The 56,179-nt window shown below is 71.5% G+C and carries 53 protein-coding genes (1 of these 53 only partly in view); 39 read left to right on the forward strand and 14 right to left on the reverse strand.

What is annotated here, in order from left to right; translation table 11 throughout:
* Window positions 1–793 carry the 3' portion of an ABC transporter ATP-binding protein gene (locus AB0I77_RS23840; RefSeq protein ID WP_363284673.1) on the forward strand. 284 nt of this gene lie to the left of the window's left edge, so only the last 793 of its 1,077 coding nucleotides appear in the window; its start codon lies off the left edge, out of view; the stop codon is at window positions 791–793.
* Window positions 790–1,839, forward strand: coding sequence for a dipeptide ABC transporter ATP-binding protein (locus AB0I77_RS23845; RefSeq protein ID WP_363284674.1), 1,050 nt, complete (start codon window positions 790–792; stop codon window positions 1,837–1,839). Before AB0I77_RS23840 ends, AB0I77_RS23845 begins: the two co-directional genes overlap by 4 nt.
* On the opposite strand, the gene AB0I77_RS23850 is transcribed toward AB0I77_RS23845, so the two are convergent.
* Both AB0I77_RS23850 and AB0I77_RS23855 read right to left on the reverse strand, forming a co-directional pair.
* Window positions 1,809–2,870 (reverse strand): protein kinase family protein, encoded by a 1,062-nt coding sequence (locus tag AB0I77_RS23850; protein ID WP_363284675.1) that lies wholly within the window; start codon window positions 2,868–2,870, stop codon window positions 1,809–1,811. The two genes, AB0I77_RS23845 and AB0I77_RS23850, sit on opposite strands and share 31 nt — an antisense overlap.
* A 56-nt stretch (window positions 2,871–2,926) precedes the next feature.
* Window positions 2,927–4,282 carry a dipeptidase gene (locus tag AB0I77_RS23855; protein WP_363284676.1) on the reverse strand — a complete coding sequence of 452 codons (1,356 nt, stop codon included), beginning with the start codon at window positions 4,280–4,282 and terminating at the stop codon, window positions 2,927–2,929.
* A 246-nt stretch (window positions 4,283–4,528) separates the two neighbouring features.
* Here AB0I77_RS23855 and AB0I77_RS23860 point away from each other — a divergent pair, with 246 nt between their 5' ends.
* Window positions 4,529–5,785, forward strand: a complete 1,257-nt coding sequence (locus AB0I77_RS23860; protein ID WP_363284745.1) for a geranylgeranyl reductase family protein — start codon at window positions 4,529–4,531, stop codon at window positions 5,783–5,785.
* Here AB0I77_RS23860 and AB0I77_RS23865 read toward each other — a convergent pair.
* Entirely contained in the window at window positions 5,775–6,224 is a 450-nt protein-coding gene (locus tag AB0I77_RS23865) for a nitroreductase family deazaflavin-dependent oxidoreductase (protein WP_363284746.1), read from the reverse strand. The genes AB0I77_RS23860 and AB0I77_RS23865 overlap by 11 nt on opposite strands.
* 185 nt (window positions 6,225–6,409) lie before the next feature.
* Here AB0I77_RS23865 and AB0I77_RS23870 point away from each other — a divergent pair, with 185 nt between their 5' ends.
* Window positions 6,410–7,135, forward strand: a complete 726-nt coding sequence (locus AB0I77_RS23870) for a TetR/AcrR family transcriptional regulator (RefSeq protein ID WP_363284677.1) — start codon at window positions 6,410–6,412, stop codon at window positions 7,133–7,135.
* Window positions 7,136–7,206: 71 nt separating this feature from the next.
* On the opposite strand, the gene AB0I77_RS23875 is transcribed toward AB0I77_RS23870, so the two are convergent.
* Complete coding sequence (locus tag AB0I77_RS23875) at window positions 7,207–8,055, reverse strand: BTAD domain-containing putative transcriptional regulator (RefSeq protein ID WP_363284678.1); 849 nt, start codon at window positions 8,053–8,055, stop codon at window positions 7,207–7,209.
* Between the two features lie 118 nt (window positions 8,056–8,173).
* Between AB0I77_RS23875 and AB0I77_RS23880 the strand changes: the two genes are divergently transcribed.
* From AB0I77_RS23880 to AB0I77_RS23890, 3 genes are read left to right on the forward strand one after another with little or no spacing between them, the layout of a single operon-like run.
* A complete protein-coding gene (locus AB0I77_RS23880; RefSeq protein ID WP_363284679.1) occupies window positions 8,174–10,324 on the forward strand; it encodes an MMPL family transporter in 2,151 nt (716 codons plus the stop codon).
* A gap of 52 nt (window positions 10,325–10,376) precedes the next feature.
* A complete protein-coding gene (locus AB0I77_RS23885) occupies window positions 10,377–11,609 on the forward strand; it encodes a sensor histidine kinase (protein ID WP_363284680.1) in 1,233 nt (410 codons plus the stop codon).
* Window positions 11,606–12,271: a response regulator transcription factor gene (locus AB0I77_RS23890; protein ID WP_363284681.1), complete on the forward strand. Its 666-nt coding sequence runs from the start codon at window positions 11,606–11,608 to the stop codon at window positions 12,269–12,271. The genes AB0I77_RS23885 and AB0I77_RS23890 overlap by 4 nt, the downstream gene beginning before the upstream one ends.
* Here AB0I77_RS23890 and AB0I77_RS23895 read toward each other — a convergent pair.
* Together AB0I77_RS23895 and AB0I77_RS23900 are read right to left on the reverse strand one after the other, a co-directional pair.
* Complete coding sequence (locus tag AB0I77_RS23895; RefSeq protein WP_363284682.1) at window positions 12,232–12,522, reverse strand: DUF6332 family protein; 291 nt, start codon at window positions 12,520–12,522, stop codon at window positions 12,232–12,234. The two genes, AB0I77_RS23890 and AB0I77_RS23895, sit on opposite strands and share 40 nt — an antisense overlap.
* Window positions 12,523–12,597: 75 nt before the next feature.
* Window positions 12,598–13,329, reverse strand: coding sequence for a maleylpyruvate isomerase family mycothiol-dependent enzyme (locus AB0I77_RS23900; RefSeq protein ID WP_363284747.1), 732 nt, complete (start codon window positions 13,327–13,329; stop codon window positions 12,598–12,600).
* A gap of 214 nt (window positions 13,330–13,543) precedes the next feature.
* On the opposite strand from AB0I77_RS23900, the gene AB0I77_RS23905 reads away from it, so the two are divergent.
* The 6 genes from AB0I77_RS23905 to AB0I77_RS23930 all read left to right on the forward strand — a co-directional run bounded on the left by AB0I77_RS23905 (window position 13,544) and on the right by AB0I77_RS23930 (window position 19,544).
* On the forward strand, window positions 13,544–14,170 hold the full coding sequence (locus tag AB0I77_RS23905; RefSeq protein ID WP_363284683.1) for a GAP family protein: 627 nt from the start codon (window positions 13,544–13,546) through the stop codon (window positions 14,168–14,170).
* A 69-nt stretch (window positions 14,171–14,239) separates the two neighbouring features.
* Entirely contained in the window at window positions 14,240–16,999 is a 2,760-nt protein-coding gene (locus AB0I77_RS23910; protein WP_363284684.1) for a LuxR C-terminal-related transcriptional regulator, read from the forward strand.
* Between the two features lie 130 nt (window positions 17,000–17,129).
* Window positions 17,130–17,327 carry a hypothetical protein gene (locus AB0I77_RS23915; RefSeq protein WP_363284685.1) on the forward strand — a complete coding sequence of 66 codons (198 nt, stop codon included), beginning with the start codon at window positions 17,130–17,132 and terminating at the stop codon, window positions 17,325–17,327.
* 146 nt (window positions 17,328–17,473) lie between these two features.
* A complete protein-coding gene (locus AB0I77_RS23920; protein WP_363284686.1) occupies window positions 17,474–17,914 on the forward strand; it encodes a hypothetical protein in 441 nt (146 codons plus the stop codon).
* Window positions 17,901–19,310 (forward strand): DUF2252 domain-containing protein, encoded by a 1,410-nt coding sequence (locus AB0I77_RS23925; protein WP_363284687.1) that lies wholly within the window; start codon window positions 17,901–17,903, stop codon window positions 19,308–19,310. The genes AB0I77_RS23920 and AB0I77_RS23925 overlap by 14 nt, the downstream gene beginning before the upstream one ends.
* Before the next feature lie 63 nt (window positions 19,311–19,373).
* Window positions 19,374–19,544 carry a hypothetical protein gene (locus tag AB0I77_RS23930; RefSeq protein ID WP_363284688.1) on the forward strand — a complete coding sequence of 57 codons (171 nt, stop codon included), beginning with the start codon at window positions 19,374–19,376 and terminating at the stop codon, window positions 19,542–19,544.
* A 37-nt stretch (window positions 19,545–19,581) separates the two neighbouring features.
* On the opposite strand, the gene AB0I77_RS23935 is transcribed toward AB0I77_RS23930, so the two are convergent.
* A complete protein-coding gene (locus AB0I77_RS23935) occupies window positions 19,582–20,898 on the reverse strand; it encodes a cation:proton antiporter (protein WP_363284689.1) in 1,317 nt (438 codons plus the stop codon).
* 316 nt (window positions 20,899–21,214) lie between these two features.
* On the opposite strand from AB0I77_RS23935, the gene AB0I77_RS23940 reads away from it, so the two are divergent.
* Window positions 21,215–21,835, forward strand: a complete 621-nt coding sequence (locus tag AB0I77_RS23940) for a GPP34 family phosphoprotein (protein ID WP_363284690.1) — start codon at window positions 21,215–21,217, stop codon at window positions 21,833–21,835.
* A gap of 109 nt (window positions 21,836–21,944) precedes the next feature.
* On the opposite strand, the gene AB0I77_RS23945 is transcribed toward AB0I77_RS23940, so the two are convergent.
* Window positions 21,945–23,087 carry an acetamidase/formamidase family protein gene (locus AB0I77_RS23945; protein WP_363284691.1) on the reverse strand — a complete coding sequence of 381 codons (1,143 nt, stop codon included), beginning with the start codon at window positions 23,085–23,087 and terminating at the stop codon, window positions 21,945–21,947.
* Between the two features lie 143 nt (window positions 23,088–23,230).
* Between AB0I77_RS23945 and AB0I77_RS23950 the strand changes: the two genes are divergently transcribed.
* A complete protein-coding gene (locus AB0I77_RS23950) occupies window positions 23,231–23,977 on the forward strand; it encodes a sulfite exporter TauE/SafE family protein (protein WP_363284692.1) in 747 nt (248 codons plus the stop codon).
* A 106-nt stretch (window positions 23,978–24,083) separates the two neighbouring features.
* On the opposite strand, the gene AB0I77_RS23955 is transcribed toward AB0I77_RS23950, so the two are convergent.
* Both AB0I77_RS23955 and AB0I77_RS23960 read right to left on the reverse strand, forming a co-directional pair.
* Window positions 24,084–26,285: a cytochrome P450 gene (locus AB0I77_RS23955; RefSeq protein WP_363284693.1), complete on the reverse strand. Its 2,202-nt coding sequence runs from the start codon at window positions 26,283–26,285 to the stop codon at window positions 24,084–24,086.
* 164 nt (window positions 26,286–26,449) lie between these two features.
* On the reverse strand, window positions 26,450–27,532 hold the full coding sequence (locus AB0I77_RS23960; RefSeq protein ID WP_363284694.1) for an NAD(P)-dependent alcohol dehydrogenase: 1,083 nt from the start codon (window positions 27,530–27,532) through the stop codon (window positions 26,450–26,452).
* Window positions 27,533–27,604: 72 nt separating this feature from the next.
* Here AB0I77_RS23960 and AB0I77_RS23965 point away from each other — a divergent pair, with 72 nt between their 5' ends.
* The 9 genes from AB0I77_RS23965 (at window position 27,605) to AB0I77_RS24005 (ending at window position 38,450) form a co-directional block, all read left to right on the forward strand.
* Window positions 27,605–29,053, forward strand: a complete 1,449-nt coding sequence (locus tag AB0I77_RS23965) for an aldehyde dehydrogenase family protein (protein ID WP_363284695.1) — start codon at window positions 27,605–27,607, stop codon at window positions 29,051–29,053.
* Window positions 29,054–29,064: 11 nt separating this feature from the next.
* Window positions 29,065–30,267 carry a helix-turn-helix domain-containing protein gene (locus tag AB0I77_RS23970; RefSeq protein ID WP_363284696.1) on the forward strand — a complete coding sequence of 401 codons (1,203 nt, stop codon included), beginning with the start codon at window positions 29,065–29,067 and terminating at the stop codon, window positions 30,265–30,267.
* A gap of 247 nt (window positions 30,268–30,514) precedes the next feature.
* Window positions 30,515–31,537, forward strand: a complete 1,023-nt coding sequence (locus AB0I77_RS23975; RefSeq protein ID WP_363284697.1) for a zinc-binding dehydrogenase — start codon at window positions 30,515–30,517, stop codon at window positions 31,535–31,537.
* A complete protein-coding gene (locus tag AB0I77_RS23980) occupies window positions 31,534–32,913 on the forward strand; it encodes an amidohydrolase family protein (protein ID WP_363284698.1) in 1,380 nt (459 codons plus the stop codon). The genes AB0I77_RS23975 and AB0I77_RS23980 overlap by 4 nt, the downstream gene beginning before the upstream one ends.
* Before the next feature lie 13 nt (window positions 32,914–32,926).
* Window positions 32,927–33,595 (forward strand): flavin reductase family protein, encoded by a 669-nt coding sequence (locus AB0I77_RS23985; protein WP_363284699.1) that lies wholly within the window; start codon window positions 32,927–32,929, stop codon window positions 33,593–33,595.
* Window positions 33,596–33,675: 80 nt separating this feature from the next.
* Window positions 33,676–34,770 (forward strand): BMP family ABC transporter substrate-binding protein, encoded by a 1,095-nt coding sequence (locus AB0I77_RS23990; protein ID WP_363284700.1) that lies wholly within the window; start codon window positions 33,676–33,678, stop codon window positions 34,768–34,770.
* 34 nt (window positions 34,771–34,804) lie between these two features.
* Window positions 34,805–36,361 (forward strand): ABC transporter ATP-binding protein, encoded by a 1,557-nt coding sequence (locus tag AB0I77_RS23995; RefSeq protein ID WP_363284701.1) that lies wholly within the window; start codon window positions 34,805–34,807, stop codon window positions 36,359–36,361.
* Entirely contained in the window at window positions 36,358–37,539 is a 1,182-nt protein-coding gene (locus AB0I77_RS24000) for an ABC transporter permease (RefSeq protein ID WP_363284702.1), read from the forward strand. Before AB0I77_RS23995 ends, AB0I77_RS24000 begins: the two co-directional genes overlap by 4 nt.
* Complete coding sequence (locus AB0I77_RS24005; RefSeq protein ID WP_363284703.1) at window positions 37,536–38,450, forward strand: ABC transporter permease; 915 nt, start codon at window positions 37,536–37,538, stop codon at window positions 38,448–38,450. Before AB0I77_RS24000 ends, AB0I77_RS24005 begins: the two co-directional genes overlap by 4 nt.
* 80 nt (window positions 38,451–38,530) lie before the next feature.
* Here the strand turns inward: AB0I77_RS24005 and AB0I77_RS24010 are convergent, their stop codons facing one another.
* The gene (locus AB0I77_RS24010; RefSeq protein ID WP_363284704.1) at window positions 38,531–39,565 is read right to left on the reverse strand and encodes an aldo/keto reductase; all 1,035 of its coding nucleotides are present in this window, start codon (window positions 39,563–39,565) and stop codon (window positions 38,531–38,533) included.
* Window positions 39,566–39,780: 215 nt separating this feature from the next.
* On the opposite strand from AB0I77_RS24010, the gene AB0I77_RS24015 reads away from it, so the two are divergent.
* The 9 genes from AB0I77_RS24015 to AB0I77_RS24055 all read left to right on the forward strand — a co-directional run bounded on the left by AB0I77_RS24015 (window position 39,781) and on the right by AB0I77_RS24055 (window position 47,649).
* Window positions 39,781–40,233, forward strand: coding sequence for a VOC family protein (locus tag AB0I77_RS24015; RefSeq protein WP_266451644.1), 453 nt, complete (start codon window positions 39,781–39,783; stop codon window positions 40,231–40,233).
* Window positions 40,218–40,613 carry a nuclear transport factor 2 family protein gene (locus AB0I77_RS24020; protein ID WP_363284705.1) on the forward strand — a complete coding sequence of 132 codons (396 nt, stop codon included), beginning with the start codon at window positions 40,218–40,220 and terminating at the stop codon, window positions 40,611–40,613. Before AB0I77_RS24015 ends, AB0I77_RS24020 begins: the two co-directional genes overlap by 16 nt.
* Window positions 40,614–40,769: 156 nt before the next feature.
* Window positions 40,770–41,630, forward strand: a complete 861-nt coding sequence (locus tag AB0I77_RS24025; protein ID WP_363284706.1) for a fumarylacetoacetate hydrolase family protein — start codon at window positions 40,770–40,772, stop codon at window positions 41,628–41,630.
* Between the two features lie 26 nt (window positions 41,631–41,656).
* Window positions 41,657–42,820 carry an amidohydrolase family protein gene (locus tag AB0I77_RS24030; protein WP_363284707.1) on the forward strand — a complete coding sequence of 388 codons (1,164 nt, stop codon included), beginning with the start codon at window positions 41,657–41,659 and terminating at the stop codon, window positions 42,818–42,820.
* 28 nt (window positions 42,821–42,848) lie between these two features.
* Window positions 42,849–43,622: an aldolase/citrate lyase family protein gene (locus AB0I77_RS24035; protein WP_363284708.1), complete on the forward strand. Its 774-nt coding sequence runs from the start codon at window positions 42,849–42,851 to the stop codon at window positions 43,620–43,622.
* A complete protein-coding gene (locus tag AB0I77_RS24040) occupies window positions 43,619–43,975 on the forward strand; it encodes a cupin domain-containing protein (protein WP_124442829.1) in 357 nt (118 codons plus the stop codon). The genes AB0I77_RS24035 and AB0I77_RS24040 overlap by 4 nt, the downstream gene beginning before the upstream one ends.
* A 16-nt stretch (window positions 43,976–43,991) precedes the next feature.
* Window positions 43,992–44,540, forward strand: coding sequence for a 2Fe-2S iron-sulfur cluster-binding protein (locus AB0I77_RS24045; protein ID WP_363284709.1), 549 nt, complete (start codon window positions 43,992–43,994; stop codon window positions 44,538–44,540).
* A complete protein-coding gene (locus AB0I77_RS24050; RefSeq protein ID WP_363284710.1) occupies window positions 44,537–45,529 on the forward strand; it encodes a xanthine dehydrogenase family protein subunit M in 993 nt (330 codons plus the stop codon). The genes AB0I77_RS24045 and AB0I77_RS24050 overlap by 4 nt, the downstream gene beginning before the upstream one ends.
* Complete coding sequence (locus AB0I77_RS24055) at window positions 45,526–47,649, forward strand: xanthine dehydrogenase family protein molybdopterin-binding subunit (protein ID WP_363284711.1); 2,124 nt, start codon at window positions 45,526–45,528, stop codon at window positions 47,647–47,649. The genes AB0I77_RS24050 and AB0I77_RS24055 overlap by 4 nt, the downstream gene beginning before the upstream one ends.
* A 213-nt stretch (window positions 47,650–47,862) precedes the next feature.
* Here the strand turns inward: AB0I77_RS24055 and AB0I77_RS24060 are convergent, their stop codons facing one another.
* The 3 genes from AB0I77_RS24060 to fdxA all read right to left on the reverse strand — a co-directional run bounded on the left by AB0I77_RS24060 (window position 47,863) and on the right by fdxA (window position 50,138).
* Window positions 47,863–48,660 (reverse strand): IclR family transcriptional regulator, encoded by a 798-nt coding sequence (locus AB0I77_RS24060; protein WP_363284712.1) that lies wholly within the window; start codon window positions 48,658–48,660, stop codon window positions 47,863–47,865.
* A gap of 153 nt (window positions 48,661–48,813) precedes the next feature.
* Window positions 48,814–49,818, reverse strand: a complete 1,005-nt coding sequence (locus tag AB0I77_RS24065; RefSeq protein ID WP_363284713.1) for an NAD(P)/FAD-dependent oxidoreductase — start codon at window positions 49,816–49,818, stop codon at window positions 48,814–48,816.
* Window positions 49,815–50,138, reverse strand: a complete 324-nt coding sequence (gene fdxA, locus AB0I77_RS24070; protein WP_363284714.1) for a ferredoxin — start codon at window positions 50,136–50,138, stop codon at window positions 49,815–49,817. The genes AB0I77_RS24065 and fdxA overlap by 4 nt, the downstream gene beginning before the upstream one ends.
* 252 nt (window positions 50,139–50,390) lie before the next feature.
* Here fdxA and AB0I77_RS24075 point away from each other — a divergent pair, with 252 nt between their 5' ends.
* The 6 genes from AB0I77_RS24075 (at window position 50,391) to AB0I77_RS24100 (ending at window position 56,110) form a co-directional block, all read left to right on the forward strand.
* Complete coding sequence (locus AB0I77_RS24075; protein ID WP_363284715.1) at window positions 50,391–51,710, forward strand: aromatic ring-hydroxylating dioxygenase subunit alpha; 1,320 nt, start codon at window positions 50,391–50,393, stop codon at window positions 51,708–51,710.
* Window positions 51,707–52,231 carry an aromatic-ring-hydroxylating dioxygenase subunit beta gene (locus AB0I77_RS24080; protein WP_363284716.1) on the forward strand — a complete coding sequence of 175 codons (525 nt, stop codon included), beginning with the start codon at window positions 51,707–51,709 and terminating at the stop codon, window positions 52,229–52,231. Before AB0I77_RS24075 ends, AB0I77_RS24080 begins: the two co-directional genes overlap by 4 nt.
* A 21-nt stretch (window positions 52,232–52,252) precedes the next feature.
* Window positions 52,253–53,464: a Dabb family protein gene (locus tag AB0I77_RS24085; RefSeq protein WP_363284717.1), complete on the forward strand. Its 1,212-nt coding sequence runs from the start codon at window positions 52,253–52,255 to the stop codon at window positions 53,462–53,464.
* A gap of 14 nt (window positions 53,465–53,478) precedes the next feature.
* Entirely contained in the window at window positions 53,479–54,639 is a 1,161-nt protein-coding gene (locus AB0I77_RS24090) for a hypothetical protein (protein WP_363284718.1), read from the forward strand.
* A 68-nt stretch (window positions 54,640–54,707) separates the two neighbouring features.
* Window positions 54,708–55,478 (forward strand): CoA transferase subunit A, encoded by a 771-nt coding sequence (locus AB0I77_RS24095; RefSeq protein ID WP_363284719.1) that lies wholly within the window; start codon window positions 54,708–54,710, stop codon window positions 55,476–55,478.
* Window positions 55,478–56,110 carry a CoA transferase subunit B gene (locus tag AB0I77_RS24100; RefSeq protein WP_363284720.1) on the forward strand — a complete coding sequence of 211 codons (633 nt, stop codon included), beginning with the start codon at window positions 55,478–55,480 and terminating at the stop codon, window positions 56,108–56,110. Before AB0I77_RS24095 ends, AB0I77_RS24100 begins: the two co-directional genes overlap by 1 nt.
* Window positions 56,111–56,179 lie beyond the last annotated feature (69 nt).

The raw sequence follows: 56,179 nt of genomic DNA on the forward strand, positions 1-56,179 counted from the left end.
CGAGCGCGAGATGCGCGCGCTGCGCGGCACCACCGTCTCCATGATCTTCCAGGACCCGCTGTCCGCGCTGCACCCCTTCTTCACCGTCGGCGCCCAGATCGCCGAGGCCTACCGCGTGCACCACAAGGTCTCCAAGAAGGAGGCCCGGGAGCGTGCCGTGGAGATGCTGAAACGGGTCGGCATCCCGCAGCCGGAGCGGCGGGTGAAGGACTACCCGCACCAGTTCTCCGGCGGTATGCGGCAGCGCGCCATGATCGCCATGTCACTGGTCTGCGACCCCGCGCTGCTCGTCGCGGACGAGCCCACGACCGCGCTCGACGTCACCGTGCAGGCGCAGATCCTGGACCTGATCCGCGACCTCCAGGAGGAGTTCGGCTCCGCCGTGATCATCATTACGCACGACCTCGGCGTGGTCGCCGACGTCGCCGACGACATCCTGGTGATGTACGGCGGGCGCCGCATCGAGTACGGCACCGTGCGCGACGTACTCAAGCAGCCCGAACACCCCTACACCTGGGGCCTGTTGCAGTCGATGCCGCACATCGGCGGCGACGTGACCCAGCGGCTGAACCCGGTCCCCGGCACCCCGCCGAGCCTGATCAACCTTCCCGGCGGCTGTGCCTTCCATCCGCGCTGCGCCCACAAGGGCTGGGTGGGGGAGGGGCGTTGCACGACCGAGCGGCCCGAACTGCGGACGGTCGCCGGCAGCGCCGCGCACATCGCCGCGTGCCACCTCACCCCACGGGCGAAGCAGGAGATCCGCGGCGAGAGCGGGAACAGGAGCAAGGCGTGAGCACCGAAGAGGAAGCACAGACCCCGCCCGCCGGTGGGCCGCTGCTCGACGTCAGGGGGCTGCACAAGCACTTCCCCATCCGGCACGGCATCGTCTTCCAGCGGCAGATCGGGGCCGTACGCGCCGTCGACGGCATCGACTTCTCGGTCGGCGCCGGCCAGGCGCTGGGCCTGGTCGGCGAGTCCGGCTGCGGCAAGTCGACCACGGGCCGCCTGGTGACCCGGCTGCTGGAACCCACGGCCGGTTCCATCGTGTTCGACGGCCAGGACATCACCCACCAGCCGGCGGCGAAGCTCCGGGAGACGCGCCGCAACCTCCAGATGATCTTCCAGGACCCGTACTCCTCGCTGAACCCCCGGCACACGGTCGGCACCATCATCGAGACGCCGATGCGGCTCAACGGCATCGAGCCGCCGCAGGGTCTCAAGAAGCGGGCGCAGGAACTCCTCGAAACGGTGGGTCTCAACCCCGAGCACTACAACCGCTATCCGAACGAGTTCTCCGGCGGCCAGCGGCAGCGCATCGGCATCGCCCGCGCGCTCGCCCTGCGGCCCAAGCTCATCGTGGCCGACGAACCGGTGTCGGCGCTGGACGTCTCCATTCAGGCCCAGGTGGTCAACCTCCTCCAGGACCTGCAACGGGAGTTCGGCATCGCCTTCCTGTTCATCGCCCACGACCTCGCCGTCGTCCGGCACTTCTCCGAGCGCGTGGCGGTGATGTACCTCGGCCGGATCGTCGAGGTGGCCGACCGGGAGGCGCTGTACGCACGGCCGCAGCATCCCTACACGCGCGCGTTGCTGTCCGCCGTCCCCGAGACCGATCTGGACGCGGTGCGGCCCGAGCGCATCCGCCTGACCGGTGACGTGCCGTCGCCGATCGACCCGCCCTCCGGCTGCCGGTTCCGCACCCGCTGCCCCAAGTTCGCGGGGGCGCTCACCGAGGGCGAACGCACCGCCTGCGTGGAGAAGGAACCCGAGCTGCTCGACCGGGGCGGCGGCAACCCGGTCGCCTGTCACTACGCGGAGAGCGCGGCGCCGCTGTCGTAGAGCGCGCCCCGGATCTCCTCGTACGGATAGGGCGTGAGCCTTCCTTCCCGGTCCAGTCGCCGGAAGAAGTCGTTGATCACGGCGGTGAGGGGGGCGTGCCGGGTGACGATCCGGGCGGCCGTCCGCGGCATCCCCTCGGGGCGCGCTCCGTCGGCGCACGCGCGCACGAACGCCTCGCGCTCGTCACGGGCGTGCCCGTGGACCGCTGTCACGAGCCAGTTCACGAAGTACGAGGTGGCGTAGGCGCGGTCATAGTCGCGGTGCCGGTCGAAGAACGCGTGCTCCTGGGGAGTGAGGCGGAAGCGGGAGGACAGCGCGAGGCCGTAGTCCGCGAAGTAGAGCCGGCGGCCGTCGGTGAGGATGTTCTTGAAGTGGGCGTCGAAGTGGACGAGTCGACGCTCGTGGAGGAAGTCGACGGCTTCCGTCAGGCCCCGCTCCACCAGCGCGCAGGCGGCGTCGGCGTCCTCGGTGCGGATCCGCGCGTCGAGCCAGTCGTGGAGGGTGTACGGGATGTACTCCAGGAACAGGGTCAGGCTCGCGCTGGCCGTCCGCAGGGCCTCGATGCGTTCGCGCACCTGCGGGCTGCCGCCCCAGTAGGCGACGGTCCGGTCCACGTCGGCCAGTTCATCGGGCAGCGGCTGGGGCTCGACGGGCAGGACCCGCCAGTGGTGAGTCAGCGGGAAGCCCGCAAAGGCGCCGGTGAGGACCCAGTCGGTCGTCATCGTGTGCGTGGCGAGTTCCTGCCAGGCCCCGAAGCCCGGCCCCTTGCCGATGCCGTAGTGGCCGGCGGACGGCAGGCCGAAGATGTTCGCCGTGGACCGCGCGTGCTGTGGGAGCAGCTCGGTGTCCGTCAGCGGCACGCGCTTGACGAAGACGCGCCGCTCGTCCACTTCGACATGCAGGACCCGTCCCCCGATCCCGATGCCGACGGGCACGCCGGACTCCACCAGTTCGGCGAGCTCGTGGTCGCTGAGCAGGGCGAGGGACGTGGCGAGGTCACTGTGGGCGGCGAGGCGCGCGGGGCGGGACATGATCCCATCCTCAGGGCGGGGCCGGGTATCCGTCCGCCGTTTTCCGAAGGGTTGGCTCAGCTCGCCGCGTAGTTGCGCAGGAACAGGGCCTCCGCCACCGAGAGTCGTTCCAGTTCCTCGGGGGACACGCTCTCGTTCACGGCGTGGATCTGCGCCTCCGGCTCGCTCAGGCCGATGAGGAGGATCTCCGCGCGCGGGTAGAGGGCGGCGAGGGTGTTGCACAGGGGGATGGAGCCGCCCTGGCCGGCGTACTGCATCTCCTGGCCCGGGTACGCGACCGCCATCGCCTCGGCCATCGCCGCGTACGCCGGGCTGGTCGTGTCCGCGCTGAACGCCTGGCCCTGGCCTATCTGCTCGGTCCGCACGCGGGCGCCCCAGGGCGTGTTCGTCTCCAGGTGGGCCTGGAGCAGCTTGGTCGCCTCGGCGGCGTCCACGCCCGGCGGCACCCGCAGGCTGACCAGCGCACGGGCGCCCGCCTGCACGGACGGGGTGGCGCCGACGACCGGCGGGCAGTCGATGCCGAGGACCGTGACGGCCGGGCGCGCCCAGATCCGGTCGGCGACCGTGCCGTCCCCGATCAGCCGCACGCCGTCCAGGACCTTGGCGTCCTTGCGGAACTGCTCCTCTTCGTACTGAAGCCCCTCCCACCGCGTTTCGGGGGCGAGCCCGTCGACGGTCGTCGAGCCGTCCTCCGCGCGCAGCGAGTCCAGTACGCGGATCAGCGCGCTGAGCGCGTCGGGGGCGGCGCCGCCGAACTGGCCGGAGTGCAGGTTGCCCTGGAGCGTGTCGATCTGCACCCGGACGAGGGTCATGCCGCGCAGGGTGGAGGTGACCGTCGGCAGTCCGACCCGGAAGTTGCCCGCGTCGCCGATGACGATGGTGTCGGCCTCCAGCAGGTCGGGGTGCTCCTCGGCGTACCGCTCCAGACCGCCCGTGCCCTGCTCCTCCGAGCCCTCGGCGATGACCTTGACGTGCACGGGCACGCCGCCGTTCGCCTTCAGCGCGCGCAGCGCGAGCAGGTGCATGATGACGCCGCCCTTGCAGTCGGCGGCCCCGCGCCCGTACCAGCGGCCGTCGCGCTCGGTCAGCTCGAACGGCGGGGTGGTCCAGGCGGTCTCGTCCAGCGGCGGCTGCACGTCGTAGTGCGCGTAGAGCAGGACCGTCCGGGCGCCGGCGGGGCCGGGCAGGTAGCCGTACACCGACTGGGTGCCGTCCGGGGTGTCGAGCAGGGCCACGTCCTCGAAGCCCTCGTCGCGCAGCGCGTCGGCGACCCAGCGGGCGGCGCCCTCGCTCTCGCTCCTGGGGAACTGGTCGAAATCCGCCACCGACTTGAAGGCCACCAGCTCGGTGAGCTCCGCCCTCGCCCTCGGCATCAGCGAGGCGACGGTCTCGGCGACCGGATTCGACGACATGGGCACGCTCCTTGTGGGTGCGACGTTGTACCGATGAGTGCCGTAGATCCTCCCACAGTGGTCTGTGGGGGCCTCCCCCGTAGGATGCGGGGGACAGGTGCGACAGCGGCTTGATCGGGAGCACAGACCATCGTGAGCAGCGAGAACTCTTCGGCGGACGGCACTTCGGCGGACGACACTTCGGCGGGCGACTCTTCGGCGGACGACACTTCGGCGGGCGACTCTTCGGCGGACGACGTACAGCGGGTGTGGGACGTCGTCGTGGTGGGCGCGGGACCCGCGGGGGCCTCGGCCGCCTATGCGGCGGCGGTCGCGGGACGGCGCGTGCTGTTGCTGGAGAAGGCGCAGCTGCCGCGCTACAAGACCTGCGGCGGTGGCATCATCGGCCCCTCGCGCGACTCCCTCCCGCCCGGCTTCGAGCTGCCGTTGCGGGACCGCGTGCACGCGGTGACGTTCTCGAACAACGGCCGCTTCACCCGCACCCGCCGCTCCAAGCAGATGCTGTTCGGGCTGATCAACCGGCCCGAGTTCGACCAGCAGTTGGTCGAGCACGCCCAGAAGGCGGGCGCCGAGCTGCGCACGGGCGTCACCGTCCAGCGGGTCGAGCAGCACGGCTCGGCCGTGCCGGACCGGCGCACGGTCGCCGTGGTCCTCCAGGGCGGTGAAACGGTGCTCGCACGTGCCGTCGTCGGCGCGGACGGCAGCGCGAGCCGCATAGGAGCACACGTCGGCGTGAAGCTCGACCAGGTGGACCTCGGCCTGGAGTCGGAGATTCCGGTGCCGGAGACGGTCGCCGAGGACTGGCAGGGGCGGGTCCTCATCGACTGGGGCCCGATTCCCGGCAGCTACGGCTGGGTGTTCCCCAAAGGCGACACACTGACGGTCGGTGTGATCTCCGCGCGCGGTGAAGGCGCCGCGACCAAGCGGTACTTGGAGGAGTTCATCGGGCGGCTCGGCCTCGCCGGCTTCGAACCGAGCATCTCCTCGGGCCACTTGACGCGCTGCCGGGCCGCCGACTCGCCGCTGTCGCGCGGACGGGTCCTGGTGTGCGGGGACGCCGCCGGACTCCTGGAGCCGTGGACGCGCGAGGGCATCTCGTTCGCCCTGCGCTCGGGCCGGCTCGCGGGGGAGTGGGCGGTCCGGACGGCGGAGGCGCACGACGCGGTGGAGGCCCGGCGCCAGGCGCTGAACTACGCGTTCGCGATCAAGGCGGGGCTCGGCGTCGAGATGAGCGTCGGCCGGAGCATGCTGACGATGTTCGAGCGGCGCCCCGGCCTGTTCCACGCGGCCCTCACCGGCTTCCGCCCGGCCTGGAAGGCGTTCATGGACATCACGCGTGGCTCGACCTCGCTGGGCGAACTCGTCCGCACCCGCCCGATCGCCCAGCGCGCTCTGACCGCGATGGACCGCCGGTCCGCGGGCGTGCCGGGTGCCCCGGGTGCGCCGGACACTCCGGGTGCGCCGGACACTCCGGGCACCGCGGCCGACGAGGTCAGCTCCTGACCGTGATCCGGAAGACCGGGTGGTCGGGGGCGATACGGCGCAGTTCGGCGTCGGAGGAGCCGGGGCCGACGCCGTTGAAGAAGACTCCGACCTCGGCCTTCCAGCGCTTGAGGTAGGCGCGCAGGAGCGGGACCTTGTCGTCGTCGGTGACCTCGGTCGCGGTGAACACGTCCACGTTCCTGCCCAGGCGCAGTTCGCCGCCGCCGGCCGCGCGCATGTTGTGCGTCCACTGGACGTGACCGCGCGGGGCGACCAGATACCCCTGTCCGTCCACGGTCAGCAGGTTGACGGGGGTGGTCCGCCACTCGCCGCTCTTGCGGCCGCGGACCGCCAGCACCCGCGAGCCCCAGACGCTCATGCCCCGGCGGGTCATCCAGGCCACGACGCGGTTGAAGACGTTGACGGTGAACCAGCCGGGCTTCTGAACATGCGTGGACACGGTGACCCCCAGGTGCGAGAGAGCGTCGCTCACGTTTGTGAGCAGTGCTCTCGCTTGATGGCCAGTCTGCCGCAGATCGGTGATCCAAAGCAAGAGCAGTGCTCTCGTATGTGTACGGCGCTCTCTTATGTGTGCGGTGCTCTTGTCTGTGTGCACCGCTCTCGTTTCATGGAACACTGGTCTGCATGACGAGGAGCACCACACCCGGCATCCGAGCCCGGGCCAGGATCGAAGTCACGGCGGCCATCAAGGACGAGGCGCGCAGACAACTCGCCGCGGAGGGTGCCGCGAAGCTCTCGCTGCGGGCGGTGGCCCGCGAACTCGGCATGGTCTCCTCCGCCCTCTACCGGTACTTCCCCAGCCGCGACGAACTGCTGACCGCGCTCATCATCGACGCCTTCGACTCCATGGGCGAGACCGCGGAGCGCGCCCACGAGGCGGTCGCCGACGCCGGCCCCGTACAGCGCTGGTCCGCGGTGTGCGAGGCCGTGCGCGGCTGGGCCCTCGGGCATCCGCACGAGTACGCGTTGATCTACGGACCGCCGGTGCCGGGCTACACCGCGCCCGACACCACCGTCCCGGCCGCCTCCCGCGTGGGCCTCCTCTTCATCGACGTCCTGCGCGACGCGTACCAGGGTCTCGGCCTGGCCAAGCCCCCGCTGCCCGCCGAACTGCGCCCCGAGGCCGAACGGATGGCCGCCGACCAAGCCCCCGACCTCCCGCCGGAGACGGTCGCGGCACTCGTCGCGGCCTGGGCCCAGCTGTACGGGCTGATCGGGTTCGAGCTGTTCGGCCAGTTCAACCGGGTGGTGACGGACCGCGAGCCGTTCTTCCGGCATGCGGTGGCCCAGCTCGCCCAGGGGGTGGGGCTGGTGTTTCCGCAGGAGGGGCGGGCCGGGAAGGGCTCGTAGGGTCCACCAAGCATGTTTCCAGTGCCCGGCAGGCAACCCCTGCCCGTCAAGGGGCACCAGCTAGGTCTGCCCTATGCCGCCGGAACCGGCGGCATAGGCAGCAAGGTGGGGTCCTGGCGCAGGATCCGGGTGTGCAGTGAACGCAGGGCGGGCCCCGGGTCCGCTCCCATCGCGTCGGCGAGGCGCTGCCGTGCCCCTTCGTACGCGGTGAGCGCGTCCGTCGGGCGGCCGGTTCGGCACAGGGCGAGCATCAGCAGCTCGACCAGGCGTTCCCGCAAAGGGTGCGCGGCCACGAGCCGGACGAGTTCGTGGACGTACTCGAAGGACCGGCCGAGTTCGATCGCCCCGGCGAGCCGGGCCTCGAGGACGGTGAGGCGTTTCTCGGTCCAGCGGAGCCGTTCCGCCGCAAGGTACGGTGCTCGCAGGCCCTCGGCGAACTCCCCGCGCCACAACTCCTCCGCGCGCCACGCCAGTTCGCCCGCCCGCTCCAGCTCCCCGGAGTCCCGCGCCGCCAGCGCCTCGGCCACCAGCCGCCGCCGCTCCCGCAGGTCGTCCGCCGCCGCGCCGGTGAGCAGATATCCGTTGCCGGTCCACGACAGCTCCGGCCCGTCTCCCAGCGCCCGGCGCAGCCCGGAGACGTACTTCTGCACGAGGTTGCGCACATGCACGGGCGGTGCGCCGCCCCATACGGCCTCGACCAGAGAGTCGTAGGAGAGCGGGCGGCCTTCCTGGAGCAGGAGTACGGCGAGGATCGCGCGCTGCTTCGGCGGGCCGAGGGGGATTTCCACGCCGTCGCGCAGGGCCCGCAGCGGGCCGAGCAGTTCGCAGCGCAGACCGTGTGAGCCGTGCAGACCGTGTGAGCCGCGCGGGCCATGTGAGTCTCGCGAGCCGTGCGATGTCCCGGTTGTCCCCTCAGCCATGGTTCGAGCCTAGCCGGGATGCCGTCTTCCAGTGGATCTTCCAGCGGGACTTCCAGCGATCCGACCGATCCTCACCGAGCACGAACCGAACCCCCAACTTCCCGAGGAGGGCCACCAGATGCTCACCCGGCTCGGCCGACTGGCCGTGCGGTACAGCCGTGCTGTGCTGATCGGCGCACTGCTCGTCTTCCTCGGCCTCGGCGCGTACGGTGCCGGTGCCCAGGACGATCTCGACCTCTCCCGCTGGGACGCGCCGGGCACGGAGTCGGTGCGCGCCGGCGACCGGTTGCGCGAGGACTTCCGCACCGGAAACCCCAACCTCGCCCTGCTCGTCACGGCACGCGACGCAGACGTCGACAGCGCGCGCACCGAACGAGCGGGGCGTGAACTCGCCGCCGAGGTCGCGCACTTGCCCCTCGTCACGGACGTCACCTCGTACTGGGATGCCAACAGCCCCGCTCTGCGCGCCGAGGACGGCCGCCGCGCGCTGATCCTCGTCCGTCTCGAAGGAACCGCCACCGAGACCCGTGAGGCACTCGCCTCATTCTCCCCGGAGCTGACCCGCACCACCGCCGAACTCGATGTCCGTGTCGGCGGGCAGGAGGAGATCTCGCGGCAGGTCGGCGAGGAGGCCCGGGCGGACTTCCTGCGCGCGGAGGTCTTCGCCCTGCCCGCCGTCCTGCTCCTGCTGATCCTCGTCTACCGGCGCACGACAGCCGCTCTGCTGACCGTCGGTGTCGGCCTGCTGTCCGTCGTCGGCACGCTCGCCGGGCTGCGGCTGATCGCGCGGTTCACGGAGGTGTCGACGTTCGCCGCGAACCTCGCGCTCGTCCTCGGCCTCGGGCTGGGCATCGACTACAGCCTGTTCGTGATCAACCGGTACCGCGAGGAACGTGCGGCCGGACACGCCCAGCAGGAGGCCGTCGTCAGGGCCACCGTCGCGGCCGGCCGCACGGTGGTCTTCAGCGGGGTCACGGTCGCCGTGTCCCTCTGCGCGCTACTGGTGTTCCCGTTCTTCTTCCTGAGCTCGTTCGCGTACGCCGGAGTGCTCGTCGTGGCCACCGCGGTCGCCGGGGCCGTGATTCTGCTGCCGGCCGCGCTGGCCCACTGGGGCCACCGGGTGGAACGGCCCGCCGCGCCCGCCTCCGGCTTCTGGCACCGCACCGCGCTCGCGGCCATGCGCCGACCGCTCGTCGCCGGTGCCGGAGTCCTGACCGTCCTCCTCGTCGCCGCCTCACCCCTGCTCGGGCTGCGCTTCGGCCTCCCCGACGAGCGCACGCTGCCCGCGGGCACCTCCTCGCGCACGACCTCCGAGATCGTGCACCGCGACTTCGCCGCCGAACCCACGGACACGGTCCAGGTCGTGCTGACCGAGCCCTCGGGCACCCGCGGGTACGCCGCCCGGCTCTCCCGCGTCCCGGGCGTGTACCAGGTCGACGCCCCCGAGGGCACCTACCAGGACGGCCGCCGCACCGGCGCCCCCGGCCAGGACCGGCTGACGGCACCCGACGGACGCGTGCGCCTGGCCGTCGTACCCACACAGCAGGCCATGTACGGCGACGTCCCCGCGCTCGTCGAACGCGTCCGGGAAACCCCGGCCCCCGCCCCCGCCCTCGTCGGCGGCTATCCCGGCGAGACCACCGACTTCCGCGCCACGCTCCTGGACCGGCTGCCGCTCGCCGTCGCTCTGGTGCTCGGGTCGACGTACGTGATCCTCTTCCTGATGACCGGCAGCGTGCTGCTGCCCGCCAAGGCGACCGTGCTCAACCTGCTCAGTCTCTCCGTGATGTTCGGCTGCCTGGTGTGGGTCTTCCAGGACGGCCACCTGTCCGGGCTCCTCGGCTTCACCCCGACCGGCTCGATCGAGCCGAGCATCCCAGTGCTGATGTTCTGCGTGGCCTACGGACTGTCGATGGACTACGAGGTCTTCCTGCTGGCCCGCATCAAGGAGGAGCACGATCGCATCGGCGACACCGAGCGCGCCGTCGCCGAGGGCATCCGCCGCAGCGCACCGCTGATCACCGCGGCGGCCGGGATCCTCGCCCTGTCCTTCCTGTCGTACGCCACCTCAGGCGTCGTCTTCCTCAAGGAGCTCGGCATCGGCACGGCCCTGACGATCCTCGTCGACGCCACCCTCATCCGGGTCGTCCTGCTGCCGGTGACGATGCGGCTCGCCGGGAGCGCGAACTGGTGGGCCCCGAAACGGCTGCGCCGGCTGCGGATCAGGGAGCCCGAGCCGGCCGACGTACTTCGCCGGGAGTACGTGTGATCACCGCGCTCGGCTGACGCCGTCCCCGGCCGTCGGCGTCTAGCGTGGCGGCATGGACGAGCAGCGCGTACGCGGGAGCGGCCCGCCGCAGTGGTGGCGGCACGGGCCGCCGTGGGGGAACCGCTGGGGCGACGCGGACCGGCGTCCTCGATGGCCCTGGCCGTCCACCGTGCTCCTCACGTTCTTCGTGCTCGGCGGCTCGAACTACGCGGCCCAACAGCAGGTCGAGCGCGCGCCCCTCGACACGTTCGCGCGCCTGCTGCTGGTCGTGGCCGGCGTCCTGCTGCTGTGGCGGCTGCGGTATCCGGTGTTCGTCGCGTTCGGCACGGCGACGGCCGCCATGCTCTACCTGGGCGCCGGCTACCCGTACGGACCGGTTTTCCTCACGGTCGCTCTCAGCTGTTTCAGCGCCGTCGTGGCCGGACACCGCAGGGCCGCCTGGGCGGCGCTGGGGATGCTCTGGGCGGGGCACGTCCTGGTGGCGCACTGGCTGTACCGGTGGCTGCCGCCGTCCGGGGACGACGCCGCCTCCTGGGGGCAGGAGGTCGTGGTCGCCACCTGGATGGTCGCGATCGTCGCCCTGTCGGAGCTGGCCCGCACCCGGCGCGAGCAGTGGGCCCGCGAGCGGGCCGAGCGCGCCCAGGCGGCGCGGCGGCGCGCGGACGAGGAGCGGCTGCGCATCGCCCGCGAGCTGCACGACGTCCTCGCGCACAGCATCTCGGTCATCAACGTGCAGGCCGGCGTCGGCCTCGCGCTCCTCGACACCGACCCGGAGCAGGCGCGCACGGCGCTCACCACCATCAAGGCCGCCAGCAAGGAGGCGCTCGGCGAGGTCCGCCAGGTCCTCGACACGCTGCGCACGCCCGGTGACGCGCCGCGCGCGCCGGCGCCGGGCCTCGACCGGCTGCCGGAGCTCGTCGAACAGGCGGCGGGCGCGGGCCTCACGGTCGAGGTCGAGGGCGAGGCCCCGCGTCTGGCACCCGGCACGGACCTCGCGGCCTTCCGCATCGTCCAGGAGGCCCTCACCAATGTCGTACGGCATTCCGGTTCGCGGCACGCGCGCGTGCGGCTCGATCACGACGGCGGCGCGCTACGGCTCCGTATCGACGACGACGGGCCCGCGACCGGCGCCGACGCGGGCGGCAGCGGCAACGGCCTGGCCGGAATGCGGGAGCGGGCCGCCGCGCTGGGTGGCACGATCGAGGCGGGGCCGCGTGCCGACGGAGGGTTCCGGGTGCTGGCCGTGCTGCCGCTGAAGGTGAAGCCCGAGGAGGACGACCGGTGATCCGCGTACTGCTCGCCGACGACCAGTCACTGGTGCGGGCCGGCTTCCGGGCGTTGCTCGACGCGCAGCCGGACATCGAGGTGGCCGGGGAGGCCTCCGACGGCGAGGAGGCGCTGCGCAAGGTGCGCGAACTGCGCCCCGACGTCGTGCTGATGGACATCCGCATGCCGCTGCTCGACGGCCTGGCCGCGACCCGCCGCATCACGGACGACCCCGCCCTGACGGACGTCAAGGTGGTCATGCTCACCACCTTCGAACTCGACGAGTACGTCTTCGAGGCGATCCGCTCGGGCGCCTCCGGCTTTCTGGTCAAGGACACCGAGCCGGAGGAACTCCTGCGCGCCATAAGGGCGGTGGTCGGGGGCGACGCGCTGCTCTCGCCGGGGGTGACCCGCCGCCTGATCGCCGAGTTCGCGGCCCGTTCGAAGGAACCGGCCGCCGCCGACGCCCTGACCGAACTCACCGAGCGGGAGCGGGAGGTGATGGCCCTGGTCGGCATCGGCCTGTCCAACGACGAGATCGCCCGCCGCCTGGTGGTCAGCCCGCTCACCGCGAAGACCCACGTCAGCCGCACGATGGTCAAGCTGGGCGCCCGCGACCGGGCTCAACTCGTCGTGCTGGCCTACGAGTCGGGGTTGGTGCGGCCGGGCTGGCTGGGCTGAGGCTGTTGCCCCTGCCGGAAACGGACCAGCACGCTGATGACCCGGGCAAGGAAGAGGACGGGCGCGAGCACCAGTCCGGTGCGGAGCAGCACGAGTTCCACGGTGTGCGGAAGTTCGAACAGCAGCGCCGGTCCGGCGACGGCCCCGAAGACGACCGCCGCGGCGAACAGCGCGCTGCACAGCGCGTATCCGATCTCGACAGTGATCGCGTCCCGCTCGGCCTGACCGCGCCGTCCCCCGTAATGCGTCATCCCGGAAGTATCCCCGAAGTATCCCGGAAGTCTCACAGGCGTGGATGCTCGGACCGAGCCGGGCTCGCCTTCAGGTCACACGGCGGACTTCTCGCGCCACAGCTCGGCGACGGAGGCGTCCCCGGTCACGCTCGGGAAGGACAGCCGGTTCCACAGCGCCAGATACAACCGCGCGGCAGGCCCGGCGACTTCGCAGTCGGCGTCCGGGCCGTCACCCCGCTCTGCCGCCGGCGGCTCCTGCGACAGTCGTACGGTCCACACCGCGCCGTCCATGTCGGTCGCCCGCACCCGCAGTACCCGGGGGTGCTCGCTGCGGGCCCTGCTCTTGGGGCGGGCGTGGAAGCCGATCAGCAGTTCGTCGATGCCGTCCGCCGCGAAGGCGTCGCTGATCTCACTGGGGGTGCCGCCCCTGGCCGACTCCGCGTCGACCCGGTGCACGGTCGTCTCGTGCGCCTGCCGCCGGGCCCAGAACGCCAGCGGTGAGGGCGCGGGCAGGAAGTGCCAGCACTGCATGTCGGGTGCGGCCGACCGAAGGGTGTCGACGAGGTTCCCGTGTCCCTGCCGGAACCAGGCCAGCAGCTCGGTGCCGTCGAGGTCGGGCAGGTCTCCGAAGGGGTGGTAGGAGGTGTGCCTCTCGGCGACGAACGCTGCCGCCCAGCGATGCACCATCCCCGTGTGCCGCAGCAGGTCGCTCACCTGCCACTCCGGGCAGGTCGGCACCTTGGCGTCGGTGCCGGCCTGCTCGGCGGCCGCGGCCAGCGACCGGCCCTCCAGGTCCAGGATCGATACGAACTCGGCAGTCTCCATCTCGGCAGTCTCCATGGGGTGAGTCTGCCGGATGGAGTGCGTTCTAAGGGAGGCAGTTTTTTCGCTGCGGGATGCGTGCCGCGGTGGTGCCGAACCCGGTGAGAACCACCCGGCGCAGGTGAGCGGCAACGGGCCCGAACAGGCCATGCTCGGAGGAGACGCCTCCGGTCGGCACAGCCGCAGGACGCCACAGAACGCCGCGGAAGGGGACCCCATGGATCTCCAGATCCTCCCGCTCGCCATCACCATGATGGTGGGACCACAGATCATGTCCGCGATCATCTTCGTGACCACACCGAGGGCGGTACGCGTCTCCTCGGCGTTCCTGCTCGGCGTGGCGGTGGCGACGACGGCCGGAGTGGCGATCACACGCGGACTCGCCGCGCTGCTCGGCGGCGCCGTCGACTTCGGCAGCTCGTCCGACCAGGGATCGGCAGGAAAGATCATCCAGTACGTGCTGGTCGGCCTGCTGCTCTTCGCCGCCGTCAAGAACTACGTGACCCGGGCGACGGCCGAACCACCCAAGTGGCTCGGAACCCTGATGACGGCTGATCCGAGAAGGGCCCTCAAGACCGGTCTGCTGGTCATCCTGCTGATGCCCTCCGACATCGTGATCATGCTGACGGTCGGAAGCCACCTGGAGCAGAGCGACACGGGATTCGGCGGCGCGGTGCCGTTCATCGCGGCGACGGTCCTGGTCGCGGCGCTGCCGCTGCTGGCCTACCTGATCATGGGAGAACGCGCCAAGCGCGCCATGCCCAAGGTCCGCGAGTGGGTGAACACCCACAGCTGGCTGGTCAACATCATCGCCTGCCTCATCTTCATCGCGCTGATCCTCTGACCTCGACCGACCTCGACTGGTGATCACGGGGCGGCAGAGGTTGAGTGGAACGTGTCGCCCGGAGATCCGATGTTCGCGGTCAGATTCGCGGTCCCGGCTGTGCCGAAGATCCTCGTCGACCGTCCCGCGCTGCTCAAACGCCTGACGGACGGGGCACAGGGACCGCTCACCCTCGTCAACGGCCCCGCCGGTGCGGGAAAGACAGTGCTCGCCGCCCAGTGGATCACCCGGGGCTTCGCGCCGCGTGCCACCGCTTGGCTGACCGTCGAGCCCGGCGACGCTCCCGGCGCGTTCTGGGCCCATGTCCTGGAGGCGTTCCGTCGGCACGGCGTACGGTTGCCGGCCGAGGTGGGCAGCCCCACGCGCGCCGAGGCAGTGGACGAGTCGCTCCTGGTACGTCTCGCGGCGGGGCTGGCCGAGCGGCCGGAGCCGGCGGTCCTGGTGCTCGACCAGTTCGACGCGGCGCGCGCACCCGAGATCGCCGAAGGGCTCCAGTTCGTGCTCCGGCACGCCGCCGACGGTCTGCGCCTCGTCCTCACCGGCCGCACGGATTCGCTGTTGCCGGTGCACCGCTACCGGGCAGCGGGGGAGATCACCGAGATTAGGCACGCGGATCTCAAGTTCACCGACACGGACACCGAGACGCTGCTGCGCGAGCACCGGCTGGAGGTCTCGGAGGAGGGAATCCAGCTGCTGGTCGAGCGTACGGAGGGATGGGCGGCAGGCCTGCGCCTGTGCGCCCTGGCCATGCAGCGCAGCCCCGATCCCGACCGCTTCGTCCACGAGTTCGCCGCGGACCGCACCACGATCGCCGACTACCTGCTCAGAGAGGTGCTCGACGCGCAGCCGTCGCTCACCCAGGACCTGCTGCTGCGTGTCTCCGTCACCGACCGCGTCCACCCCTCACTCGCCGACGCGCTGACCGGACGCGACGACGCCGAGGAGACGCTGGCCAAACTGGCCCGGGCCAACGCGTTCCTGGAGCAGGTGGGCGCATCGGCCTGGTATCGGCTGCATCCCTTGTTCGCCGCGGTCCTGCACGCGCATCTGCGGCAACGCCACCCCGGCCTCGAGCCCCGGCTGCGCGCACGGGCGGCGCGCTGGCTCGCCGGGACCGGTCGGCTCACCGAGGCGGTGGTGCAGGCAGCCGCCGCCGGTGACTGGCAGTTCGCGGCCGGGCAGCTGGTCGACAACCTGGCCATCGGCCGGCTCTTCACCGGCTTGGAGACGCAGCAGTTGCGCCGTGCGTTCGCCGCCATGCCGAACGGCCTGACCGGCGCGGCTCCGGCCCTGGTCGAAGCGGCATGCCGACTGGCCGATCAGGACCGTGCCGGCTGCACGGCAGCGCTACGCCGCGCGGACCGGTACGTGGGCGACCCGCGCCGCACGGACACGTACGTGGCCGACCGGCGCCGCACGGACACGTACGTGGCCGACCCGCATCGCTCGGACCAGTACGTCAGCGACCCTTCAGGCCCGCCGTCGCGCCTCAGTCTCGCCTTCCTCCGGGTCCTCGCCGGGCGGCTGGCCGGCGACCTGGCGGCCACCGAGCGAGCGGCCGCCGACGCCGACCGGCTGCTGCGCGAGATCCCACAGCCCCTGGTCGGGCGGCATCCCGAGATACGTGCCATGGTGCTGGCCGGTCTCGGTTCGGCCGAACTCGATGCCGGGCGATTCGACCACGCCGAGTCCGTTCTCACCGCCGCCGTCGAGGCGTGCGGGCAGCCGGGGATGGATCCCCCGCTGTGTGACGCGCTGGCGTCGCTGGCTCTCGTCGAGCTGCTGCGGGGCCGGCTGCGGCGGGCGGAGGCGCACGCACGCGATTCGCTCGCCGTCGCCGAGCGGTCCGCGCTGTTGCCGGAGCACCGGGCCGGCATCGACCACCTCGTCCTGGCGGGTGTCTCGGCCGAACACGACGACCTCGCGACCGCCCGCGCCCATCTCGACCTGGCGACCATGGACGGACGACCCTTGCCGGAGCCCGTCGCCGCGGTCGAGGCCGCCGTCATCGCCGCCCGGCTGGCGACGGCCGAGGGCGACTGGGAGGGTGCGCTCGACGCGGTTCACGCGGTTCACGCGGTTCACGCGGTTCACGCGGTCGGCTTGGCCGGCTCTGCCGGCTCGGCCGTGACATCCCAGAACCTGTCCGGCTGGACGGTGGACGAGCTTGCCATCGCCGAGTCCTCCGCGCACCTGGCCCGCGGGGATGCGGCGGCGGCCCTGGACGTACTCGACGCCGTGAGTTCCGACCGGCCGGAGCACGCGGTGGCCCGGGCCCGCGCACTGCTGACCGGGGGAGACCGGGCCGGCGTGCTGGAGGCCCTGGCCGGCCTGCCGGCCGATGAGACCGTCACGCGGTCGAGCCGGACACAGGCGCGCCTGCTCCAGGCGCAGGCCGCCGCGGCGAACGGCTCCGCCGGCTCCACCGGCTCCACCGAGGAGGCGCACCGTCTCCTGCGCGAGGCGCTCGGGCTCGCCCGGCCGGAGGAGCTGCGGCGTGTGTTCGTCGAGAGTGGTCCCTGGATACGCCGCATGCTGCGCCAGGACCCGCAACTGGCGCGGGCACACGGCTGGTTGCCCGCCCGGATGCTGGGGTCCGCGCGGGCGGGGGGTCATGACCGGCTGCCCGTGATGGTGGAGCCGCTGAGCGAGCGCGAGACAGAGGTGCTGGGCAAGGCTGCGCAGTTGCTGTCCACGGAGGAGATCGCGGCCGAGTTGTACATCTCCGCGAACACGGTCAAGACCCATCTGAAGAGCATCTACCGCAAGCTCTGCGTCACCCGGCGCAGCGAGGCCGTCCACCGGGCCCGGGACCTCGGGGTGCTGTGACCGGGATGGACACTCGCCCGAACCGGGCGATGCCGAGCGCATGGTCGAAGACCGACCATGAGGAAGACCGACCATGAGAGGGAAGCCGGCCGCCTCCCACACCGCTGGCCTGCGAGAAGTGGGTGCTCATATGCGTTATGAATTCCGCATCGCCGGCGTCGTGCCGGACGCACTCGCCGAGACCTTTCCCGAGCTCGACAGCGTTCCAGTACCCGAGAACACTCGCTTCTTCGGCACCGTGACCGACGAGGCCCACCTGTACGGCCTGCTGATCCGCTTCCAGTGCCTGGGCCTGCGCGTGCTCGAGATGCGCGAGCTGCCCGGGTGACGGCCCGGCGACGCCACCGAATCGTCCCTTTCGGGTGATGCAGGACCGGCCTTCAGGAAGGACAGTCGCAGATGGCGCCCCAATGGGGTGGCTGAGCAGGGGCGACCCCGGACCGGGGGCCGGACAGTTTCGACGAGGAGACAGCCATGACCAGTCATGTCGGCAGAGCTCACTCGGGCGGCACCGCTCGAAGCACCACCAGCCTCGCGTTCGCCAGCGGACTGCTCGCGTTCGCGGCGGTCATGATGATCGTCGGTGGCGTGCTCAATGTCCTCCAGGGCATCACGGCCATCGCCGAGGACGAGGTCTTCGTCACCACGAGGAACTACGCCTACGAGTTCGATCTCACCAGCTGGGGCTGGATCCACCTGGTCCTGGGCGTCCTCGTCACGGTCGCCGGCTTCGCGCTCTTCACCGGGGCGACGTGGGCACGCGTCACCGGTGTGGCGCTGGCGAGTCTTCTCATCGTGGCGAACTTCATGTACGTGCCCTACTACCCCGTGTGGTCCCTGACCCTCGTGGCCGTGAACGCCCTGGTGGTGTGGGCACTCTGCGTGGGGCGAAGGCGCTCGGATGACCAGGTCTGAGGTGCCGGAGCCGCATCAGTCGCCGGGTGAACGGGCCGCCCGGGGCAGGGCGGCCCGTGCGGACGCGCCCCGCTCCAGTCACGCGGAGTTCGCACCTCAGCCCAAGCGACCGGATCCGGTGGACGTCATCGAAAGACAGTCGCGGACCCGGCTGCCGGAACTGGTGCCGATCCGCTACGGCCGGATGCTGGAATCCCCGTTCCGTTTCTACCGGGGTGCTGCCGCGATCATGGCGGGAGACCTGGCGGAAACGCCCCGCTCGGGGATCACCGCGCAGTGTTGCGGAGACGCTCACCTGTTGAACTTCCGGCTGCTCGCCTCCCCCGAGCGGCGCCTGATGTTCGACATCAACGACTTCGACGAGACACTGCCCGGCCCCTGGGAATGGGACATCAAGCGCCTGGCCGCCAGCCTGGCCATCGCGGGCCGCGCGAACGGTTACACCGACGCGGAACGCGCCGCCATCGTCCGGGCCACCGTACGGTCGTACCGCGAAGCGATGCGCCGCTTCGCCGGCATGCGCGACCTCGACGTCTGGTACGCCCAGGTCGGCGCGGACCGGCTCCAGGCCCTGGCGGCGCGGAAACTGGGCGCGCGTGGCCGCAGACGCGTGACGCAGACCCTGGCGAAAGCCCGCACCCGCGACAACATCCAGGCGTACGGCAAGCTCACCGGGCTGATCGACGGCAAGCGCAGGATCATCCCCGACCCACCACTGATCACGCCGATCGCAGACCTGCTCCCGGGCGTCGAGCGCGACTCGCTGGAGGCACAGATCCGCGAGCTGATCGAGCGCTACGGCCGGAGCCTTCAGTCGGACCGCCGCCACCTGCTCCGGCAGTACCGGCTCGTCGACATGGCCCGCAAAGTGGTCGGGGTCGGCAGCGTCGGCACCCGCTGCTGGATCATCCTCATGCTCGGCAGGGACGACGACGACCCGCTGCTGTTGCAGGCCAAGGAAGCCGACCTGTCCGTGCTCGCCCCGCACGCCGGTGCGAGCGGGTACGACAACCAGGGGCAACGCGTCGTCGCCGGACAGCGGTTGATGCAGGCGGCCGGCGACATCTTCCTCGGCTGGGAGCGTGCCAAGGGCATCGACGGACGCCAACGTGACTTCTACGTACGCCAGTTGCACGACTGGAAGGGCATCGCCGAACCCGAACTCATGGTGCCCCGCGGCATGCGGGCCTTCGGGGAAATCTGCGGCACCACCCTGGCCCGCGCCCACGCCAGATCCGGAGACCGGATCGCCATCGCCGCCTACCTGGGCGGTGGGGACGTCTTCGACCGCGCGCTCACCGAGTTCGCCGAGAGCTACGCCGACCAGAACGAACGCGACCACCAGGCCCTGGCCGACGCCGTACGCGCCGGGCGGGTCGCCGCCGAGTCGGCGTGAGCGTTTGAGCCTCTCCGCCACGAGGCGTTCGAACTGCCTCTGGTGCGGCGTCGGTGGCCCGCCGTGACGAGCGGATCGGAGTCCCGTCTCGTGGAGTGTCCGATCGGCTGCCGGTGGCGCTCGTCGACGGCCGACGCCGTGAGCCGCCGGCCGGTGACCGTCCTGGACTCGTGGCGTCACGAGAGCCAGTGGTTCGAGATCGAGTCGCGCCGGCTGCCGGACGGACCCGGCTGAGCCATGCCGTGCGGCGGCGAAGTCCCGGGACGAGGCCTCACTTCTCGGGCTGGTGCAGGGGACCGAGCCTGTGGCGCGCCGGGCTCTCGGGTACGGGGGTGCCCTCGCGCAGGTCGCCGGTGGTGGCCGCGGCCTTCTCGTGCCAGCGGCCGTACCGCCCGGCGAGGGCTACGGCCGAGACACCGTGCAGGAGGACGCTGAGGCCGACGGTGATCGCGACCACCCTGCCCAGCAGTTCCACCCCGTGGACGTGTTCTTCCACCACGAGCAGTGCCAGCACGAGGGACGCGAGCCCGCGGGGCCCGAACCACCCGACATACGCCACCGTGGGGGGCCGCAGCCCGCTCCCGGAGAGCGCGAGCGCCACCGGCAGCATCCTGACGACGGTGAGACTGAGCACCGCGTACAGGATGATCCGCCAGCTCAGGTGCTCCAGCGCGGGGCCGAGCAGCACCGCCCCGAAGACCAGCAGGCTGATCGCCGCCAGGAGACCCCCCAGGTTCTCGGCGAACTCGGCTGTGCCGCGGTCCGGGTCTTCCTGCTCGTGGCCGGTCCGGTAGCGGCGCAGGGCGAACCCGAAGGCGAACCCGGCGACCCAGGCGGCGATGAAGCCGCTGCCGTCCGTCACGACGGCGAGTTCGTACGACGCTGCCGCGAGGGCCAGGGGGTAGATCTGCCGCCACTCGCGCGTGACCCATCCCCTGGCCCGGGACCACTGCAACAGCCGGCCTCCGAGCCCACCGACCAGGAGACCCAGCACGGTGCTCAGCACGAGTGCGCGCCAGAAGACGCCCGAGACGCCCTCCTCCGCGTAGTGCGTGCCCGGGACTGCTGCCAGGAAAAGGACGAAGAAGGGCAGCACCATGCCGTCGTTGAGGCCGCTTTCCACATTCAGACCGTGCCGTACCAGCGCCGGGACGCGGGGACTGGACATGGCGGTCTCGCCGAGGGCGGCGTCGGTGGGGGCGAGGATGGCGCCGACGAGTGCGAGCTCCCACACCGTCAACCCGGGCAGCAAGGGCCAGGCGAGCAGCCAGCCCGCCCCGATACTCAGCGGCAGCCCGATGCCCAGCAGGCGGCCCGGCAGATAGCCGCCGGTCACCAGGTCCCGTCTGCGGACCGTCATGGCGTCGGTGAACAGCACGAGAGCCAGGGCTGCCTCGAGAAGCGCGAGGATCGGTGCGGCGTCGTGCTTCAGGTCGACGGTGTCCAGCACGGCCGGGCCGAGGAGGATCCCGGCGCCGACGAACACGATCGGCGACGACAGCGGTGTCGAGGACAGCCGACGCGAGCCCAACGCGTACGTGGCGGTGACGCCCGCCACCGCCACAACGGTCCAGGCGCCACCGCTCATGTTCCGGCCCTCCGGATCCACCCGCCGGGCGCTTATGTCTGCGACATTGCGGGGCCCTGCCGTCGGCCGTCGTTCGCGGTGCGGCCCGGGCATTTCCACGCTAGGTCACCACCGTGACCATGGCGACCGCAGGGGGCGCTGTCGCCTGAAGCGGCTGGAGGGCCACCTGCGTTCCGCATGTCAGGACGATGTCTTGCATTGACGCAGGGGCTCTGCCCCGTCATAGTGCTACGAATGCTCCTCGGGATCTGATTCGGCTACCCATTCCGGAAGACCCCCGAAGCTGAAGCCGGACTGCTGTATTGGGGAGAACGGGATGAAGACCGATGCCGCCTCCGGTCTTGGCGGAGACTTCATGCTGGCTGTGTACCTGGACGGACAAGGCCGTGTTCCCGGGTATCGCAGCGGCCTCGGCTTCGGTCTGAGCGGCGCGATGCTGATGGAACTCGCTCTGGGCGGCTTCATTTACACCGTTGACGGCTACATTGTCGCCGGCCATGGAGCACAGCCGCGTGACCGGGCGCTCGGCGAGGTCCTTGTGCGGATCCGTTCCTCTCGCAAGCTGCGCACGACCTCGCAGTGGGTCAGAGCCCTGAGCGCCGGTGCGCACAAGCGTCTGTCGGCCGGCTTGATCGCTGATGGTGTCCTCGTTCGCACGCGGAGAGGGTTGCCGTTGCCGTCCGGGTGGGCTCGTCGCTACGACGTCCCGCGCAGCGAAAGGCGGGATGCCGTGGTCCGGTCTCTCGGCGGTGCGGCCGATTCCTCCGAGCGCCTGGTCGCGCTGGCCGCACTGGCGAGTGCGTGCCGGGCCGCGTCGGGTGGTCGGGAATGGAGCGAGTCCGAGGCGACGCTGCGAGCCATGAGCCCGGCCTGCGCTCAGATCCTCACTGCGGTCGCCGCCTGTGCGTGGCTCGCGACGCTCTCTTCCTGGACCTGAACCCGCCGCCTGAACCCGCCGCCTGAACCCGCCGCCTGAACCCGCCGCCTGAACCCGCCGCCTGGTCCCGCCGCCGTGCCGCGGCGGGAGTCGGTGGTGCATCCGCCACTCAACGCGGTCGGACGACCTCGCGGAAGTCGGACTTGCGGATCTTCGCGTGGACGCCCTTCACGTCGTCGACGACCTGGGAGACCGCGAAGTCGCCCGCCGCGCTGAGGTACGCCATCGCCAGATGGCGGTCGATGCCGTAGTCGGTCGCGAGCAGGTCCAGCGCGCAGCGCACGCAGTCGCGCATCGCCTCGTCGAGGTCCCTGTCCAGACCGATCGGCACCAGGTAGTCGTCCGTCTCGGCGAACGGGGCGACGCGGCCATGGCCGGGCCGCAGAGCCGCACCGCCCGGCACCACCTCGAGCTTCACGGTGGCGCGCAGCGACGCCTCGAACGCGGTGAGGGCGACCTCGCCGTCGCCCTGGGCGAAGTGGGGGTCCCCGAAGTAGACGAGCGCGTCGTCCACCTGCACCGGAAGGAACAGCGTGGCGCCCTCGCCGAGCAGGGAGATGTCGATGTTCCCCCCGTGGCGCCCCGGCGGCACCGAGTGCGGCCGCTCGTCCCCGGGCACCGCCACGCCCATCACACCGAGGAACGGCCGCAGCGGGAAGCGCAGTGAGCCGCGGGACGGGTCCGTCGGATCCACCGCCATCCGGCCCCAGGCGCCGTGGCTGTCCGCGTGTGCCGTGGCGAAGGTGAACGCGGGACCGGCCAGCGACGGCATCTCGCCGGGGAGCGCCCCGAAGCCGTGACGTGCGGAGACCATGCCGTACGGAACCCGCGGGGTGAGGCCGAGGACCGTGATGGCGAGCAGATCGCCGGGCCGGGCGCCGGCCACGGCGATCGGCCCGGTGACGAGGTGCGGCCCGTCGTCGTCGAAGTCGTGCGCCATCCCGGAGTCCGCCACCTGCTGGGCGTCGTCGAGCACATGGCCGCCGCCGACGCCGTATCGGCCGAAGAACTCACCGGGGTTGCGGCCCTGGTCCTCGAGAACTCCTTCGTGGCTGAGTGTGTCGACCGTGACGACGGTGCCCGGTCGCACGACCGCGCACGGTGCGTCCGCCTCGCACGGAAGGCGACCCCACAGGGTGTTCGCGGGCGTGGCCGGGACGTAGGTCGTCGATGCGATCGCTCCGTGGCCGGGCTGGAGGATCGGGAATCCGGTCGCGGCGACGTCGAGGAGGGGCGAGTCGATCGCAGTCATGGCCGACCTTTCGTGAAGGGGAAGGGCTGGCCCGACGCTAGGAACGTTCCGTTGCCCCGGTGTTTCCGATGGGGGTCCGTGCCGTAACGCTGTCTCGTATGCCAACATGGCATCTCGCATACCTTGCTGTGGAGAGGACCCGGATGGACGTCGGAGACGTTGTTCTCATCGGCGGTGCCGGCCTTGTCGGCGGATTCGTCAACGCCATCGCAGGCGGCGGGTCACTGATCCTCTTCCCCGCCCTGGTCGCCGGCGGACTGGGTACGGTGGCCGCCAACGTCACCAACTCCGTGGCGCTCTGGCCGGGCTACCTGGGAAATGTGGCGGCGCTGCGGGGATCCGCCCGCCCGTCTTCCGTGAGGTCACTGGCGGTCGTGTCCGCGGTGGGTGCCGCCGCCGGATGCGCGCTGCTGCTGCTCACTCCGTCACGGGTCTTCTCGGTCGCGGTGCCGTTCCTCGTCCTCGGCGCCAGTGCCCTCCTCGCCTTCCAGCCCCGGTTGCGGGCGCTGCTCGGCGCCGCTGACGGTGACCACCGCGTCAAGCTCTACGCCGGCACCTTCGCCGCCGCGGTCTACGGCGGTTACTTCGGAGGCGGGCTGGGACTCGTCCTGATGGCCCTGCTCGGCCTGACACTGTCCGCTCCGCTGGCGCAGGTGAACGTACTCAAGGGCACGCTCCAGCTGGTCGTGGCCACGGTGTCGCTCGTCGTGTTCGCGCTGCTCGGCCCCGTTCACTGGGGGATCGTGCTCGTGGCCGCGCCGTCGTCCCTGGCCGGGGGAGTGCTCGGCGGCCGGCTGGCGACGAGGCTGAGCGAGCCGGTGCTGCGTGCCGCCGTGGTCGGCTTCGGGGTGCTGACCAGCGTCTGGCTGGGTATCCGCGCCTTCGGCTGATCGCTGCTGGACGGACAGGTCGTCTGCCGGCCCGGCCGCCGCGCGGGTCCAACGGCGAACGTCGCGTTGGACCCGCGCGGTGGCCGGCTCACCGGCCCGGAACCGCTCAGAGGTCGAGGACGAGCCGTTCGCCCTGGCACCGGCCGACACAGATCATCATGGTGCGCCCGGCAAGGCGTTCCTCGTCGGTGAGCACGGAGTCCCGGTGCTCCGGCGTCCCGGCGAGCACGCGCGTCTCGCAGGCGCCGCAGTAGCCCTTCTCGCAGTCGTAGGACAGGCCGGGTACGGCGTCGCGCAGGACCTCGATGAGGCGCCGGTCGGCCGGCACGGTGAGCGTGGCTCCCGTGCGCGCGAGCTGGACCTCGAAGTCGCGGTTCGCCGCGGCGTCGTACGCCGTCTCGAGGCCGTCGCCGGCGGTGAAGCGCTCCAGGTGCAGCCGGTCGGTGAGATCCAGTCGGGCGCATTCGCGCTCGACGGCCGTCAGCATCGGCGCCGGCCCGCACGCGTAGACGGCGGTGTCCGCGTCCAGGCCGCCCAGCAGCCGGGGAAGGTCCGGCAGCCCGGCCTCGTCCTGCGGGAGCAGGGTCAGCGCGTCGCCGGCGACGGCGGAGAGCTCGTCGGCGAACGCCATCGTGGAGCGGGTGCGTCCGCCGTACACGACGGTGAAGGGCGTGCCGCGCCCGGCGGTGGCACGGACCATGGCGAGGATCGGGGTGACGCCGATGCCGCCGGCGAGAAACAGGTAGGACGGCGCCGGCACGAGCGGGAAGTGGTTGCGCGGCCCGCGTACCGCGAACGTCGCTCCCGAGCGGGTCAGTTCGTGGAGTTCGGCCGACCCGCCCCGGCCCCGGGGCTCGCGCAGGACGCCGATGCGCCACGTCGTGGCGTCGGCGGGGTCGCCGCACAGCGAGTACTGACGCAGCCTGCCGGAGGGCAGCCGCAGCTCGACGTGCGCGCCGGGCTGCCACGCGGGGAGTTCGCCGCCGTCCGGCAGGCCGAGGTCGACGGCGACGACGTCCTCGGCCGCGGTGCGCACCGCGGTCACCCGCAGCGGGGTGGGCGTGGTCAGCGCGCGGATCGAGGCTGCCCCTGCCGTCGCCCGGGGACCGGGCGTGAAGAGCGCCGGGACCGCGTCCCAGCCGGACTGGTTGCCGCGGGTCGGGTAGGCGACGAGCCCGTCCTCGATCACCCGGTAGTCGGGCAGCCGGGTCAGCACCTGCGCCATCATCGCGCGGAACATGGCCCGGGCGAGGTGCGCGCCGGCGCAGCGGTGCGAGCCGATGCCGAAGCTGAGGTGCCGGCTGGCGTCGCGGTCCAGCCGTACCTGCTCGGGGTCGGGGAAGACGGTGGGGTCGTGGTTCGCGGCGACCCACGGGATCAGCACCCTCTCGCCCTGGTGCATCGGGCAGCCGTCGACCTCGACGTCCTGGGTGACCGTGCGCGCCATCGACTGCGACGGGGCGAAGGCGCGCAGGAACTCCTCGGTCGCGCTGTCCAGCAGATCGGGGGAGTCGATCAGCCTCTGGCGCTGCTCGGGGTTGCGGGCGAGGTGGACGAGCGTCGATCCGGTCAGGGAGGTGGTGGTGTCGACGCCGCCGGCGATGAGCAGGCCGATCACCGACACCAGCTCGTCCTCGCCGAACTCACTGCCGTCGCCGCGCCGGCCGGCCACCAGCGCGCTGACCGCGTCGGCCCGCGGCGCGGTGCGGCGCTCGGCGATCAGCTCGCGGATGCGCTGGTCCATGTAGGCCAGCCCGGCGGCCCCGCGCACGGCGCGCTCGCTGCCGGCCGCCGCGGCGAAGATGTCGTGGATCGGCCCGGCCAGCTTCGCCCAGTCCTCCTCGGGGAAACCGAGCCAGTCCAAGGTCACCGCGGCGGGCAGCGGGTTGGTGAGGTCACGGACGAAGTCGCAGGAGCCGAGCTCGACGAAGTCGTCCACGATGCGGGCGGCGTGGCGCTCGATCATGGGCACCAGCCGCTCTATCGCCTCGGGGGTGAGCAGCGGGTTGATCAGTTGCCGGTACTCGGTCGACCGCGGCGGGTCGAGCTCGATCGGATACTGGTCGAGCCCCGGTCCCTTGGGGATGACGATGCCGACGCCCTGGCCGCCGTGGTCGCTGCGGGCCGAGGAGAACGTCTCGTCGTCGCGGGCGATGCGGGCGACGTCGGCATACCGCGTCGTGTAGGTGAAGCCGCCGTAGGCGGCGGAGCGGCCTACCGGGCAGCTCTCGCGAAAGCGCGCGTAGTAGGCGACCGGATCGGCGTTGGCCTCATCGGAGTGGTGATCGAAGTCGATGTCGGCGGACATGGTGGGCACGCTCCACGTGCTCGTGTCTTCTGCGCGGTGTTGTCCGGCCGCGCCACCGGATGTCTGAGCCTCGTCGGCGTCGGGCCACCCTAAGGTGCTGCCGCCGTGTGCGACAACGTGTCGTGGACGACGTTTCAGAAGGTCAGCACGGATTGCCTCATGCCTCAGAAGGTCAGCACAGCTTTGCCGACCGAGCCGGAGCGGACCGCCGCGACGGCCTCGTTGATCTGCTCGAACGGGAAGTAGGTGATCATCTTCTCGACCGGGAACCGGCCCTTGGCGTTGAGCTCCAGCAGCTGGGGCAGGAACACCTGCGGCAGGCTGGACCCGGCGATGATGCCGGTGACGCTGCGCCCGTTGAGGATGCTGCGCCACTCGAAGCTCATCGACTCGCTCGGCCCGATGCCGATGACCCCGGCGCGGCCGAGCGGCCCGAGAGCCTCCACCGCGGTGCGCAGGACGTCCTCGCGCCCGGTCGTGTCGATCACGAAGTCGAACCCCTCGGGGACGAGGGCGGCCAGCTGCTCGGCGGCCGGCCCGGCCGTGGAGTCGACGGTGTGCGTGGCGCCGAAGCCGCGGGCCGCCTCCAACTTGACCGGGTTCACGTCGACGGCGGCGACGACCGCGCAGCCGCTCAGCGAGGCCGCGATGATGGCGGCCACGCCGACAGCCCCCGCCCCGAAGACCGCGATCGACGATCCGGGGCGCGGCTGGAGCACATTGAGCACGCCGCCGGCACCGGTCTGGAAGCCGCAGCCGAAGGGCCCGGCCCGCAGCAGGTCCAGCGACGGATCGATCCTGACGACCGCCCGCTCCGGTGCGACGACGTGGCTGGCGAACGACGACTGGCCCAGGAAGTGGGCGTTGACCTCGCGTCCCTCATGGGTCACCGCGGTGGAGCCGTCGGGCCGGCGGCCGGAGAAGTTCACCGCGTCGAAGCTTCGGCAGTAGGCGGGCGAGCCGGTGCGGCACAGCGTGCACGTGCCGCACGACGCGAAGGACATGGTGACGCTGTCGCCCGGGCGCAGGGTGGTGACGTGGGCGCCGACCTTCTCGACGACGCCCGACCCCTCGTGCCCGAGCAGCGCGGGCGTGGGGAAGAAGGTGGCGAACTCCAGGTCGGTGCCGCAGATGCCGACGCCGGCGACGCGGACGAGCACCTCGTCGGGACGGGGCTCCTCCAAGTCCACCTCGGTCAGGACGAATGGCTGTCCGGCTTGCTCCAGCAGAGCGGCAGTGGCACGCACCAGGCCTCCTCAGTGACTCACATAGCGAGATCGCATATTGACATGCGTGACAAGGTCGGTCAAGGTTCACGCATGGCTGCTGTTGACTTCCCTTCCTCCCAGCAATTCATCGACGGCGAGTGGGTCGCGGCCCGCGACGGCGGCACCCTGGACATCGTCGATCCGGCCACCCAGCAGGTGATCACCAAGGTGGCGCTGTCGGGCTCGGCCGATGTCGGCGACGCGGTCGCCGCGGCGCGCCGTGCCTCCCCTGCCTGGGCGGCGACCAACCCCAGCGAGCGCGGGGGACTGATCCGGCGCTGGGCCGACCTGATCCTCGCCGACGTCGAGGCGCTGGCGGCCGTCGAGGCGAGGGATGTCGGCAAGCCGCTGTCGGGCGGCCGGACGAACATCTACATCGCCCACGGCATCATCGACTACTTCGCGGGCGCGGCCGACAAGCTCACCGGGGTCACGCTGCCGACCCGCAGCCCCGACTACCTGGGCTACACGGTTCCCGAGCCGTACGGCGTGTGCGCCGTCATCATCCCGTGGAACGTGCCCGCCGTGCTCATGGCCGCGAACGTCGCGCCGGCGCTCGCCGCGGGCAACACGGTCGTCCTCAAGCCCTCCGAGATCGCGCCGCTGGCCCCGTTCGCCCTCGCCGAACTCGCCCGCCGCGCCGGCTTCCCGCCGGGGGTGATCAACGTCGTCGCGGGCGGCCCCGAGGCGGGCGCCGCGCTGACCTCGCACCCGGGCGTCGACCACATCAGCTTCGTCGGTTCCACCGCCACAGGGCGGGCGATCATGACGGCCGCCGCGCAGAACCTCGTCCCGGTGAAGCTCGAACTCGGCGGCAAGTCGCCGAACGTGGTGTTCGCCGACGCCGACCTCGACACGGTGATCGAGGCGGTCGTCGCCTCGATCACCGAGAACGCGGGGCAGAACTGCTACGCCGGTTCCCGGCTGCTCGTCGAGGCCTCGGTGCACGACGAGGTCGTGGAGCGGGTCGCCGCCGCCATGACCGCGGTCAAGACCGGGCCCTGGGACGCCGACCTGGACATGGGGCCGCTGGTCAGTGCCGCGCAGTTCGCCCGCGTCGGCGGCTTCCTCCAGGACGCGCCCCGCGAGGGTGCGCGGCTGGTCACCGGTGGCGCCGCCACCGGTGAGGGATGGTTCGTCCAGCCGACCGTGTACGACCGGGTGGACGCGGGCATGCGCGTCGCCCGCGAGGAGGTCTTCGGCCCGGTTCTCGCCGTGCAGTCGTTCCGCGACACGGCCGAGGCGACCGAGCTGATGAACGCGACGGACTTCGGCCTGCTGGCCTGCATCTGGACCAACGACGTCTCCCGGGCCCTGCGGCTGGCGAAGGACGTCCGCTCCGGGCAGGTGGCGGTCAACCAGTTCCACGACGCGGGAGTGATCGGCTTCCCGTTCAACATGCAGAAGGACAGCGGCTTCAGCCGGGGCGGCGGGTACGCCGCGCTGCGCGAGTACACCCAGGAGAAGGGCGTGGCCATCCGGCTGCTGTCCCCCCGCTGAGACCCGACACCATGGGAACCATCGCCGAGGCGCGATCCGGACCGGCCCGGGACGGATGGGGGCCGGACGCCGAACCCGCCGGGCTGGAGCGGGAACTGACCGAGGCCGTGCTCGCCGGCGCCGCGCGCTCGGACGTGCTCCGCGCGCTCGCACGGGCGACCGGCCGGCAGGTGCGCCTGCTGTCCGCCGAGGGCGCGGTGCTGGCGACCACCGACGGCGGCGCGGGAATGTCGGCCACGGTGGCGGACAGCGTGCTCGCCGGCGTGGCCGGACCGGTGGTCGACACGCTCGACGGGCTGTGCGCCACGGCGCTGCCCGTGCGTGCGGGGACGACCGTGGGCGGTGTGCTGCTGACCGTCGGTCCCGGTGACCCGCGCGTGCAGGCGTTGGCCGGTGCCGCCGTCACCGCGCTCCTCATCGACGCCGTGCGCGCGGGGGACGGCTCTGCCGAGGTCTCGCCGCAGCACAAACCGGCCGACGTCGTCGCCGCACTGCGGTCCGGGACGGTGAGCCCCTCCGTGTGCGCGGCGGCCACGCGACTCGGGATCGATCTGGAGCGACCGCCGGCCGGTGCCGTACTGCACTACAGCGGCTCCCGCCTGCGCGCCTGGTCCACCGCCCTCACGTGGCTGGAGCACCCTGTGCAGCAGGAGGCGCGCACGGCGTGGACGGTGGTGCCGGGCGAGGCCGTGCTCGCCCGCCTGCGCAGCAGGCTGCGCCTCATGACCGGCGACGAGTCCGCCGGTGACCACGTCGTCGCGGCGAGCGGCTCCCACCCCGACTCGACCGTGGGCCTGGCCCGGTCGTTCACCGAGGCCGAACGGCTGCTCGGCCTGGCTCGCACCCGCCGCGTCCCGCTGCTCACCTTCGGCCGCTGCGGAGTGGTCCAGGTACTGTTGCCCCTCCCACCCGCGGAGCTCGAGGCGTACGCCGAGGCGCACCTCGGGCCGATCCGGCAGCGTCCGGAGCTGATGGCGACTCTGCGGGCCTGGCTGGCCGAGCGGGGCAGCCGGCAGAGCGTCTCCGAACAGCTTCATCTGCACCGCAACTCGGTCGGCTACCGGGTTCGCCAGATCAAGAACCTCCTCGGTACGGACCCCCTGCTTCCCGCAGCCTCGGCGCAGTTGCACCTGGCGCTCGCGGCGCTCGACCTGCTCGCCGCCGACCACCAGCGGCTGCGCGGCGACGGCGATCCGGTTTCCGCCGGACACTGAGCCGCCGTTCGCCGCGCCGCCGGGCGCGGCACATGCGTCCGGGCCCGCTCCGGGGCCGCCGCGGCCCGCGCTGTGAGCCTTAACAGCAGGCGAAACACGCACGACGGCCGGTGAAACGCCGACGAAACCCAGTTTTTCCATACAAGCGTTGACAGCACTGGTCGCCATGGGCAGAGTGGCCTCACAATACGTTCCACCGCCTCGCAATGCGAGACGGCTGAGGTGAGGAGGGCCCGCGGTGCGAGCGATGGTGCAGACCGATTTCGGGGGAACCGAAGTCGTGTCCCTGCAAGAGGTTCCGGAGCCGGTGTGCGGTGCGCGCGACGTCGTCGTCGAGGTCGCGTACTGCGGGCTGAACCGACTGGACCTGTTGCAGCGCAAGGGGCCGGGCCTGATCCCCGGCTTCCGCCTTCCGCACGTGCCGGGCATGGACTTCGCCGGAACGGTGCTGGCGACCGGATCCGCGGTCAGCTCGGTCGTCCCGGGCGACCGGGTCATCGCCGATCCCACCCAGGGCTGCGGCAGCTGCCCGCGCTGCTCGGTGGGCGATCGCGCGTACTGCGTCAGCCCGCGCATTCTCGGCGGCAACGCCCCCGGCGCGCTCGCCGACTACGTCCTGGCGTCCGCGGAATCGATCGTCCGGGTCCCCGAGTCCCTGCCGCTCGCCGCGGCCGTCACCCTGCCCACCGCCTTCGCGACGGCGTGGCACGCGGTGCACACCGTCGGGGCACTGGACGCCGGTGAGACCCTCGTCGTGCACGCGGCCGCGAGTCCCGTCAGCCTGGCGGCCATCGCGCTGGCCAAGCGGGCCGGTGCCTCGGTCGTCGCCTTCGCGGGCGGCGACGCGAAGGTGGCCGCGGCCCGCGCGGCCGGCGCGGACCTGGCGCTGCGCAACGACACCCCGGACCTGGCGAAAGCGGTGTCGGCCCATACGGACGGCGCCGGCGCGAACCTGGTCCTGGACCACGTCGGCACCGACACCTGGCGCACCTCACTGGACTGCCTCGGCATCGGCGGGCGGCTGCTGCTGCTGGGCAACACCAGCGGCGACCAGGTGTCGTTCTCGCTTCAAGAGGTCTTCCACCGCGGCCTGAAACTGCTGGGCGCCGGCGGCTACACCTCGGCCGACTTCGTCGCCGCCACGTCAGCCTGCTTCGCCGACGGCCTGCACCTGCCCACCGCCGCCCTGTTCCCGCTCGGGGATCTCGCCGAGGCCTGGGACGTGCTCGGCGCCCGCGACACCATCGGAAAGGTCGTGATCAAGCCATGACGGACCTGCTGATCGTGGGCGGCGACGTCGTCACCATGGACCCCGAGCGGCGCGTCCTCACCGGCGCGACGGTCGCCGTGTCCGGGGACAGCATCGCCGCGCTCGGCCCGACCGAGGACCTGCGCGCCCGCTTCCCGGGTGCGCGGGAGATCGACGCGTCGGGCTGTGTCGTCATCCCGGGCCTCGTCGACGCCCACCAGCACACCACCGTCGACCCCCTGGTCCGCAGCACCATCCCGGATCACATCAGCTCGCAGGAGTCGATCTTCGACTGGATCGTCCCGCTGCACGCCCACGCCGACGGTGACGACGACGAACTGGCCGCGACCATCACCGCCGTCGAGTGCCTGACCCGGGGCATCACCACCGTGCTGGAGCCGGGCACGGTGGCCTACCCGGAACGGGTCGCCGCGGGGCTCGCCGCCGCGGGTATCCGCGCGCGGGTCGGCGGCTGGGGCTGGGACGCCGAGGGCGTGCCGTTCGGCGCGCCCGCCGACGAGGTGCTCTCCAGGCAGGAGGACATCGTCCGGTCCCTGCCGGCCACCGGGCCGGTCACCGGATGGGTGACACTCGTCGGCCACGATCTCGCCAGCGACGAGCTCTTCACCGGAGCGGCGAGCCTGGCCGAGCGCCTCGACACCGGGTTGACCTGGCACGTCTCGCCGGGACCCGCCGACGTCGAGGCCTACGCCAAGCGCAGCGGGCGCCGGCCGGTGGTCCACTTCGGTGAGCTGGGCGTACTCGGTCCGCGCCTGCTGCTGGGGCACGCCGTCTGGCTCGACGACGCCGAGGTCGAGGCGATCCTCGACACCCGCACCGCCGTCGCCGCCTGCCCGGGGGCCTACCTGCGCCTCGCCCAGGGCTATACCCGCGCCTCGCGCCACGCCGAACTGGTGCGCCGGGGCGGCCGGGTGGCCCTGGGCTGCGACGCCCACAACGCCGGCGACGCCCCGGACGTCCTCCTGGCCGCCTACCTGTTCGCGGGCCTCGAACGCGACCGTGACCTGCCCGACCCGATCCGCGCCGAGCAGGCCTTCGCGCTCGCGACCGTCGACGGCGCCGAGGCGGTCGGTCTGGGCGAGCGGACCGGCTCCCTGGAGGTCGGCAAGGCCGCCGACCTCGTCGTCCTCGACACCGGCGACCCCGCCTGGATGCCCCGGGGCGACCTCGCCCGCCAGCTCGTATGGGGCCACGTGTCCCGCACCGTCCGTGACGTGCTGGTCGACGGCCGCGTGGTCGTCCGCGACCGGCAGCCGACCGGCATCGACCTCGCCGCCGTCGCCGAGGCAGCCGCCGAGCGATCCGCCGCCCTGCTGCGGCGCGCCGGCCTCACGCCCCGCCCGACCTGGCCGACACAGCCGGCGGGCACCCCGTAAAGGAGACCACCCGTTGAACGTCATCGACATGGCCGGACGCACCCCGGCCCAGAAACAGGGCCTGCTCTCGCAACTGGTCGTACCGCGGCCGATCGCGATGATCACCACACTCGACCCGGACGGAGGGGTCAACGTCGCGCCGTACAGCTACTACATGCCGGTCAGCGGCGAACCGCCGCTGATCGCGGTCACCATCGGCGCCCAGCGGGAGGCGACCTCGGAGCCGAAGGACACCTGGCTCAACATCGAGCGCACGGGCGAGTTCGTCGTCAACGTCACCACCGCCGCGATCGCCGAGCACATCGAGGCCGTGGCCCGCGAGTACCCCCGCGGCGTCAGTGAGATGGACGTCGCCGACTGGCGGTCGGTGCCCTCACAGGTCGTCGACACGCCGTCGCTGGCCGACAGCCCCGCGCACCTGGAGTGCCGGGTGCACGAGGTGATCGACCGCGGCGACCACACCTCCTGCTTCTCGGGCGTGCACATCGTGCTCGCCGAGGTCGTCTGCATCACCACCGACGACTCGGTCATGTCCGCCCCGGGCCGCATCGACCCCACCCAGGTCCGAGCGGTCGGGCGGATGGGCTTCCCGTGGTTCGTCGCCGCCGGTGAGGAGTCGATCTTCCACCAGGAGCGGATCGCCTACGCCGAGCTCGGCCGGGCCGACACGTCCGCCAACTGACCCACCCCCCCTTTTTCGTCACCCCCCGTTTTTTCGCCACCGCCTCTGCATGGCGGTAACCCTCAGCGAATGGAACGCACATGACCGCAAGAAGCTCGCTTCGGCGTTGTCGGGCCCCGCTCGGCATCGCCCTCGCCCTCACCTCAGCCCTCGTGCTCTCCGGTTGCGCCAGCAACGAGGCGACGGCAGCCAAGACGACCCCCGAGGCGAGCGGCAGCAGCGGCTCGGGCCTCAACGAGCCCGACGTCAACAAAGACGGCAAGGTCGTCATCGGTGTCCTCAGCCCGGGCGACATCAACGACCACGGCTACTACGAGAGCTTCGTCGACTCGGCCGACGCCTTCGCGAAGGAAAAGGGCTGGACGGTGATCAAGCGCGGCAGCGTGCCCGCGAGCGACGCGCTCACCGCGGCACGCGCGCTGTGCCAGCAGCACGTCGACATGGTCGCGCTCGCCGCCAGCGAGCTCAAGGCCGCCATCCCGGCGTCCGAGGAGCCGGTCTGCGCGAAGACGGCCTGGTATGTGCCGTCGTCGGCGAACATCGACCAGACCCCGCGGATCGTGGTGTCCTCCGACAACCCCAACCAGTCGATGCTCGCCGCCGGCTACGCCGCGGGCCTGAAGATGAAGGCGGCCGGCTACAAGAAGGCCGGGTTCGTCACCGGCATCAAGGCCGACTTCAGCGTCCTCGGCGCCAAGGCCTTCCTGGCCGGCATCCGGGAGGTGGTCCCCAAGGCCACCCTGGTGAGCACCTACACCGGTGACTTCAACGACTCGGCGAAGGCCAAGGAAGCCATCCAGGCCCAGATCAGCCAGGGTGCCAAGGTCATCTACCCCTACCTGGGCGGGGCGACCGACGCCGCGACGCAGGTGGCGAACGCCAACGGCGTACTGACCCTCACCCCGGGCACCGACCGGTGCACCTCGACCAACCCGAAGTTCGACATCTCGGTGATCTTCAGCCCGGGCAACTACTTCCTCGCCGCGCTGGAGGAGTTCGCCAAGGACAACCTGAAGATGGGCACGCCGCGCGTGTGGCAGCTGGGCGTCGATCCCTACCCGACCGTCAAGATCTGCAAGGGCCAGGGCGACGAGGACAAGCAGCTGGCGGAGTTCATGAAGAAGATCGGCACCAAGGCGATCGACCCGGCGACCGAGGTCAAGCGCCTCGGCTGACCGTGCCGACACCGACCCAGGAGAGTCACACGCGATGACACCGACGACCTCAGCGGCCCGGATCCTCGAGCTGCGTGGCATCACCAAGTCCTACGGGTCCGTCACGGCCTGCGACGCCGTGGACCTCACCGTCGACGCCGGCGAGATCCACGGTCTCCTGGGCGAGAACGGGGCAGGCAAGTCCAGTCTCATGAAGGTTCTCCTCGGGCTGATCCGGCGCGACGCCGGCACCGTGCTGGTGCGCGGCGAACAAGTCGCGCTGGACAGCCCGCAGGAAGCGGCCGAGCTGGGCATCGGCATGGTGCACCAGCATTTCAGCCTCATCAGCGGGCTCACCGTGTGGGAGAACGTCGCGCTCGGCGACACCGGCGCGGTGAACAAGCAGGCCATCTGCGCCGACATCACCGAGGTCGCCGCACGGTACGGGCTGCCGGTCGACCCCGAGGCGCGCGTCGACGCGCTCTCGGCGGGCGAGCGGCAGCGCGTCGAGGTGGTCAAGTGCCTGCGGCGCAACCCGCAGATCCTCATCCTGGACGAGCCCACCTCGGTGCTGACCCAGGCCGAGTCGCAGGAGCTGTTCGCCGTACTCGGCCGGGTGGTGCAGGAGGAGGGGCGCGCTGTCATCCTCATCAGCCACAAGCTCGCCGAGATCGTGCAGGCCACCGACCGGGTGACGGTCCTGCGCAAGGGCCGCGTCGCCTTCCGGGCGGTCACCGCCGAGACCACCGCGCCGGAGCTGGCCCGCCAGATGGTGGGCCGTGACGTGTCGCTGCACGAGGAGGGAGCCGCCCTCGGCCTGCTGCCGGTCACCACGACCAGCACGGGCCGGGGCGGGGCCCACGACCGGCCCCCGCCCGTCCTGAGCCTGGCCGGACTCACCGTCGAAAAGGGCGGGGTGAAGGTTCTCCAAGGCGTCGACCTGACCGTGGGCGCGGGCGAGATCTGCGCCCTGTACGGCGTCGAGGGCAGCGGCCAGGCGGCGCTCGGCGAGGTCCTGGCCGGGCTGCTCGCGCCGAGTGCCGGCACCGTCGAGGTCGCCGGGAGCCGGGTCGACGTGAGCCGGCCCGGCGCGCTCGGGAAAGCCGGTCTGGGCATCGTCCCCGAGGACCGGCACCAAAGCGGCGTCGTCCTCGACATGAGCGTCACCGAAAACCTGACGATGAAGTCGCTCGACAAGCTCAGCGGCCGGTTCCTGCTGCGCCGGCGCGCGATGCACGCCGAGGCCCGTCGCCTGGCCGACGAGTTCAACATCATCACCCCCTCGCTCGACGCCCCGGTGCGCAGCCTGTCCGGAGGCAACCAGCAGCGCGTCGTCCTCGCCCGGGAACTGTCCGGTCACACCAGCGTCCTGGTGGCCGCGCAGCCCACCCACGGGCTGGACGTCGGCGCCATCGAGGACATGTACGCCCGGCTGCGACAGGCGGCCGCGGACGGCGTCGGAGTGCTGCTCATCTCCACCGAACTCGAGGAAGTCATGGCCCTTGCAACCTGGATCGCGGTGATCTCGTCAGGGCGGATCACCGGAGCACTCCCCGTCTCGGAGGCGACCCCCGAGCGACTGGGCATGCTGGTCGGCGGTGAGGCCGCATGAGTGCCGCCTCGCTGATGAACGGGGACGACCTCGCCCGGCGCTTTCTCGCCCGGCTTCGGCCCGGGCGCGACGGCTGGATCACGGCGGGCCTGACCGCCGTGCTGATCGGCGTCGCCGCGGGCGCGTCCGCGCTGCTGCTCGTGCTGACCGGCGGTTCGCCGAGTGCTTCGGCGGACGCGATATGGACCGGGAGTCTGGCCGACGCCACGGGATGGACGACGACGCTGCTCAACGCGGCGCCGTTGCTGCTGGTCGCGGTCGGCGCCTGCATTGCCGCGTCGGCCGGCACCTTCAACATCGGCCAGGAGGGACAGGTCCTCATCGGCGGCCTGGCCGGAGCCTGGGTCGGGCTGCGGCTGGCCGTGCCCGGCCTGACGCTGGTCGTCGTGGTGCTGATCGCCGCGGCCGTCGGCGGTGGCGTCTGGGCCGCGCTCAGCGCGGTGATGCTCCGCCTGCGCGGCGTCAACGTCCCGGTGAGCACCCTGCTGATGACGTTCCTCGCCATCCAGCTCGTCACCTTCGCGGTCAGCACCCCCTGGTTCCTCCAGGAGAGCGCGCAGGGCTCCTCGGGCATCGCCGACGCGGCGTCCAACCAGCTGCCGGCCAATGCCCAGCTCGGCGGCTTCGGCCAGTACCCGTCGGTGCAGTGGAACATCGGCCTGTTCATCGCCCTCCTCGCCGCGGTCGCCGTCGCGGTGGTCCTGACCCGCAGCCGGTGGGGCTTTCGGGTGCGCATGCTCGGACTGAATCCGCTCACCGCCAAGCACACCGGTGTGCGGGTGGCCGCGCTCGGCGGCTTCACCCTGGCCCTGTCCGGCGCCTTCGCCGGGCTGGCCGGCGGGCTGCTCCTGGTCAGCCCGGTCGGCACCAACCGGCTGCAGGCCGGGCTCTCGGACAACTTCGGCTGGGACGGCCTGCTCGTCGCGCTCGTCGCACGCAACCGGCCCCTGGTCGCGATCCCGGTGTCGCTGGCGTTCGCCGTGCTGCGTGCGGGCGGCGATTTCCTCTCGGCCACGGGAGTGCCGTACTACCTCGTCGATGTCGTCAAAGCACTGCTGGTCCTCGCGTTCGTCGCGCCGCCCGTGCTCGTCGATCTCTTCCGCAGGCGTCGCGGTGCCACACCGCAGGCGGCGCCCGACATGTCCGCAGTCCCGACCAAGGTGAAGGCAGCCGCGTGAGCGTTCTGGACAGCACCACCACCATTCTCGCCAGCGGTGTCCGGCTGACCGTGCCCCTGGCGTTCGCCGCCTGCGGTGAGTACGTGGCCGAGCGCGCAGGCACGATGAACATCTCCGTCGAGGCGATGATGCTCGGCGCCGCGTTCACCTCGATCGCCACCGCGAGCGCGACCGGCAGCGCCAGCGTCGGTCTCGTCGCCGGCGTCGTCACGGGCCTCGTCCTCGGCTTCGTACACGGCAACTTCTCCCACCGGGCGCAGATCAACACCTTCGTCGTCGGACTGGTGCTGAACGCGCTGGTGCTCGGGCTGACGAGCTACCTGATCACGACGAACGAGTTCGTCTCGCACCAGGTCCACATGCTGTCGATCCCGCTGCTGCAGGACATCCCGCTGATCGGCAAGCCGCTGTTCTCCGAACGCTGGCCCGCCTTCCTGCTGCTCGCGCTCATACCGCTCACCTGGTGGCTGGTCGAGCGCAGCCGCTGGGGCCTGGAACTGCGGGCGGTGGGGGAGAACCCCCAGGCCGCCGACGTCACGGGCATCAAGGTGAACATGCGGCGCCGGCAGGCTCTGCTGTGGTGCGGCGCACTGGCCGGCCTCGGTGGCGCCTACCTCGCGGTCGGCGAGGTCGGATCGTTCAACCAGAACATGACCGCCGGACGCGGATACATCGTCATCGCCGCGGTGATCTTCGGCGCGTGGCGGCTCGGCCGGACCATGCTCGGCTGCCTGGTCTTCGGCCTCTCCGACGCGATGCGCCTCGCGCTCCCGGCGCTCGGCGTCACCCTCAACGCCCAACTGCTCGTCGCGGCGCCGTATCTGCTGGCGCTCCTGGCCATGCTCCTGTTCACCACGCAGCACCGGGAACCCGGCGCGCTCGGCCGACCCTTCGAGCGCGGCTCGACCTGATGACCGGGACCAGGCGACGACGGAGGCCGGCCCCGCGAACGCGCGGGGCCGGCATCCGCCGTGGATACGCACCTTCGCCGTCAACGGCGGCGCAGCGCCACGGTCTCCAGCGCCGGCGGCGTGTAGCCGACGTCGAGCGGGTTGAGCACGCTGCCCGGCGCGACGAGTGCGTCGATCCGGTCCAGCGCCTCGGCCGACAGCGGCCGGTCCACCGCGGTGAGCTGCGACACGAGCTGGTCGTGGGTGCGCGCACCCATCACGGCCGTGCTGACGCCGGGATGGGCGAGCACGAACCGCAGCGCCAGCTCGACCAGCGTGCAGCCCTCCTCGGCGGCCAGGCGCACGAGTTCCTCGACGACGGCGAGCTTGCGCGTGCGCATCTGCTCGTCGGCGAAGTCGAAGTGCTCGCTGTTTCGCAGCGCGCGCGAGTCCGCCGCCGGTTCGGCGTCGGCCCGGTACTTGCCCGTCAGCCAGCCGCCGTTGAGCGGGCTCCACACCATGACGCCCATACGGTGCCGTTGCGCGGTCGGCAGGGCAGCGGCCTCCGCATGCCGGGCCAGGATCGAGTACGACAACTGCTCCACCGTGAAGCGCTCGCGGCCACCGCGCCGCGCCGCCCACTGGGCCTCCACGATCTCCTCGGCCGGGAAGCTCGACGAGCCGATCGCCCGCACCTTGCCCGCCCGCACCAGGTCGCTGAGCGCCCCGAGGGTCTCCTCGACGTCGGTGTGGGGATCGGGACGGTGGACGAGGTACACGTCCAGGTGGTCCGTCCCCAGCCGGCGCAGGCTGTCCTCCACGGCCCGGGTGATCCACAGCCGGGAAGTGCCGCCCCGGTTGCGGTCGAGCGGGCCCGCGGGCATCCGGCTCGCGACCTTCGACACCAGGACGACGTCGTCGCGCCGTCCCTTCAGCGCCCGGCCGATGATCTCCTCCGACTCGCCGAAGGCGTACACGTCGGCGGTGTCGACGACGTTGACCCCGGCGTCCAGCGCCGTCGCCACCATGCGGTGGCACTCCGCCTCGTCGGTGTTGCCCCACGCGCCGAACATCATCGACCCGAGACAGAGCTGACTCACCTCTATGCCTGTCCCACCCAGAATCCGGTAGTGCATGCCTGCCCTCGTCTTCCCAGCCGACGCCCTGTCGCTGTCCTCTCGCAGGCTCGCACGGCGGCGGGCACGAAACCCATGTCGCGCGGGGCCAGCATCCCTGGCCTGCGTGTTGTGTCGGCAGCACATCGACCCGCGGGTGTGTGCGTGCCTAGTCTCAAAGAAATCCGAACAAAGAGATCCGAACAATGAAATCCGAACTACTCACTGGAGGTACCGTGGCCACCGGTCTCACCTCGGCACGCTGGACTCACATCGCGCTGCCGACCGGCGATCTCGACAAGTCGATCGCGTTCTACACCGCACTGACTCCGCTGGTCGTGGTCGAGCGGTTCAAGGACGCCGACGGCGAGAGCGTCTGGCTCTCCAACGACCAGCAGGCCGAGACGCCGTTCGTGCTCGTCCTGGTGTCGTTCAACAAGGACAAGGGCAACCAGCTGGGTCTGCTGCACCCGTTCGCGCACCTCGGCATCGAGGTGCCGACGCGGGAGGACGTCGACGCGCTCGCGGACCGGGCCCGCGAGCTCGGCTGCCTGCACTGGGAGCCGCGGCAGATGCCCGAGCCCGTCGGCTACATCTGCGCCCTGAAGGACCCCGACGGCAACGTCGTCGAGATCTCCCACGACCAGCGCGTCTTCGACTCGGTCCGCAAGAAGTGGGGTTCGTCCTGAAGGACACCCGCGCCGCCGTCGAGGCCTACCTCGCGGCACTGAACGCGCACCACGCCGACGCCGTGGCCGCCTGCGTGGCCGAGGACTTCGTCAACGAGCACACGTCGTCGATGGGACAGAGCCGCAAGGGCCGCGCCGAGTACCGCGCCGCGCTGACCGGGTTCCTCGACAACTTCGGGGACCTGCACTACGCGCCCGAGCGCTTCCTCGTCGACGGCGAGTCGGCTGCGGTGCCGTACGTCCTGACGTTCCTGATGCGTTCGGCGGGCGACCGCCCCGTCCGCGTGCGCGGAGTCTTCGTGTTCACCGTCGCCGGCGGCCTCATCACGCGGCGCACGGACTACTGGGACAGCCAAGAGGTGCAGCGGCAGCTCGCCTGACGCCCCGGCCGCAGCCCGGAACCAGCTTCATGACACCCCGTCCGCCTCTCGTGCGGACGGGGTGCCGGTGTGTCGCCGCCCGACCTGCGTATCGCTCTGCATGATGCCGTCTCGTATTGCTTGACATGATGTCGTCTCGCATTGAAAGATGCCGTCATGCAAGTGGTGACGACACAGTCCGGCCTGGGCCGGATAGAGGACGGGGCCATCGCCCTGTTGGACACGGCTTTCCCGCACGTCGGCGCGGTCCTCGAACAGGAGGGCTCGTTGCAGGGCCTGGCGTCCTGCGCGGTGCGCCGGCGGATCCCGCTCGACCAGGCCACGATCGTGGCGCCGCTGGGCCGCCCCCGCGCGGTGTGGGGCGTCGGGCTCAACTACGTGTCGAAGGCGGCCCGGGCCGGCCGGGGACTGCCCGATCAGCCGATCCTGTACCTGGCCGCGTCGTCCGCCGTCCTGGCGCCCGGCGCGCAGGTGGTGCTCCCACGGGCCGCGGCCGAGCCCGACTACGAGGGCGAGATCGCGGTCGTCGTCGGACGCCGGCTGTACCAGGCGTCCGAGTCGGAGGTCTGGCCCGCCATCGCCGGCATCACGGCCGCCAACGACATGACGGCGCGCGACATCATGCGCACCACGGCGACGCCCGCCCTCGCCAAGAGCTACCCGGGGTTCACGCCGCTCGGCGCGTCCATCCGCACCCCCGACGACCTCGCCGACCGCGACGCGATCCGCGTACGAACGTGGGTCAACGGCGAGCTCGTGCAGGACGACACGAGCGCCGGGATGATCTTCGCGGTCACCGATCTGCTCAGCCGGCTGTCGTGGTACACCGCCCTCGAACCCGGCGACGTCGTCCTCACCGGAACCCCGGCCGGCACCGGCCAGGACCGCGCGTGCTTCCTCGCCGACGGCGACGAGGTACGGGTCGAGGTGGACGGCGTACTGCCCCTTGTCACCCCCATCGCGCGTCCCGCGGACGCCACACCGCACGACCACCGGCTGACCGAACCCGTCAGCTGACCGCCCCTCACACTGGAGCACAACCGATGCCCAACTCCTCCCCGTCGTCCTACGACCTCGTCCTGGCCGGCGGCACCGTCATCGATCCGGCGTCGGGCACCAACACCCGGCTCGACGTGGCGGTCACCGGTGACCGCATCGCCGCGATCGGGGAAGGGCTGGCGGCGGGCGCGGCCCGCACGATCGACGTCACCGGCTCCACCGTGCTGCCGGGCCTCGTCGAGGGCCACACGCACATCTTCCAGTACGTCTCCGCCGTCGGCGCCCCCGCCGAGGAGGCCCACCTGCGGCGCGGCGTCGTCGCCGCGGCGGACGCCGGCACGGCCGGCGCCTCGACGTTCGCGGCCTTCCGCAAGCTGGTGGTCGAGGCGAACCCCCTGCGCATCGTCAACTTCCTCAACGTCTCGGTGCTCGGCCTGATCGACTTCAGGTTCGGCGAGCTGCTCAACCCCGACACCCTGGTCCCGGAGGACGCGCTCGCGACCGCCGAGGCCCACCCCGACATCGTGCGCGGCTTCAAGATCCGGCTGTCCGAGGACGTCGTCGGCGAGAACTGGGAGTCGCTGCTGAAGAAGTCCGTGGCGCTGGCCGAACAGGCCCGTCTCCCGCTGATGGTGCACATCGGCGAGACCGAGGAGCCGGTACCGGTTGTCCTGGACTTCCTGCGCCCCGGCGACATCGTGGCGCACTGCTACACCGGCAAGCCGAACGGCATCCTCGACGGCGACCAGGTGCACCCCGCCGTCATGGCGGCCCGCGAGCGCGGCGTGCTGTTCGACTCCGCCCACGGCAAGAGCAACCTCAGCTTCGAGGTGGCGCGCCGGGCGATCGCCGACGGATTCCTGCCGGACATCCTCAGCTCCGACACCAGCGCCCGCAACTGGCGCGGCCCGGTGTTCGACCTGCTCACGAGCATCTCCAAGCTGGTCGCGCTCGGCGCGCCGCTGGAGGAGTGCATCCGCCGGGCCACCGTCGCCCCCGCACAGCTGCTCGGGCTGGACACCGAGGGCTACGGGCGCCTGGCGGTCGGCGGACGGGCCGACGTCACGGTCGTCGACTGGACCGACGAGGTCACCCTGCCCGACGCCGCGGGCAACACCATCCTCGCCCCGCGCCTGGAGCCGAGCGTCGTGCTGCACGCCGGCGCCGAGGTCGAGATCACGCCGTGGCGCGGTCTGCCGTCGGCGTGAGACGCCCGCCCGTCCCGGGGAGGACGCGATGACCATCGGTGACGTCCACCTCCTGCGGCGCCGGCTGCGCGCGGCCCTGACGGCGGGGGGACCCGCCGTCGGTACGTTCGTCAAGCTGGCGTCGCCCGACGTGGTGGAACTGGCCGAGGCGGCCGGGTTCGCGTTCGTGGTCGTCGACCTCGAACACTCCACCCTCACCGAGCAGAACGCCGTCGACCTGGTGCGCCACGCGCACGCGTGCGGCCTGCCGGCCCTGGTCCGCGTGCCCGAGGTGGACGCCGCCGCCGTCAACCGGCTGCTGGAGGCCGGGGCGGCGGGGATCCAGCTGTCCATGCTCACCCGTGTCGCCCAGGCCCAGGCACTCGTGGCGGCGACCCGGTTCGCGCCCGCCGGCCGCCGCTCGGTCAGCCTGGCCAACCGGGCCGCCCGTTTCGGTGCGGTCCCGCTGGCCGGGTTCCTGCGTGCCGAGCGGGACGACCCGCCGGTGCTGGTGGGCCAGATCGAGACGGCGCACACCGATCCTCTGCCGGATCTCCTCGCCCCTTTCGACGTGTGCTTCGTCGGCAGCACCGACCTCGCGGTCGACCTGGGGCTGCCGGCCGACCCGGCGGTGCTGCGCGCCGCGGTGGACCGGGTGCGCGAGGCCGCCCGCTCGGCGGTGGTGGCGTTCGGCGGCTGGGTGCCGGTCCGGGGTGCAGCCGCGGACCTGGGCCTGAGTGACGCCGACTACCTGGTCGTCGGCTCGGACCTACAGATGTTGGCGACCGCCCTGCGGACGGCTGCCGGAGAGGAAAACCAGTGACCACACGCAACGCGGCGCTGTTCAGCACCGTCCTCAACTGGGACGAGCTGCCGGTGACCCAGGTGCGGCCGGGGGTCCGCCGTCGCGTCTACGCGACGGACGAGATGATGATCTGCCACCACGAGCTCGACGTCGGCATGACCCTCAACCCGCACCGGCACGAGGACTTCGACCAGCTGGTCCATATCGCCGAGGGACGTGCGAACTACTACGTGGACGGCGTCGCCCACGACATGCGCGCGGGGTCGTTCCTGCTGGTTCCCCGCGGCAGCGAGCACTACGTGGAGCCGACGGAGGCCCCCTGCGTGAACATCGACTTCTTCGTCCCGCCGCGGGCCGACCTGCTTCCCTGACCGAAGAAGGCTGATCATGGCCCCATCGACGACCAGTGCCGTCACCTTGGACATCAACGGCGAGAGGTACGCACTGTGCGTCGACCACCGCACCACCGTGCTCGATGTCCTGCGTGAGCGCCTCGATCTGACCGGCACCAAGAAGGGCTGCGACCAAGGGCAGTGCGGTGCCTGCACCGTTCTGCTCGACGGCCGCCGGGCCGTGGCGTGCCTCCAGCTCGCGGTGGCGGCCGAGGGCCGCGAGATCACCACCGTCGAAGGTCTCGCGGACGGCGACCGACTGCACCCGGTGCAGCAGGCGTTCCTCGATCTCGACGGCTTCCAGTGCGGCTACTGCACACCCGGGCAGATCTGCTCGGCCGTCGCGGTGATCGAGGAACACGCGGCGGGCTGGCCCAGTGCTGTCACCGGTGACGTCCGCCTCGAAGCCGGGCCGCCGCCGTTGACCGCGGAGGAGATCCGGGAGCGGATGAGCGGCAACCTGTGCCGCTGCGGCGCGTACGTGGCGATCGTCCAGGCGGTCGCACGCGCGGCCGGGACCGAGAGCACGAGGCCGGCGGCATGAAGGAGTTCGGATACCAGCGCGCGCACGACGTCCTTGGCGCCCTCGCCCTGCTCGACGCCGACCCGGACGCCCGCTTCCTCGGGGGCGGCACCAACCTCGTCGACCTGATGAAGACCGGTGTGGAACGGTCGGGCCGGCTCGTCGACGTGCGCGCGCTGCCCCTTGACCGAGTCGAGTCGACGGAGAGCGGCGGCCTGCGTATCGGCGCGACCGTGACCAACAGCGACCTCGCCGCCCACCCCGAAGTCCGAAGCCGCTACCCGGCGTTGGCGCAGGCGGTGCTGGCCGGTGCCTCGGGGCAGCTGCGCAACATGGCCACGGTCGGCGGGAACCTGCTCCAGCGCACCCGCTGCGGCTACTTCGCCGACGTGACCAAACCGTGCAACAAGCGTGTCCCCGGCAGCGGTTGCCCCGCGGTCGAGGGCGAGCACCACAACCACGCGATCCTGGGCGCCTCCGAGCGCTGTGTGGCCGTCCACCCTTCTGACATGGGCGTGGCGCTGACGGCTTTCGACGCGGTCGTGTCGTACGAAACCGCCGACGGGCCTGGCGAGTTGCCGCTCGCCGAGTTCTACCTGCCCGTGGGGGACACCCCGCACCGGGAGACCGCGCTGCCGCCGGGGGCGCTGATCACCGGCGTCACCCTGCCGCCCGCCCCTGTCGCCGCCAACTCCCGCTACCGGAAGGTGCGCGAGCGTGCCTCGTACGCGTTCGCGATCGGCTCGATCGCCGCCGCGCTCGACGTCCGAGGCGGCGTCGTGCAGGACGTACGCCTGGCCTTCGGGGCGGTCGCGTCCAGGCCGTGGCGGGCTCGGGCGGCCGAACGCGTGCTGACCGGTGCGCCTGCCGAGGCCGAGACCTTCGCCGCCGCCGCGGACGCCGAACTGGCCGCCGCGAAGCCGCTGCCCCACAACGGATACAAGGTGACCCTCATGCGCAACCTCGTGGTGGCCGTGCTCACCGAACTCGCCGAGGAGGCCGCCCGATGACCACCTCCCCCACGCGCCGGCACTCCGTCGGCACCGCGCGCACCCGTGTCGAGGGCCGGGACAAGGTCACCGGAGCCGCCCGCTACGCGGCGGAGATCCCCTTCGCCGAACTCGCCCACGGCTGGCTGGTGTTGTCCATCATCGCCCGTGGTCGTGTCCGCTCGCTGGACACCGCACCGGTCCTTCGGATGCCGGGCGTGCTCACTGTCCTGCACTACGGCAACGCCCCGCGCGTCGACAACGACTACATGACCCTGCTGGGCGTTCCACCGGACCCGACCGTGGCCCTCTTCCAGCACGACCGGGTGCCGTACCTGGGCTGGCCGGTGGCCGTGGTCGTCGCCGAGACCTCCGAGCAGGCCAGGGAGGCCGCCGAGGCGCTGGTCGTGCACTACGAACGTCAACCGCACGACGTCGAGTTCTCCGGATCACGTCCGGACACCTACCCCCTGGACACCTACGAGCCCGCGGTGGTGGAGAAGGGCGACCTCGCAGCTCAACTCGCCGTGGCCGCCGTCGTCGTGGACGCCGAGTACACCACGCCGGAGGAGCACCCCCACCCGATGGAGCCGCATGCGGCCACGGCCCGCTGGGACGGCGGCCGGCTCGAAGTCGTCGACTCCAACCAGGGCACCGCCAATGTCGCGAGCGAACTCGCCAAGCTGTTCTCGCTCGACGCGTCCTCCGTGCGCGTGCGCTCCGAACATGTCGGCGGCGGCTTCGGGTCCAAGGAGCACGTCCGGGCGCACCAGGTGGCCGCGGCGATGGCCGCGGCCGTCCTGCGGCGGCCGGTTCGCGTCGTTCTGACACGACGTCAGATGTTTTCGCTCGTCGGCTACCGCAGCCCCACCGTGCAGCGGGTCAGGCTCGGCGCCGACGCCGACGGCCGGCTGCGCGTCCTCGAACACCGTTCCCTGAACCTCACCTCGAGCATGCACGACTGGGTCGAGCCGTGCACTCAGGGGGCGCGGGTGATGTACGACGCCGACGCCCACCACACCTCGCACCGGGTCGTACGGCTGGACGTGCCGACCCCGACCTGGATGCGCGCCCCGGGCGAGGCACCGGGGTCGTTCGCGCTGGAGTCGGCGCTCGACGAACTCGCCGAGAAATGCGGCCTGGACCCGATCGAACTGCGCGTACGCAACGAGCCCCAGGTGGGGCCGGTGTCCGGGCTGCCCTTCAGCCCCCGCAGACTGCTCGCCTGCCTCCGGGAGGGCGAGCGCAGGTTCGGCTGGGCGGACCGGGATCCACGCCCCGGCCTGCGCCGGGACGGGCGCCGGCTGCTGGGCACCGGCATGGCGGCGGCCTCCTTCCCGGCCATGGCCGTGCCCGCGACGGCGGCCGTGACGGCCGAGGCGGACGGCGGCTTCACCGTGCGGGTCAACGCGGCCGACATCGGGACCGGGGCGCGGACCGCGCTCACCCTGATCGCCGCCGACGCGCTGAGGGCGTCCCCCAGCCAGGTCCACGTGCGCCTGGGCGACAGTGACTTCGGCCAGGCGGGGCCCGCCGGAGCGTCCATGGGCACTCGCTCCTGGGGATGGGCGGTCACGGTCGCGGCGGGGGAGTTGCGGGAGCGACTGGCCGCGGGTGCGGTCGTCCCGCCGGAGGGGATCACGGTGCGGTCGGACACCGCCGAGGCCGTCCGGGCCCTCGCAGGCAGGGAACGGCACTCCTTCGGTGCGCAGTTCGCCGAGGTCGCCGTCGACGTAGGCACCGGTGAGGTGCGCGTGCGGCGCATGCTCGGCGTCTTCGCCGCGGGCCGGATCGTCAACCCGCTCACCGCGCGCAATCAGCTCGTCGGCGGAATGACGTGGGCCATCTCCATGGCCCTGCACGAGGAGGCGGTCCGGGACCGGGCCACGGGCGGCCTGGTCGGCGCCGACCTGGCGGGCTACCACTTCGCGGCCCACGCCGACGTCCCGCTCATCGAGGTGGACTGGGTGGACGACCCCGACCCGGACGACCCGGTCGGAATCAAAGGCATCGGCGAGATCGGGATCGTGGGCGCGGTGGCGGCGATCGCCAACGCGGTGTGGCACGCGACCGGCGTACGTCACCGTCATCTGCCCATCCGGCCCGACCGCGTGCTCCTCGCCGGAGCCGCGGATGCTTGACCTCGCCGAGGAACCGAGGACGGCCAGGCCGTGTTCCAGCCGTTCGGTCACAGCGACGAGGACGTCTTCGCGAGTGGCCTGACCGGGCGCCGCCCGGGTGGTTCGGGGCCGGCCGCGTAAGCCGTCGAAGACCTCCCGTGATGGACGTCTCCCACGACACAAAGCCGGCCCCCCGCCTCCGCGGTGGGCCGGCTTTGTGCGTCGGCACGTGGGTCAGCCGGCGACGGCTGTGCCGTCCGAGGTGCCCAGCCGCTGCGACAGCGAGCGGGCGGTCTCCAGCAGTGCCTGGGCCATCGGCGACGTGACGTCGTCGGGGACGGTCGCCGTCGTGCCGACGACAGCGAGCGTTCCGCTGATCTCGTCGCCCTCGAAGATCGGCGCCGCGATGGTGCGGACCCCGTTGACGGCGGGGGAGTTGACCGACAGCCCGTGCCGCCGGATGGCCTCGAGTTCGTCGGTGAGCTCGGTCGACTTGCGGACCGAGCGCGGCAGCGCCGGTACCTGGTCCGGGGGCAGGAACGTGAGGAAGATCCGTCCCTGTGCCGAGGAAGTGAGGTCGAGACGCGAGCCGACCCGGACGCTGATGCGCACCATGTGGGCGGTGTTGTCCACCGAGCGCACCACGGTCGGCGACTCACCGTCCCAGACCGACAGCACGATCGTCTCGTCGATGCGCCGGACCAGATCCTCCATGTACGGCTCGGCGGCGGCGACGATCGGTAGGCCGGCCCGCGCGGCCGAGGCGAGCGTGAGCACCTGGGGGCCGAGGGAGTAGAGCGAGGTGCGCTGGTCGTACCGCAGCAAGTTCGCCGCCCGCAGCGCCTTCGTGTAGCGGTGCGCGGTCGCCTTGCTCGCCCCGAGACGCGCGGTGATCTCATTGAGACTCATCTGCGGCTTGCCGACCGTGAACGAGCCGAGGATCAGTGCCGCACGCTGCACCGTCTGGATGGTCGGCGCGGTCGTGTCGGGAGCGCCCTGCTCGCCGGTGCCGGGCTGCGCCTTCGTGGCCATGGGTTCTTGCTCCTGTCCCGTGCTTAATAAGGTGGTAAGACGTTGAGTGGAACACCGTATTGGATAGCGTAACGGTGGGGGCCGTGCAAATGTGCGGGAAGTGCTGAGGTGGTCCTCCATGGCGAGCCACGGCGGTGAGCGGGAGTGGGGCACTCACGCATCGGAGGAGTGCCCCGGCGTGAGCGAGCGTGCCGGGTCGAGCAGGGAGGCGATGTGGTTGACGGCGAGGGCCGCCTCGCCGAAGCCGATCGAGATGAGGCTGACCTTGCCGTCGTGGTCGGCGATGTCACCGGCCGCGAAGACGCGCTCGCGGCTCGTGCGCATCGTGCGGTCGACGAGGATGCGCCGGCGGCGCAGGTCCAGTCCCCACCCTTCGATCGGGCCGAGATCGGCGATGAAGCCGAGCGCGGCGACGACGGACTGGGCGGGCAGGCTGATCCGGTCGCCGCTGTCGGAGCACGCGACCACGACCTCCGAAAGCGCCCCGTCGCCGGAGATCTTCTCGACCTCGTAGGGCGTCAGGACCCGCACGGAGGATGCGTGCACCTGCTCGACGGTGCGTTCGTGGGCCCGGAAGCGCGGACGCCGGTGCACCACGGTCACCGACGAGGCGATCGGCTCCAGCGACAGCGCCCAGTCCAGCGCGGAGTCCCCGCCGCCGACCACCACGACGTCCTGTCCGGCGAGTTCGTCCAGCCGCGGCACGAAGTACCGAAGCCCCCGGCCGAGGTAGTCGGAGCCCACCGGAAGCTCGCGGGGGACGAAGTTGCCGATCCCGCCGCAGATGAGCACCGCCCCCGCCGTGATCCGCGCGCCGGCGTCGGTCGTGGCGACGATGCCCTCGCCCGCGTCGTCGAGCTGGGTGACCCCGTGCCCCAGCAGATAGGTGGGGTTCCACCGCCCGGCCTGCTCGGCCAGCCGGTCCACCAGGTCCTGGCCGCGGACGGCGGGGAAGCCGGCCACGTCGTAGACGAGTTTCTCGGGGTACAGCGCGGCGATCTGGCCGCCCACCTCGGGCAGCGCGTCGGCGACGGCGACGCTCAATCCGCGGAAGCCGGCGTAGTACGCGCCGTACAGCCCCGTCGGGCCGGCGCCGATGACGAGCAGGTCGACGGAGACCTCGGGGCCGGCGCCCGTGGCGTTCGGGAAGGCGCTCACGCTCCCACCTCGGGGTGGTCGCGGCCGATGCGGCCGACCTTGCGTGCGCCGCCGGGCGACCCGAGCGGTTCGGCTCCGACGATCTCCAGGGTGAAGAACTCGGCGTTGATGCGCTCGGCCTGCTGGGCCTCGGCCGGCAGGTCCTCGTGGTGGAAGATCGAGATCTGCGGGCAGACGGGTTCGCAGCGCCCGCACTCGACGCATTCGTCGGGCTGGATGTAGAGCATCCGGTCGCCCTCGTAGATGCAGTCGGCCGGACACTCCTCCATGCACGACTTGTCCATGATGTCGAGGCAGGCCTGGGTGATGACGTACGGCACGGGCTTTCTTGCCCTTCACACGGTCGCACAGAATGCGAGATGGTGTCTTCTAATGTGGAATGGATGATGACGGTGTCGGCCCCGGGTGTCAACCATCAGGTGATTGCTTGACAGTGTCGCGTGTGCTAGGCGAAGCTGGTGCGACATACGAGATGGCGTCTCACAGCACGCCACTCGGGTCGGGACTTGTGAGAGGCATACGCCGTAATGGGAAGCAACCCCCGGACCGCCCCCCGGACCGTCCCAGCACCGATGATCGTCGAGGACTGGGACCAGCTCACCTTCCGGGTCAACCGCGAGGCCTACCGCAGCGCGGAGATCTTCACCCGGGAACGCGGCTGGGTGTGGACACACACCTGGCTCTACCTCGGTCACGAGACCGAGATCCCCAACCCCAACGACTTCAAGGTCCGCACCCTCGGCGGCCGGCCACTGATCTTCTGCCGGGACAGTGCCGGCGAGGTGCACGCCTTCCTGAACTCCTGTCCGCACCGCGGCACCGTGCTGTGCCGCGAGAGCGAGGGTTCGGCCAGGCTCTTCCAGTGCTTCTACCACGCCTGGACATTCCGCAACAACGGTGACCTCGCCGCCATCCCCGACGCCGACGCGTACGAGTCGACCGACGAGTTCAAGGCGTCCATGGGGCTGCGCGGTGTCCCGCGCCTGGAGATCCACGAGGGGTACGTCTTCGTCGCCTTCGACCCCGACGTCCCGCCGCTGCTCGAGCACCTCGGCGACGCGGCCGACTACATGACGATGATCGAGCAGCAGCACGTCGGTGGCATGACCACACTGCCCGGCACGCAGCAGTACAGCGTGCGGGGCAACTGGAAACTCGCCGTCGAGAACGCGATGGACGGCTACCACTTCGCGCCGACCCACAACACGTTCGTGGGCTACCTGCGCGAGAGCGGCTACGCCGTCACCGACGACAACCAGTACGCCTACAACCTCGGCAACGGCCACGGGCTGCTGGTCCTGACCGGGCACGGCGGACGTATCAGTATGGAATGGGAACCGCGCTTCGGCGAGGACGAGCGGGTGCGCACCGAGGCCCATCGAGCCGAGATGACGCAGCGGCTCGGGGAGAAGCGGGCGCACCACGTGGCCGACGAGAGCCACATCCTGTTCGTGTTCCCCAATCTCCTCCTGTTCGACATCGAAGGGCTGTCGATCCGGCAGCTGGAACCGGTGGCACCCGACCAGACCGACGTACGCGCCTGGCAGCTGGTCCCCCGTGACGAGGACCCGGCCGCGCGCGCCCTGCGCATGAAGACGGTCGTCAGCTTCGTCGGCCCGGGCGGGCTCGCCACGCCGGACGACATCGAGGCGTACGAGGCGGTCCAGCGCGGCATCCAGGCCACGGCGGACACCGCTGTGCCCGAGCTGGACTACAGCGACATGTCACGCGGCATGGCCGACGAGGTCAAGGGCGTGCAGGGCAGATCGACCGACGAAGGTGCGATGCGGGGCTTCTGGCGGCACTGGATCGAAGCCGTCGGCCTCGATGACGGCCTCGCCGTCCACGGCGACCGCCCGGCGGCCTTCCTCGAAGGCAGGGACGTGCGATGACCGCGATCACCAACACCCACTCCGTGCAGTGCCAGGGACGCACCATCACCCGCCCGGAGGTGGAGGACTTCCTCTACTCCGAGGCGGACATCCTCGATCGCTGGGACTACGACAGCTGGCTGGCCCTCTTCGAGCCCGGCGCCCGCTACGAGATCCCGACCACCGACTACCGCCCCGGCTGGTCGCCGCACGAGACCGGATCCTTCGTCGACGACGACTGGGACCTGATCCTCGCCCGCGTCAAGCGCCTCAAGTCCCGCAAGGCGCACGCCGAGAACCCGCACTCGCGCACCCACCGGCTGGTCTCCAACGTGCGGCTGTCCCAGCACACGGAGGATTCCTTCCGCGTGTCGGCGTCCTTCGTGGTGCACCGCGCCCGCGACGGCCACTTCGACGCCTACGTCGGCTGGTACGAGCATGTGCTGGTGCCGACCGAGGACGGACTGCGGTTCCGCTTGCGGCGCTCGGTCCTCGGCCACGAGTCGCTGGCGGCAGGCGCCCGGCTCAGCTTCATCCTCTAGCCGGCGACGGATGGTGACCCGATGATCCGACACACCCTGTCCTTCCGCTTCGCCGACGAAGTCGACCAGGCCGTACGGGATTCCGTGCTGGCCGAGCTGCGCACCTTCCCTGACCGCTACCCGGCCATGCGCGCCTTCGTCCTCGGCGAGAACATCAGCACCCGCGACCAGACCTTCACCCACACCATGGCCGTCGACTTCGACAGCCGCGACGACCTGCTCGCCTATCTCGGCAGCGAGTCCCACGAGAACTTCGTGCACACCCGCTGGCGACCGGTCATCGACCGGCAGGCCATCACCTCGTTCGAGTACGCCGAGCGTCCGTCGCTCGCTGCAGGAAGGACATCCCCAGTGAGCACCCGCCCGCACGCCCCGTACGGCATGGAGTACGCCCGGATCGAGGTTCCGGACATGCAGGCCACGATCGACTTCCTCGAGTACCACGTCGGGCTCCAGCTGGAGCAGCGTACGGACGAGTACGCCTACCTGCGCGCCGACATCGAGCACCACGCGATCGAGCTGATCAGCGCGCCCGAGCGCACCGACGGGTGGACGACCGCGGTCGGCTACAGCGTGGAGAGCGAGGAGGTCCTCGAACAGCTCCACAAGAGCGTCCTCGACGCCGGCCTGGAGGTCCTTCAGCTCCAGGAACGCCAGCAGGCGCTGTGCGAGAACGGCTTCGCGGTCAAGGACCCCAACGGCCTCATCATCGAGCTGTTCACCGAGTTCCAGGAGTACGCCGAGCCGCCGCACATCGAGATCCGGCCGCTCAGCCTGGTGCACCCCTTCATCGCCACCGCGAAATACCAGGAGACGCAGGCCTTCTACCGACACGTCCTCAGGTTCATCCCCTCGGACTACGTCGTCGGCTCGACCACGTTCTTCCGCGGCGAGGACCGCCACCATCACAGCGTCGCGGTGCAGAACAACAAGGAGCACTTCGTCGCGCACCTGTGCTTCGCGATGAAGAGCCTCGACCACGTCATGCGGATGCGCGCCCGCGCGCTGTACAAGGGCGCGCCGATCGCCTCCGACATCGTCAACCACTCGGCGTCGACGTCGATCGCGTTCTACCTGCACGACACGCGCTTCGGCCCGAGGTTCGAACTGTGCGACGCGCACCGGGTGCTCACGCCGGAGGAGCACGAGACGCACCGGGCCCGCAGGATGCCGGCCGACCCGCGCAACATCGACGTATGGCGTCCGGCGTCCGACGACTGGGGACGTTTTTGAGCCGGAAGCTGCCCTTGGGACAGCAGCTGCTCGACGTCCTGCACCTGCTCGACGCGACCCCCGCTCCCCGCGGGCAGGAACGGACGGCGGCCCACCGGCTGCGCGCCTGGTGCGCGGACCGGTGGCCGCACGTCGAGTGGCAGGTACTGGAGCACGGCCCCACAGGCGCCAGCCTGATCGCCGCGCACGGGGCCGGGCCGCTGCTGTACTCCCACCTCGACACATCGCTGGACGACGGCGGGGCGCACAACCACCTCGTCACCGGGAACGCCGCGCCCATCGCTCCGCTCGGCGTGAAGGGTGACGTGGTGGCCGGCTTCGGCCTCGGGGTCGCCCGCGGGCCGGCGGCCGCCGCGCTCGTCGCGTTCGCCGAGGCGGGTGCCGGGCGGCTGCTGCTCGCCGGCTCCGGCACGCACCGCCGCTCCGGCGAGATCACCGGCATCGAGGCCTACGCCGACGCGTACCCGCTGCCGCACTCGGCGATCGTCGCCAAGTGCGGCCCGCCCACCCTGCTGTGGCACGAGCCGGGCGCGCTCTACCTGACCGTCCGGGTGACCGGCCGCTCCGGGGCCGCGATGATGGCGGAGTCGGCCACGCCGCCCGGGGGAGTCGTCGCGGGGGCCGGCATCGTGCTGGACGAGCTGGCCCGCTGGCGCACGGCCTACCTGGCCGCCGACCCGCGGGCGGGACAGACCGGCCGGGCATGCGGCATCGGCGCGATCAGCGGGGGCTGGCCGGACAAACCGGACCTGCTGCCCGCCCAGCTGCGGATCGATCTGTACGTCGTCACCGGTGACCCGGTGGAGCCGAAGCCGCTGGCGGCCGAACTGGCCGACCGGCTGCGGGCACGGTGCGCACAGTCCGTGCTGCGCGACTGCGCGGTCGAGGTGGCGGCCGAGCCGGTCGCGGCAGCCGCGGCGACTCCGGCCGACGCCCCGGTGGTGACGGCCGCCCGCGCGGCCTGGCTCGACGAGTTCGGTGCGCAGCCGCCGCCGATCACCGGCTGGACGGGATCGACCGACGGTGTCGTCCTGCGCGCCCGGGGTGTCGACACCGTGCGTCTGGGCCCGCAGGCGAAGCCGGCGGCCGACGATCCACGGCGCGATGCCCTGTCGTTGGGGCAGCTGACCGCCTATGCGCGCATCTACCGCCGGCTGCTGACCGAATCATTCTGAATTTTCTTTCACTTTCCGAACAATCAGCACGCGGGGCGCATTCGCCCTGCAGAAAAGTGGGCAGGCGGATGGACAAGGTGGTCGCCTCCGCGGCCGAGGCGGTGAGGGACGTTCCCGACGGGGCGTCCCTGGCTGTCGGCGGCTTCGGACTCAGCGGAATTCCGGGCGCCTTGATCGAGGCCCTGTACGACACCGGCGTCACGGGACTCGACGTCGTCTCCAACAACTGCGGGGCGATGGAATCAGGCCTCGCCGTGTTGCTCGACGCGGGCCGGATATCCCGGGTCACCGGCAGCTACATCGGCGGCAACAAGGAGTTCGCCCGCCAGTACCTGGGCGGCGAGATCGAGCTGGAGCTGATCCCGCAGGGCACCCTCGCCGAGCGGCTGCGGGCCGGGGGCTGCGGCATCCCGGCCTTCTACACTCCGGCCGGGGTCGGCACCCAGGTCGCCGACGGCGGACTGCCTTGGCGCTACGACGGCCAGGGCGGGGTCGCCGTCGCCTCACCGGCCAGGGAGGTCCGCGAGTTCGACGGCGTCGAGTACGTCCTGGAACACGGCATCACCACCGACTTCGCCCTGGTGCGGGCGGCGAAGGGCGACCGGCACGGCAACCTCGTGTTCAACAAGTCCGCCCGCAACTTCAACCCGCTGGCCGCCATGGCGGGCCGCATCACGATCGCCGAGGTGGAGGAGCTGGTCGAACCGGGCGCGATCGACCCCGACCAGGTCCACCTGCCGGGCATCTTCGTCCAGCGCGTGGTGGCCCTCAGCCCCGAGCAGGCCGTCGACAAGAAGATCGAGAACCTCACGGTGACGCCCAGGGAGGTGCGGGTCTGATGGCCTGGACACGGGACGAGATGGCCGCCCGCGCGGCCCGCGAACTGCGCGACGGCGAGTACGTCAACCTCGGCATCGGGCTGCCGACGCTGATCCCCAACCACCTGCCCGAGGGTGTCCACGTCGTGCTGGAGTCGGAGAACGGCATCCTCGGTACCGGCCGCTTTCCGTACGAGGACGAGGTCGACCCGGACCTGATCAACGCGGGCAAGGAGACGGTCACCGTCCTGCCCGGCGCGGCCTTCTTCGACTCCGCCCTGTCGTTCGGCATGATCCGCGGCGGCCACATCGACGCGGCCGTACTCGGCGCCATGCAGGTCTCCGAACGGGGCGACCTCGCCAACTGGGCGATCCCGGGCAGGATGGTGACCGGGATCGGCGGAGCCATGGACCTGGTACACGGTGCCCGCCGGGTGATCGTCACCATGACCCACATCGCCAAGGACGGCACCCCGAAGATCGTGCAGGAGTGCGACCTGCCGCTGACGGGGAAGGGCTGCGTGGAGCGGATCATCACCGACCTCGGCGTCCTCGACGTCACCGAGGACGGCCTGGTCCTTGTCGAGACCGCCCCCGGCGTCACCGCCGATGAGATCACCGCGAAGACGGCGGCGAAGGTGCTCGTCCTCTGAGACGACCTCGCCGCCCGCCGGGGGGCCTTCGCCCACGGCACCGGCGACGAGTACCGCGGCCCACCCCCA

Source organism: Streptomyces sp. NPDC050619, from assembly GCF_040654815.1.
Taxonomy (GTDB): domain Bacteria; phylum Actinomycetota; class Actinomycetes; order Streptomycetales; family Streptomycetaceae; genus Streptomyces.

Bases quoted from the DNA above. Each gene is read 5' to 3' on its own strand.
- AB0I77_RS23850 (WP_363284675.1), bottom strand. From the start codon at position 2,870: ATGTCCCGCCCCGCGCGCCTCGCCGCCCACAGTGACCTCGCCACGTCC.
- AB0I77_RS23855 (WP_363284676.1), bottom strand. From the start codon at position 4,282: ATGTCGTCGAATCCGGTCGCCGAGACCGTCGCCTCGCTGATGCCGAGG.
- AB0I77_RS23870 (WP_363284677.1), top strand. From the start codon at position 6,410: ATGACGAGGAGCACCACACCCGGCATCCGAGCCCGGGCCAGGATCGAA.
- AB0I77_RS23875 (WP_363284678.1), bottom strand. From the start codon at position 8,055: ATGGCTGAGGGGACAACCGGGACATCGCACGGCTCGCGAGACTCACAT.
- AB0I77_RS23880 (WP_363284679.1), top strand. From the start codon at position 8,174: ATGCTCACCCGGCTCGGCCGACTGGCCGTGCGGTACAGCCGTGCTGTG.
- AB0I77_RS23885 (WP_363284680.1), top strand. From the start codon at position 10,377: ATGGACGAGCAGCGCGTACGCGGGAGCGGCCCGCCGCAGTGGTGGCGG.
- AB0I77_RS23895 (WP_363284682.1), bottom strand. From the start codon at position 12,522: ATGACGCATTACGGGGGACGGCGCGGTCAGGCCGAGCGGGACGCGATC.
- AB0I77_RS23900 (WP_363284747.1), bottom strand. From the start codon at position 13,329: ATGGAGACTGCCGAGTTCGTATCGATCCTGGACCTGGAGGGCCGGTCG.
- AB0I77_RS23905 (WP_363284683.1), top strand. From the start codon at position 13,544: ATGGATCTCCAGATCCTCCCGCTCGCCATCACCATGATGGTGGGACCA.
- AB0I77_RS23910 (WP_363284684.1), top strand. From the start codon at position 14,240: ATGTTCGCGGTCAGATTCGCGGTCCCGGCTGTGCCGAAGATCCTCGTC.
- AB0I77_RS23915 (WP_363284685.1), top strand. From the start codon at position 17,130: ATGCGTTATGAATTCCGCATCGCCGGCGTCGTGCCGGACGCACTCGCC.
- AB0I77_RS23920 (WP_363284686.1), top strand. From the start codon at position 17,474: ATGACCAGTCATGTCGGCAGAGCTCACTCGGGCGGCACCGCTCGAAGC.
- AB0I77_RS23925 (WP_363284687.1), top strand. From the start codon at position 17,901: ATGACCAGGTCTGAGGTGCCGGAGCCGCATCAGTCGCCGGGTGAACGG.
- AB0I77_RS23935 (WP_363284689.1), bottom strand. From the start codon at position 20,898: ATGAGCGGTGGCGCCTGGACCGTTGTGGCGGTGGCGGGCGTCACCGCC.
- AB0I77_RS23940 (WP_363284690.1), top strand. From the start codon at position 21,215: ATGAAGACCGATGCCGCCTCCGGTCTTGGCGGAGACTTCATGCTGGCT.
- AB0I77_RS23945 (WP_363284691.1), bottom strand. From the start codon at position 23,087: ATGACTGCGATCGACTCGCCCCTCCTCGACGTCGCCGCGACCGGATTC.
- AB0I77_RS23950 (WP_363284692.1), top strand. From the start codon at position 23,231: ATGGACGTCGGAGACGTTGTTCTCATCGGCGGTGCCGGCCTTGTCGGC.
- AB0I77_RS23955 (WP_363284693.1), bottom strand. From the start codon at position 26,285: ATGTCCGCCGACATCGACTTCGATCACCACTCCGATGAGGCCAACGCC.
- AB0I77_RS23965 (WP_363284695.1), top strand. From the start codon at position 27,605: ATGGCTGCTGTTGACTTCCCTTCCTCCCAGCAATTCATCGACGGCGAG.
- AB0I77_RS23970 (WP_363284696.1), top strand. From the start codon at position 29,065: ATGGGAACCATCGCCGAGGCGCGATCCGGACCGGCCCGGGACGGATGG.
- AB0I77_RS23975 (WP_363284697.1), top strand. From the start codon at position 30,515: ATGGTGCAGACCGATTTCGGGGGAACCGAAGTCGTGTCCCTGCAAGAG.
- AB0I77_RS23980 (WP_363284698.1), top strand. From the start codon at position 31,534: ATGACGGACCTGCTGATCGTGGGCGGCGACGTCGTCACCATGGACCCC.
- AB0I77_RS23990 (WP_363284700.1), top strand. From the start codon at position 33,676: ATGACCGCAAGAAGCTCGCTTCGGCGTTGTCGGGCCCCGCTCGGCATC.
- AB0I77_RS23995 (WP_363284701.1), top strand. From the start codon at position 34,805: ATGACACCGACGACCTCAGCGGCCCGGATCCTCGAGCTGCGTGGCATC.
- AB0I77_RS24000 (WP_363284702.1), top strand. From the start codon at position 36,358: ATGAGTGCCGCCTCGCTGATGAACGGGGACGACCTCGCCCGGCGCTTT.
- AB0I77_RS24010 (WP_363284704.1), bottom strand. From the start codon at position 39,565: ATGCACTACCGGATTCTGGGTGGGACAGGCATAGAGGTGAGTCAGCTC.
- AB0I77_RS24025 (WP_363284706.1), top strand. From the start codon at position 40,770: ATGCAAGTGGTGACGACACAGTCCGGCCTGGGCCGGATAGAGGACGGG.
- AB0I77_RS24030 (WP_363284707.1), top strand. From the start codon at position 41,657: ATGCCCAACTCCTCCCCGTCGTCCTACGACCTCGTCCTGGCCGGCGGC.
- AB0I77_RS24035 (WP_363284708.1), top strand. From the start codon at position 42,849: ATGACCATCGGTGACGTCCACCTCCTGCGGCGCCGGCTGCGCGCGGCC.
- AB0I77_RS24045 (WP_363284709.1), top strand. From the start codon at position 43,992: ATGGCCCCATCGACGACCAGTGCCGTCACCTTGGACATCAACGGCGAG.
- AB0I77_RS24050 (WP_363284710.1), top strand. From the start codon at position 44,537: ATGAAGGAGTTCGGATACCAGCGCGCGCACGACGTCCTTGGCGCCCTC.
- AB0I77_RS24055 (WP_363284711.1), top strand. From the start codon at position 45,526: ATGACCACCTCCCCCACGCGCCGGCACTCCGTCGGCACCGCGCGCACC.
- AB0I77_RS24060 (WP_363284712.1), bottom strand. From the start codon at position 48,660: ATGGCCACGAAGGCGCAGCCCGGCACCGGCGAGCAGGGCGCTCCCGAC.
- AB0I77_RS24075 (WP_363284715.1), top strand. From the start codon at position 50,391: ATGATCGTCGAGGACTGGGACCAGCTCACCTTCCGGGTCAACCGCGAG.
- AB0I77_RS24080 (WP_363284716.1), top strand. From the start codon at position 51,707: ATGACCGCGATCACCAACACCCACTCCGTGCAGTGCCAGGGACGCACC.
- AB0I77_RS24085 (WP_363284717.1), top strand. From the start codon at position 52,253: ATGATCCGACACACCCTGTCCTTCCGCTTCGCCGACGAAGTCGACCAG.
- AB0I77_RS24095 (WP_363284719.1), top strand. From the start codon at position 54,708: ATGGACAAGGTGGTCGCCTCCGCGGCCGAGGCGGTGAGGGACGTTCCC.
- AB0I77_RS24100 (WP_363284720.1), top strand. From the start codon at position 55,478: ATGGCCTGGACACGGGACGAGATGGCCGCCCGCGCGGCCCGCGAACTG.